The 53,473-nt window shown below is 66.8% G+C and carries 50 protein-coding genes and 7 pseudogenes; 20 read left to right on the forward strand and 37 right to left on the reverse strand.

The window, feature by feature from the left end:
• Positions 1-43: 43 nt before the first annotated feature.
• Positions 44-1,420 carry an HsdR family type I site-specific deoxyribonuclease gene (locus IPG97_15070; GenBank protein ID MBK6857823.1) on the forward strand — a complete coding sequence of 459 codons (1,377 nt, stop codon included), beginning with the start codon at positions 44-46 and terminating at the stop codon, positions 1,418-1,420.
• The gene (locus tag IPG97_15075) at positions 1,395-2,804 is read left to right on the forward strand and encodes a type I restriction endonuclease subunit R (GenBank protein ID MBK6857824.1); all 1,410 of its coding nucleotides are present in this window, start codon (positions 1,395-1,397) and stop codon (positions 2,802-2,804) included. Before IPG97_15070 ends, IPG97_15075 begins: the two co-directional genes overlap by 26 nt.
• 1,070 nt (positions 2,805-3,874) lie before the next feature.
• Here IPG97_15075 and IPG97_15080 read toward each other — a convergent pair.
• The 3 genes from IPG97_15080 to IPG97_15090 form a co-directional block, all read right to left on the reverse strand.
• The gene (locus tag IPG97_15080; GenBank protein MBK6857825.1) at positions 3,875-4,897 is read right to left on the reverse strand and encodes a tyrosine-type recombinase/integrase family protein; all 1,023 of its coding nucleotides are present in this window, start codon (positions 4,895-4,897) and stop codon (positions 3,875-3,877) included.
• A gap of 214 nt (positions 4,898-5,111) precedes the next feature.
• Positions 5,112-5,399 carry a hypothetical protein gene (locus IPG97_15085; protein MBK6857826.1) on the reverse strand — a complete coding sequence of 96 codons (288 nt, stop codon included), beginning with the start codon at positions 5,397-5,399 and terminating at the stop codon, positions 5,112-5,114.
• A gap of 98 nt (positions 5,400-5,497) precedes the next feature.
• Positions 5,498-5,719 carry a hypothetical protein gene (locus IPG97_15090; protein ID MBK6857827.1) on the reverse strand — a complete coding sequence of 74 codons (222 nt, stop codon included), beginning with the start codon at positions 5,717-5,719 and terminating at the stop codon, positions 5,498-5,500.
• A 536-nt stretch (positions 5,720-6,255) separates the two neighbouring features.
• Here IPG97_15090 and IPG97_15095 point away from each other — a divergent pair.
• On the forward strand, positions 6,256-7,266 hold the full coding sequence (locus tag IPG97_15095; GenBank protein ID MBK6857828.1) for a site-specific integrase: 1,011 nt from the start codon (positions 6,256-6,258) through the stop codon (positions 7,264-7,266).
• A 192-nt stretch (positions 7,267-7,458) separates the two neighbouring features.
• Positions 7,459-7,761, forward strand: a complete 303-nt coding sequence (locus tag IPG97_15100; GenBank protein ID MBK6857829.1) for a helix-turn-helix domain-containing protein — start codon at positions 7,459-7,461, stop codon at positions 7,759-7,761.
• A gap of 200 nt (positions 7,762-7,961) precedes the next feature.
• Here IPG97_15100 and IPG97_15105 read toward each other — a convergent pair whose 3' ends face one another.
• Entirely contained in the window at positions 7,962-8,246 is a 285-nt protein-coding gene (locus IPG97_15105; protein MBK6857830.1) for a DUF2283 domain-containing protein, read from the reverse strand.
• A 231-nt stretch (positions 8,247-8,477) separates the two neighbouring features.
• Between IPG97_15105 and IPG97_15110 the strand changes: the two genes are divergently transcribed.
• From IPG97_15110 to IPG97_15125, 4 genes are all read left to right on the forward strand, one after another.
• On the forward strand, positions 8,478-8,993 hold the full coding sequence (locus IPG97_15110; protein MBK6857831.1) for a helix-turn-helix transcriptional regulator: 516 nt from the start codon (positions 8,478-8,480) through the stop codon (positions 8,991-8,993).
• Positions 8,986-9,543 carry a nucleotidyl transferase AbiEii/AbiGii toxin family protein gene (locus IPG97_15115; GenBank protein ID MBK6857832.1) on the forward strand — a complete coding sequence of 186 codons (558 nt, stop codon included), beginning with the start codon at positions 8,986-8,988 and terminating at the stop codon, positions 9,541-9,543. Before IPG97_15110 ends, IPG97_15115 begins: the two co-directional genes overlap by 8 nt.
• Positions 9,544-9,675: 132 nt before the next feature.
• Positions 9,676-9,936 carry a hypothetical protein gene (locus IPG97_15120; protein MBK6857833.1) on the forward strand — a complete coding sequence of 87 codons (261 nt, stop codon included), beginning with the start codon at positions 9,676-9,678 and terminating at the stop codon, positions 9,934-9,936.
• A 399-nt stretch (positions 9,937-10,335) separates the two neighbouring features.
• Entirely contained in the window at positions 10,336-10,542 is a 207-nt protein-coding gene (locus tag IPG97_15125) for an excisionase family DNA-binding protein (protein MBK6857834.1), read from the forward strand.
• A 27-nt stretch (positions 10,543-10,569) separates the two neighbouring features.
• Here the strand turns inward: IPG97_15125 and IPG97_15130 are convergent, their stop codons facing one another.
• The gene (locus IPG97_15130; GenBank protein MBK6857835.1) at positions 10,570-10,779 is read right to left on the reverse strand and encodes a twitching motility protein PilT; all 210 of its coding nucleotides are present in this window, start codon (positions 10,777-10,779) and stop codon (positions 10,570-10,572) included.
• 350 nt (positions 10,780-11,129) lie between these two features.
• Between IPG97_15130 and IPG97_15135 the strand changes: the two genes are divergently transcribed.
• Entirely contained in the window at positions 11,130-11,447 is a 318-nt protein-coding gene (locus IPG97_15135) for a hypothetical protein (protein ID MBK6857836.1), read from the forward strand.
• Positions 11,448-11,784: 337 nt separating this feature from the next.
• Here IPG97_15135 and IPG97_15140 read toward each other — a convergent pair whose 3' ends face one another.
• The 6 genes and pseudogenes from IPG97_15140 to secA all read right to left on the reverse strand — a co-directional run bounded on the left by IPG97_15140 (position 11,785) and on the right by secA (position 17,628).
• On the reverse strand, positions 11,785-12,324 hold the full coding sequence (locus tag IPG97_15140; GenBank protein ID MBK6857837.1) for a hypothetical protein: 540 nt from the start codon (positions 12,322-12,324) through the stop codon (positions 11,785-11,787).
• 14 nt (positions 12,325-12,338) lie between these two features.
• Entirely contained in the window at positions 12,339-12,488 is a 150-nt protein-coding gene (locus tag IPG97_15145; protein MBK6857838.1) for a hypothetical protein, read from the reverse strand.
• Positions 12,485-13,234 (reverse strand): ABC transporter permease, encoded by a 750-nt coding sequence (locus IPG97_15150; GenBank protein ID MBK6857839.1) that lies wholly within the window; start codon positions 13,232-13,234, stop codon positions 12,485-12,487. Before IPG97_15150 ends, IPG97_15145 begins: the two co-directional genes overlap by 4 nt.
• Positions 13,235-13,246: 12 nt before the next feature.
• Positions 13,247-13,923: pseudogene (ftsE, locus tag IPG97_15155) on the reverse strand (cell division ATP-binding protein FtsE).
• A gap of 54 nt (positions 13,924-13,977) precedes the next feature.
• Positions 13,978-15,120, reverse strand: coding sequence for a peptide chain release factor 2 (gene prfB / locus IPG97_15160; GenBank protein ID MBK6857840.1), 1,143 nt, complete (start codon positions 15,118-15,120; stop codon positions 13,978-13,980).
• A gap of 3 nt (positions 15,121-15,123) precedes the next feature.
• Positions 15,124-17,628, reverse strand: a pseudogene (gene secA, locus IPG97_15165) (preprotein translocase subunit SecA).
• 149 nt (positions 17,629-17,777) lie between these two features.
• Here secA and IPG97_15170 point away from each other — a divergent pair.
• Positions 17,778-18,716: a Dyp-type peroxidase gene (locus IPG97_15170; GenBank protein ID MBK6857841.1), complete on the forward strand. Its 939-nt coding sequence runs from the start codon at positions 17,778-17,780 to the stop codon at positions 18,714-18,716.
• Between the two features lie 54 nt (positions 18,717-18,770).
• Here IPG97_15170 and raiA read toward each other — a convergent pair whose 3' ends face one another.
• The 3 genes from raiA to IPG97_15185 form a co-directional block, all read right to left on the reverse strand.
• Positions 18,771-19,496 (reverse strand): ribosome-associated translation inhibitor RaiA, encoded by a 726-nt coding sequence (gene raiA, locus IPG97_15175; protein ID MBK6857842.1) that lies wholly within the window; start codon positions 19,494-19,496, stop codon positions 18,771-18,773.
• Positions 19,497-19,515: 19 nt separating this feature from the next.
• The gene (locus IPG97_15180; protein ID MBK6857843.1) at positions 19,516-20,031 is read right to left on the reverse strand and encodes a ComF family protein; all 516 of its coding nucleotides are present in this window, start codon (positions 20,029-20,031) and stop codon (positions 19,516-19,518) included.
• Between the two features lie 147 nt (positions 20,032-20,178).
• Positions 20,179-21,030, reverse strand: coding sequence for an SDR family NAD(P)-dependent oxidoreductase (locus IPG97_15185; protein ID MBK6857844.1), 852 nt, complete (start codon positions 21,028-21,030; stop codon positions 20,179-20,181).
• Between the two features lie 73 nt (positions 21,031-21,103).
• Between IPG97_15185 and IPG97_15190 the strand changes: the two genes are divergently transcribed.
• Positions 21,104-21,442: a hypothetical protein gene (locus IPG97_15190; protein ID MBK6857845.1), complete on the forward strand. Its 339-nt coding sequence runs from the start codon at positions 21,104-21,106 to the stop codon at positions 21,440-21,442.
• Positions 21,443-21,586: 144 nt separating this feature from the next.
• Here the strand turns inward: IPG97_15190 and IPG97_15195 are convergent, their stop codons facing one another.
• Complete coding sequence (locus IPG97_15195) at positions 21,587-23,035, reverse strand: adenosylhomocysteinase (protein MBK6857846.1); 1,449 nt, start codon at positions 23,033-23,035, stop codon at positions 21,587-21,589.
• Positions 23,036-23,269: 234 nt separating this feature from the next.
• Between IPG97_15195 and IPG97_15200 the strand changes: the two genes are divergently transcribed.
• On the forward strand, positions 23,270-24,139 hold the full coding sequence (locus IPG97_15200) for a TIGR03619 family F420-dependent LLM class oxidoreductase (GenBank protein ID MBK6857847.1): 870 nt from the start codon (positions 23,270-23,272) through the stop codon (positions 24,137-24,139).
• Between the two features lie 98 nt (positions 24,140-24,237).
• Here IPG97_15200 and IPG97_15205 read toward each other — a convergent pair whose 3' ends face one another.
• The 8 genes from IPG97_15205 to IPG97_15240 form a co-directional block, all read right to left on the reverse strand.
• On the reverse strand, positions 24,238-25,167 hold the full coding sequence (locus tag IPG97_15205; GenBank protein MBK6857848.1) for a cyclase family protein: 930 nt from the start codon (positions 25,165-25,167) through the stop codon (positions 24,238-24,240).
• Between the two features lie 2 nt (positions 25,168-25,169).
• A complete protein-coding gene (locus tag IPG97_15210; GenBank protein ID MBK6857849.1) occupies positions 25,170-26,237 on the reverse strand; it encodes a hypothetical protein in 1,068 nt (355 codons plus the stop codon).
• Positions 26,238-26,240: 3 nt separating this feature from the next.
• Positions 26,241-26,480 carry a Trm112 family protein gene (locus IPG97_15215; protein MBK6857850.1) on the reverse strand — a complete coding sequence of 80 codons (240 nt, stop codon included), beginning with the start codon at positions 26,478-26,480 and terminating at the stop codon, positions 26,241-26,243.
• Between the two features lie 5 nt (positions 26,481-26,485).
• The gene (gene manB / locus IPG97_15220) at positions 26,486-27,850 is read right to left on the reverse strand and encodes a phosphomannomutase/phosphoglucomutase (GenBank protein MBK6857851.1); all 1,365 of its coding nucleotides are present in this window, start codon (positions 27,848-27,850) and stop codon (positions 26,486-26,488) included.
• Between the two features lie 13 nt (positions 27,851-27,863).
• A complete protein-coding gene (locus IPG97_15225) occupies positions 27,864-28,646 on the reverse strand; it encodes a glycosyltransferase (GenBank protein ID MBK6857852.1) in 783 nt (260 codons plus the stop codon).
• Positions 28,639-31,677 (reverse strand): hypothetical protein, encoded by a 3,039-nt coding sequence (locus IPG97_15230; GenBank protein ID MBK6857853.1) that lies wholly within the window; start codon positions 31,675-31,677, stop codon positions 28,639-28,641. The genes IPG97_15225 and IPG97_15230 overlap by 8 nt, the downstream gene beginning before the upstream one ends.
• The gene (locus IPG97_15235) at positions 31,665-32,420 is read right to left on the reverse strand and encodes a CPBP family intramembrane metalloprotease (GenBank protein ID MBK6857854.1); all 756 of its coding nucleotides are present in this window, start codon (positions 32,418-32,420) and stop codon (positions 31,665-31,667) included. Before IPG97_15235 ends, IPG97_15230 begins: the two co-directional genes overlap by 13 nt.
• 102 nt (positions 32,421-32,522) lie before the next feature.
• Positions 32,523-32,756, reverse strand: coding sequence for a DUF3499 family protein (locus tag IPG97_15240; GenBank protein ID MBK6857855.1), 234 nt, complete (start codon positions 32,754-32,756; stop codon positions 32,523-32,525).
• An 88-nt stretch (positions 32,757-32,844) separates the two neighbouring features.
• On the opposite strand from IPG97_15240, the gene ftsH reads away from it, so the two are divergent.
• Positions 32,845-34,884, forward strand: a complete 2,040-nt coding sequence (gene ftsH / locus IPG97_15245; protein MBK6857856.1) for an ATP-dependent zinc metalloprotease FtsH — start codon at positions 32,845-32,847, stop codon at positions 34,882-34,884.
• Here the strand turns inward: ftsH and IPG97_15250 are convergent.
• Positions 34,853-35,335, reverse strand: coding sequence for a helix-turn-helix transcriptional regulator (locus tag IPG97_15250; GenBank protein ID MBK6857857.1), 483 nt, complete (start codon positions 35,333-35,335; stop codon positions 34,853-34,855). The two genes, ftsH and IPG97_15250, sit on opposite strands and share 32 nt — an antisense overlap.
• A 169-nt stretch (positions 35,336-35,504) precedes the next feature.
• On the opposite strand from IPG97_15250, the gene gmd reads away from it, so the two are divergent.
• Genes gmd through cofE form a run of 3 tightly spaced genes read left to right on the forward strand, consistent with a single transcriptional unit; the run spans position 35,505 to position 38,194 of the window.
• Positions 35,505-36,488: a GDP-mannose 4,6-dehydratase gene (gene gmd, locus IPG97_15255; protein ID MBK6857858.1), complete on the forward strand. Its 984-nt coding sequence runs from the start codon at positions 35,505-35,507 to the stop codon at positions 36,486-36,488.
• 24 nt (positions 36,489-36,512) lie between these two features.
• The gene (locus tag IPG97_15260; GenBank protein MBK6857859.1) at positions 36,513-37,478 is read left to right on the forward strand and encodes a 2-phospho-L-lactate transferase; all 966 of its coding nucleotides are present in this window, start codon (positions 36,513-36,515) and stop codon (positions 37,476-37,478) included.
• Positions 37,475-38,194 carry a coenzyme F420-0:L-glutamate ligase gene (gene cofE, locus IPG97_15265; GenBank protein ID MBK6857860.1) on the forward strand — a complete coding sequence of 240 codons (720 nt, stop codon included), beginning with the start codon at positions 37,475-37,477 and terminating at the stop codon, positions 38,192-38,194. The genes IPG97_15260 and cofE overlap by 4 nt, the downstream gene beginning before the upstream one ends.
• Before the next feature lie 67 nt (positions 38,195-38,261).
• Here cofE and IPG97_15270 read toward each other — a convergent pair whose 3' ends face one another.
• From IPG97_15270 to IPG97_15295, 6 genes and pseudogenes are all read right to left on the reverse strand, one after another.
• On the reverse strand, positions 38,262-39,206 hold the full coding sequence (locus tag IPG97_15270) for a GDP-mannose 4,6-dehydratase (protein MBK6857861.1): 945 nt from the start codon (positions 39,204-39,206) through the stop codon (positions 38,262-38,264).
• Positions 39,207-39,209: 3 nt separating this feature from the next.
• Complete coding sequence (locus IPG97_15275) at positions 39,210-40,241, reverse strand: NDP-sugar synthase (GenBank protein MBK6857862.1); 1,032 nt, start codon at positions 40,239-40,241, stop codon at positions 39,210-39,212.
• On the reverse strand, positions 40,238-41,101 hold the full coding sequence (locus IPG97_15280; protein MBK6857863.1) for a hypothetical protein: 864 nt from the start codon (positions 41,099-41,101) through the stop codon (positions 40,238-40,240). The genes IPG97_15275 and IPG97_15280 overlap by 4 nt, the downstream gene beginning before the upstream one ends.
• 40 nt (positions 41,102-41,141) lie before the next feature.
• Positions 41,142-42,382 (reverse strand): annotated as a pseudogene (locus tag IPG97_15285) (glycosyltransferase family 4 protein).
• Entirely contained in the window at positions 42,379-43,575 is a 1,197-nt protein-coding gene (locus tag IPG97_15290) for a glycosyltransferase family 4 protein (GenBank protein ID MBK6857864.1), read from the reverse strand. The pseudogene IPG97_15285 and the gene IPG97_15290 overlap by 4 nt, the downstream one beginning before the upstream one ends.
• Positions 43,572-44,597, reverse strand: a complete 1,026-nt coding sequence (locus IPG97_15295) for a glycosyltransferase family 4 protein (protein ID MBK6857865.1) — start codon at positions 44,595-44,597, stop codon at positions 43,572-43,574. Before IPG97_15295 ends, IPG97_15290 begins: the two co-directional genes overlap by 4 nt.
• A 144-nt stretch (positions 44,598-44,741) precedes the next feature.
• Between IPG97_15295 and IPG97_15300 the strand changes: the two are divergent.
• Positions 44,742-45,661, forward strand: a pseudogene (locus IPG97_15300) (GDP-L-fucose synthase).
• 124 nt (positions 45,662-45,785) lie between these two features.
• Here IPG97_15300 and IPG97_15305 read toward each other — a convergent pair.
• The 6 genes and pseudogenes from IPG97_15305 to IPG97_15330 form a co-directional block, all read right to left on the reverse strand.
• A pseudogene (locus tag IPG97_15305) lies at positions 45,786-46,871 on the reverse strand (SDR family oxidoreductase).
• Positions 46,792-47,960 (reverse strand): annotated as a pseudogene (locus IPG97_15310) (UDP-glucose/GDP-mannose dehydrogenase family protein). Before IPG97_15310 ends, IPG97_15305 begins: the two co-directional pseudogenes overlap by 80 nt.
• A 304-nt stretch (positions 47,961-48,264) precedes the next feature.
• Entirely contained in the window at positions 48,265-48,576 is a 312-nt protein-coding gene (locus IPG97_15315) for a LytR C-terminal domain-containing protein (protein ID MBK6857866.1), read from the reverse strand.
• Between the two features lie 128 nt (positions 48,577-48,704).
• The gene (locus IPG97_15320) at positions 48,705-49,292 is read right to left on the reverse strand and encodes an LCP family protein (GenBank protein ID MBK6857867.1); all 588 of its coding nucleotides are present in this window, start codon (positions 49,290-49,292) and stop codon (positions 48,705-48,707) included.
• Positions 49,262-49,480, reverse strand: a complete 219-nt coding sequence (locus IPG97_15325) for a hypothetical protein (GenBank protein ID MBK6857868.1) — start codon at positions 49,478-49,480, stop codon at positions 49,262-49,264. Before IPG97_15325 ends, IPG97_15320 begins: the two co-directional genes overlap by 31 nt.
• Positions 49,481-49,733: 253 nt before the next feature.
• The gene (locus tag IPG97_15330) at positions 49,734-49,973 is read right to left on the reverse strand and encodes a hypothetical protein (GenBank protein ID MBK6857869.1); all 240 of its coding nucleotides are present in this window, start codon (positions 49,971-49,973) and stop codon (positions 49,734-49,736) included.
• A 569-nt stretch (positions 49,974-50,542) separates the two neighbouring features.
• Here IPG97_15330 and IPG97_15335 point away from each other — a divergent pair.
• Positions 50,543-51,926: pseudogene (locus IPG97_15335) on the forward strand (anthranilate synthase component I family protein).
• 103 nt (positions 51,927-52,029) lie between these two features.
• Here IPG97_15335 and IPG97_15340 read toward each other — a convergent pair.
• Positions 52,030-52,173 carry a hypothetical protein gene (locus IPG97_15340; GenBank protein MBK6857870.1) on the reverse strand — a complete coding sequence of 48 codons (144 nt, stop codon included), beginning with the start codon at positions 52,171-52,173 and terminating at the stop codon, positions 52,030-52,032.
• A 77-nt stretch (positions 52,174-52,250) separates the two neighbouring features.
• Between IPG97_15340 and IPG97_15345 the strand changes: the two genes are divergently transcribed.
• A complete protein-coding gene (locus tag IPG97_15345) occupies positions 52,251-52,520 on the forward strand; it encodes a hypothetical protein (GenBank protein MBK6857871.1) in 270 nt (89 codons plus the stop codon).
• A gap of 154 nt (positions 52,521-52,674) precedes the next feature.
• The gene (locus IPG97_15350) at positions 52,675-53,274 is read left to right on the forward strand and encodes a hypothetical protein (protein ID MBK6857872.1); all 600 of its coding nucleotides are present in this window, start codon (positions 52,675-52,677) and stop codon (positions 53,272-53,274) included.
• Positions 53,275-53,473: the final 199 nt, after the last annotated feature.

Raw genomic sequence — 53,473 nt, forward strand, 5'->3', positions numbered from 1 at the left:
GAGGTTGCGGACCGTCACCCTGGGGCCCGGAGCCGACGGGCTGGTGGAAGCGAACCGAACGTTCGCTGCGTGGCTGCGGGGCTTCGTTGACCACGAGTACATCGGCACGAACGGTTCGGTGCCGGTGCGGCTCATTGACTTCGACGATCTGGCGAACAACCGGTTCGTCGTGTCGGATGAGGTGACGTTCGGGGTCGCCGGCGATCAGGTGCGTTTCGATCTGGTGCTGTGGGTGAACGGGATCCCGTTGGCGGTTGGTGAACTGAAGACTCCGACGTCGGTAAAGAAGTCATGGCTGGGCGGTGCCAACGACATCGTCGAGAGCTACCAGCCCGAACACCCCGAGTTCTTCGTGCCGAACGTGGCGTGCTTCGCCTCTGAGGGCAAGGAGTTCATGTACGCCGCTGTCGGTGCTCCGGTCGAACGGTGGAGTCCGTGGGGGGAATCGAGCGATACCCCGAAGCTGGCTGATGTGCTGGCGGCTGCGGTCGACATGTTGAAGCCAGCGACCCTGCTCGATCTGCTCGCAGATTTCACCCTCTTCGAGGCAGCTAAGTCGAACGACACCGGCAGCCGCCTCACCAAGATCATCGCCCGCTACACCCAGTACGAGGCGGTGAACCTGATCGTGGAGCGGGCTTTGGACCCCGAGCGGAAGCGGGGGCTGATCTACCACACGCAGGGCTCGGGCAAAACGCTGGCCATGGTGTTCGCTGCGGGCAAGATGCTGCGTGACCCGGGGTTGTCGAACCCGACGATCGTGCTTGTCGCTGACCGGGTGCAGCTCGTCCGCCAGACCTGGGAGCAGTTCCGCACCACCTCCATGCCCCGCCTGGACATCCCCGGAACAGCGAAGGCACTCCACAAGCTCTTGTCGACAGACCGCCGGGGACTGATCTTTGCCACGGTGCACAAGTTCGCCGGTGCAGGTTTGCTGACTCAGCGGGACAACGTGATCGTGCTCGTCGACGAAGCACACCGGACCCAAGAAGGCGACTTGGGGATGACCATGCGATCAGCGTTGCCGAACGCCACCCTGATCGGCTTCACCGGCACCCCGATCGCCAAACTGGACCGCAACACGTTCGAGACCTTCGGCGACGAAACCGACGAGAAGCGGACGCTGCACACCTACGACTCAGACCAGTCGATCGCCGACGGTATGACGGTCCCAATCCACGTCGCCCCCAGGCTGGTGTCGTTCCACCTCGACTCCGACGGACTCGACGCTGCGGTCGAGGAACTCATCGCCGAGGAAAACCTCACCGACGACGAAGCCGAGATCCTCGCCAAGAAGGTCTCCAAGACCGCCACCTTCTTCTCGAACCCCGAACGGGTGGCAGCTAGCCGCCGACCTGATCGAGCACTTCTACACAACCGTCGACCCTCTCGGCATGAAGGCACAGATCGTTGTCTATGACCGCTACGCCTGCTCGGACTACTACAACGCACTGACCGCACAACTCGCCGCCCGTGGATCGAGCGACGAGGCGGCTGTCGTGATCTCCTCGGCCGGGTCCAAAGACGACGACGAATCGCTCACGAGGTTCAAACGCACAGAGGCCGACGATGAGAAGCTGCTCAAGCGATTTCGGACCTTTGGTGACCCGCTCAAGTTCCTGATCGTCACGGCCAAGCTCGGTACCGGGTTCGACGCCCCGATCGAAGGCGTCATGTACCTCGACAAGCCGCTGAAGGAACACACGCTGTTCCAGACGATCACCCGCACCAACCGAACGTGGCGCAACCCGGTCACCGGACAAGACAAGCGCTACGGGATCGTCGTCGACTACGTCGGTCTAGGAGCCGGGTTCGCTCGGGCGATGTCGCCCGCCAACCCCGATCAGAAGAAGAGCCAGATCGACCTCGACGGTCTCATCGACCAGTTCGAAGGCGAACTGGACGTAGCGATGCTGCGCTTTGCCGGCATCGACCACGCCAACGTCACCACCCAGACGCTGCTTGATGCTCAGAACCGGTTCAACGACGACAAGGACCAAGAGAAGTTCGCTACTCAGTTCCAGCTTCTCGAAGGCGTCTGGGAGGTCGCCTGGCCCCACGAACGGCTTCGTCCGCTACGCCCGCAGTACCGGTTCATCTCCCAGGTGTACGCCTCGATCACCCCCGTCGACACCCAGGCAAGCCTCCTGTGGCACCGCCTCGGAGCCAAGACCCTCGCTCTGGTTCACTCCCACATGAGCGACATCAACGTCACGCCCGCCCAGTCAGTGATCGTCGCCGACGCATCCACGATCCAACGTCTCATCGACGAAGGCTTGGAGATCGACATCACCGAGGTCGAAGACAAGACCGCCGACGAGATCATCGACTCGATCGCAGAACGGCTGGAGAAGCGACTCGAAGGTGACAACGGAGACCACCAGGTGTGGAAGTCCCTCGGCGAACGACTGGACAAGCTCAGGGAAGCCACGATCGCCTCGGCCGAAGAGTCGATCGACGTCATGCGAAGCCTCTTCGAACTCGCCCATGACGTCACCGTCGCCGAGAACGCCGAAGACACCGACGGTGCCGAAGGGCTCAACCTGCTCCCCGACCCCAACGTCGGAGCACTCACCCAGATCTTCCGGGAGTACGTACCCGACGACGCCCCCGCCATGATCGGCCAAGTCGTCAACGACGTCGACACCATCGTCAAACAAGTCGCCTACGACGGCTGGGCCCAAACCCACAAGGGCGACATGGCCGTTCGCCGAGAGCTGCGAAACGCCCTCCGCAAGTACCAGATGCACAACACCCCCGGCCTCTTCGACCGGGCCTACGAATACGTCAAAGCCAACTACTGAGCCACGGAGGCACACGATGAGCTCGAACGTCAACGATGATCGTCCTCGTCATCCGTGTCCGATGTGCGCCGAACTGATACTCGTCGAGGCGAAGAAATGTCGATTCTGCGGCGAGCTGTTGGTTCCTGATGGGGAGAAGCTGGTTCCTGACGGGAAGTCGACGCTGAGCCCGGACGGGCGTCCAAAACCTCGGGGATGGGACGGATGTATCTGGAGAACCTGCCTCACCTGTTCTGAGACCACCCCAACGTGGGAGCGCCACAAGACCTTCCGCTGTTGGCAGTGCCAGCAGGTGAACGAAGCTGGTGGCGGCCAGGTCCAGAAGGGAACCCCGCCCGGCCCGGCCCGGTCCGTTTCACCCCCAGCTCAACCCAGTGCCGCCATGCCGACCGCAGGCATTCCACGCTGTCCGGTTTGCTCCAGCTCGGACCTCCGCCGCATCTCAACCTCTGAGCGAGTCGTGAGCGGAGTTGCTGGCGGCCTGCTCTTCAGCAAGAAGGCTCGCTCGCAGTTCCAGTGCCTGACTTGTCAACACACCTTCTAAGGCTTCTCGGGCACCGTCCTACCTCTGTCAGCTCCTCCGGACACTCGCCCGCATCAAGAAACCGACAAGGAGGCCCGCCGGCCACCTGGTACATCACCTTGGGCATCCCTTGTCGTTCTCCCACTCGGCTGGTAGAGAGGGGGAACAGTTGGGTGAGATCCAACTCTGGCTGGAGAAATCCAGCGAACAGCCCGGCAGCCCGCCGGGCTTCTTGACGTGCTCAAGGGTCCTTGCGCTACCTCGGTAGTATCGCTATGGTTCGCACACACACGTAAGGCGTGTGGACAAGTAAGAGGGCCGGTCCCTTTCGGAACCGACCCTCTGTGGTACCAGATGACCGAGACGCCTGAGGGAACGAGCCTCAGCAACTCCTCACAGAGGCCGCTGCCAAATAGGCATCACTCCTTTCGACGGACGCACGGTCTCGCAACACCTGATCTGACCGCAACTTTACCACCAGACGGTGACACACCGAGGATGGCCCTCTAGCTCCCATCCGAGCCCGCCGGTTTTGACTAGGGCAGTCTCACTCTTGACCGCCGAAGAAATAGTCTTCGAGCAGGTTGGTGGCTTCGACGTGGAGGCGGTCGACCCGACGCTCGTAGATCCGCCTGGTCGTCTCGTCGCCGTCATGGCCGACGATCTCGGCGGTGGTCCGGGAGTCGATACCCGCATCTCTGGCGGCCGTGATGAAGCTGTGCCGGAGGTTGTGGAGCTTGATCCGGGGGAGACCGAGTTCGTCGTTGAGCCTCCGGAACTCTGAGGTGATCCTGTCGGGGCGGATCGGTCCGCCCTTCACGCCCGTAAAGACGTGGTCTCCGGCGTGCCACCGTGCGCCCAACGCAAGTCGTTCTTCTTCCCGCCGTTCGAGTTGAAGCCGGAGCGCTTCGGTTGTTTGCTCACCCAGCCGGAGGGTCCGCCTCGATGCCTGGTTCTTGACGGTGTCCTTGGTCTTCGGTCCGGATCGCAGGTGCACACGGCTGTGGAACAGGTTGGCGGTCCTGTTCTCCAGGTCGAGTTCCTGCATCAAGAGACCGGCACCTTCTCCTCGCCGGATGCCTTGCGTGGTGTAGAGCATCCACAAGGCGTAGAGGCGGTCCTCCCGGATTCCCTCCAGCCATGTGAGGAGGTCAGAACGGGGCCACCAGTCGTCCTCCCGATCCTCCTGCTCCTGCCGTGGCAGATCCTTCTTCGCACCGTCGGCGACGTTGGTTGCCATCAGTTGCCAGCGAACGGCATCGTTCAGGGCGACGCTGAGGATGCGGTGGGTCTTCTCGACGCTCACGGGGCTGCGAGGCTTGCCTCGGTTGGTGATCTCCTGCGAGTAGCGAGCGAGGTAGTCGGTGACGTGTGCTGTTCGCAGCTCGGAGAGCTGGTGATGCCCGATGTAGGGGATGATCCGCTTGCGGCACTCGTACTCGTAGTCGTCGACGGTCGTGTCCTCCAGCCGTCGACTGCGCTTCGTCGGGAGCCACCGGTCCAGGAGGTATTCCTCGACGGTGTGCCTGGGCCAGCCTGTGGCGGTGCCGGCCGCTCGGTCAGCGAGCACCTTGGCGGCAGCTCGCTCCGCCTCACGTTTTGATGCGAACGGCCCGAGGCGACGTTGCCGTCGCTTGCCGCTGATGGATCGGGGCCGATGTCGACCTCAACTCCCCACTGGTCGTTCTTCCGACGGTATGGCTTGGGTGCCATGTGGCTCTCAGGAGGCGGACCGAACGAGGCGGTCGATTCGGTCGATGGCTGGTACGTGCCCGCCTGCTTGTTCACCCAGGCCGAGGAGCTCGACGAGCAACTCCGTGGTCATGGTGATCCCCGACTGCTTCCAGCAACGGGATGGTCGGGATCAGGATTCGCCTCTTCCCGATGCGGAGAACCTCTGTAGGCCATGCGTCGATGTCGCCATCCCGCCTGGCCTGCGTGGCCCGGTAGACAGCGGTCTCATCCATGCCCACAACGTCTGCCGCCTGCTTGACGGTGAGGGTCGCCGGGAGCTCAGCGATCAAGCGCAGCAGGGGATGGGCGGGTTCGGTGCCGCTCGAAGAGAGGATCATGCCCTCTCTATGCGCCGTGACTTCTGACAGTGGCAGGTCCCACGGCCCGGTGGGCTCGTCGACGGCCCACCTCTGGTCCAGTGCGGCCACAGCGCCGGTCAGTCCGAGCCTGTCGAGCAACGCCGGAGCGGCACTGCGTAGTCGCCGTCGACGAAGGTGATGTCTGTCGGCCAGGTGGAGTAGGTGCCGGCGAGCGTCGGCTCGATAGCCCGGTAGGCCGTCGACCGGCCAACCCCGAGCAGAACTGCGGCTTCGGCAATCGTGACCGAGTCGGGTAGCAAGCCCGATGGGACGGAGCTACAGGTTCGTGAGGGTGCCATGCCCTCTCTATGCGGGCTGACCTGTCGCTGTGGGTGATGGCGGAAGCCGGAGCCTCTCGACGGCGGCAGTTGGGGTGCGGTGCGGAACGAGACGAGCCGTCCTGGGCGGCTCAGAACTGCCACGTTTCTGCCACACAGGTCGCAACAACAGGGTGCAAGCAGCGGGACCCGGATGAGGCGCGGATCGCACAGATCGGTGCCACACAAGGCTTTGACTGTCACCAGTCGCAACCCTTGGGACCGAGAATTGTTTTCTACGGATCAGAAGGTTGGGGGTTCGAGTCCCTCCAAGCGCGCCAAGCTTCCCAGGTCATCGGGTTCGTGACCTGAACGGCGGCAAAACGCGAACCCCTCTTGGCAATCCGTCGGCAATCCCGACGGGTCCCTGCACCGAGAGGGGATCCTCATGCGAGGCCACCTGCAACACCGAAGCGGCGATTCCTGGCGGATCAAGGTCTACCTGGGCCGTTCCACCGACGGCCGCAGGCGCTACCTGGAGCGGACGGTGCGGCACCCGCCGAGACGCCGAGCGGGCGATGTCCCGTCTGGTCGTCGAGGTCGACGAGGGCCGCCACGCAGCAGCAGCGCCGATGCTGTTCGACGAGCTGCTCGACCGCTGGCTGGAGGTGAAGCGGGCCAGCGTCGCTCCCCGCACGATAGAGAGCTACGAGTGGGTTGCCCGCAAGTACCTGCGGCCCCGGCTCGGCTCTCGCAAGCTTGCATCGTTGCGGACGATGGACATCGACGCGGTGTACGCAGAGCTGGGTGCGTCGGGCCTGTCAGCTCGCACGGTGCGGATCTGCCACACCGTGGTGCACCAGGCGCTCGACCAGGCTCGGCGTTGGGGGCTGGTCGCGCACAACGCGGCGGTCGAGGCGACGCCGCCCCGTCATGTCCGTCGGGAGGTGATCCCTCCGACGCTCGAGCAGGTGCTCTTGCTGCTCGACGCCGCGTACGACGAGGACCCGGACTTCGGGGCGTACCTGTGGGTGAAGTCGGCCACGGGTTGCCGGCGGGGCGAGGTGTGCGCCCTTCGATGGTCCGACGTCGATCTCGACCGACCCGAGCTGTTCGTTCGACGGGCGATCACCCAGGTGGGCCGGGTGCTGCACGAGGGTGATACCAAGACCCACCAGAGCCGCCGTGTGGCCCTCGACGAGGTGACCGTGTCGCTGCTGCGCCAACACCGGCTGCACCAGCGAGAGCGGGCCCTGGCGCTCGGTACGCCGCTGGCTGACGACGCCCTGCTGTTCGCCACACCCGAGGGCCGACCGTGGCGGCCGGACGTGTGCACCAACCGGTTCGGTCGGCTGCGAGCCACGCTCGGGCTCGACAGTGTGCAGCTGCATGATCTTCGCCACTTCGTGGCGTCGGTGCTCATCGACGGCGGCATCCCGATCTCGACGGTGAGCACCCGGATCGGCCACGGCCAGATGTCCACGACGCTGAACCTGTACACGCACGCGATCCCCGCCACCGACCAGGAGGCTGCGGCGTACATGGGGACCCTCCTCGCCGGGTCAGGCGTCGCCCGGAAGCTCGGCTGACCCCGCTACGCCCAGTCGTCGCCGAACCAGCAGGTCTGGCGCGCACACTCTTGCAGGTTCCCCTACGGGGAACCTGCTGGCTATCCCGCTGGCCGTTGCCGCTCACCCACCGTGGTGGTCTCCACGGACTGGCGATCCCGGACGGCACCGATTTCTGCGCGGGATCAGGGGCGCTTCGCGGCCTACTCAGGCATGAGCAACGACCATCCCCTCACCCTCACCGTCGAGCAAGCCGGCCAGGTCCTCGGCGTCGGCCGCTCCACCGCCTACGAGCTCGTGCGGTCGGGCGACCTCAAGTGCATCCGCCTCCGCCGGCGCATCGTGGTCCCCGTCGCCCACCTCGCCGAGTCCCTCGGCGTCGACCGCGACTCCGTCTGGGCGACGCTCACCGATGCCGCTGTCGAACCGGCCGGTCCGCCTGCTGTTGAGCAGTCCGGCAACAGAAGGTCCCGACGAGGCTCGGCGACGATGACCGAGACACCGACCCTGTTCTGATCGTCGGTACCCAGCAGGTGGTCCAACCGGACACCCAGCAGGTTGCCCGAAGGGAAACCTGTCAATGTGTGCGCGCCAGATCTGCCCGGTGCGCCGTGGCGAGCGACCGGGTGGACAGGCCGGTTCCGGCAGGGCCCAGCGGCCCGAGCGAGCCCTCGTCGCGGCGGGATGGGGTCACCCGAGCTGGACGGCGATGTCATTCACTCCAGCTGCTCGGCGCTCGCGATGAAGGCGTCGTGCAGGAATCCGCGAGCGTCGAGGACCTCGAGACCCACGATCCGCCCGTCCTTCCAGTCCATGACCAGAAACGCCTTGATGCCTGTCGGCGGGTCGAGCGGGATGCTCTTCCGGCCGGGATCGAGTGCCCGTCCTGTGAAGTAGACGTAGACCGCGTCGGCCGTGCTGTCGTAGGTGGCTCGTAGAGGTGCTCCGTTGGATCGCTCGCTGTCGAGAACGGCACGTACCGCCCCGACCCAGTCGTGCAATTGCGCTGGATCCGAGGTATCCCCGTCTGCCTCGACTTCGGTCCATCGAAGGAGCTGTTCGATGGTTTCCGTATGGGGTGCGGCTCTCGCTCGTTGAACTGCTCAAGGAAGCGACGCATCGCTTCGAACGCCTGCCGAGAGCTGAGCACGGGTTCCATCAGGTGAGTCTCTCAGAGGAACCTGAGCCGAATGCCTCGGCGAAACACGTATCGGATCTGATACTCTCCATGCGTGGCATCCACCCTCCTGTCAGCAGCCCGGGAATCGGCTGGCCTGTCGAAGACCGACCTGGCCGAGCGTGCGCGAACGTCGCGGCCCACCCTGTCGGCCTACGAGCACGGCCGGGTGTCGCCGACGCTTGACACTGCGGAGCGGATCCTCGCTGCTGCCGGTCACCGTCTGACGGCAATGCCGGTGCTCGATTGGCAGGAGGTCGAGATCGGCGGCGGACGCACGGCGGCTGTGCCCGACCAGCTTCCGGACCTTCCCGTCCGCGAGGCGCTCCGGAGACTCGAGATGCCGCTCCACCTCGACTGGTCGAGGCCCGGCCGGGTCGCCGACCTCGCCGATCGCCGCCAGCGTGCCCGCGCCTACGAGGCGGTGCTCCGGGAGGGCCGCCCGGTCGACATCGAGTCGATCGTCGACGGGGCCCTGCTCGTCGACCTCTGGACCGATCTGGTCCTACCGCGGCGAATTCGAACGGCGTGGCAGCCCGTCATCGATGGGGCGGTTGGCCGAGATGACTGATTCGGCCCTCACCGAACTTCAGCGACTCGTACTCGAGCTGTTCTTCGCGCTCCCCGAGTCACATGGTTTCGTCCTCGCCGACGGTGCGGCCCTGGTGGCGAGCGGCCTCACCGAGCGGCCGACCCAGGACGTCGACTTGTTCGGCAGTGACCTGGCGACAGGTATCGCCTCGGCTGCGGACGCGCTCGAAGCTGCTTGCGCCGATCGTGGTTGGACGACCGAGCGGATCCGCGACACCGCCACCTTCCGTCGGCTTGTCGTCCGGAGCCCCGACGATGAGCTCCTTGTCGACCTCGCGATCGACTCGCCGCCGCTCGGCGCGCCGACGATCACCGCAGTCGGCCCGACCTACCCACCGGAGGAGCTGGCGTCCCGCAAACTCCTCGCGCTGTTCGACCGAGCGGAAGCTCGCGACTTCGTCGATCTCCACACGTTGTCCGAGCGCTTCGACCTCGACGAGCTGCTCGGCCTCGCCAGCGACCTCGACGGAGGGTTCACGCCTGCGCTCCTCGCCGAGATGCTGGCATCGCACCTCCGCTTCAGCGACTAGGACTTTGCAGACCTCGGCGGCGATCCCCCGGCCGTGCGCGCTTTCGTCGAGGGGTGGCGGCGCCAACTCACTGTCCGTCAGTCAGGCGAGTCACGTGGCGCCGCCGGAGCGGAGACCGGGCAGCCTGGACTGATGGCCGGTGCGCTCGACGAGGATCTCGCCTACTTCCAGGAACGTGGCTACGAGGTGAGGTTCGAGGAGCGCGATCTTCACGCAACCCACATGGCTCGGGGCGAGCCGGGTCAAGCGTCGTTCTTTGTAGAAGGACGCAAGTACCACGTCCTCGATCTCCTACGTGATGGGCGAGTCGTCGCGCCTGCCTATGGCGTTGGCGAATCGCTTCGGTCCGCATTGGCTCGGGCTCGCCGACGCTACGGGTCTGAGCAAGCCTGACGGCGTCACGACTCAACGACAGCCAACTGGGCGTCTGACTTGGCAATCCCCTTGGCAATCCACCAGGTATCACGGGGCCGGATTCGGCACCACCCGCCGGACGGGGCACCGCACCTGACCTGGTAGAACGGGACTCGACAACACGAGACGGACCCTCGGGATCCGCCTACGGATCAGAAGGTTGGGGGTTCGAGTCCCTCCAAGCGTGCTGCGCAGATGCGCTGATCAGAGGCGGTCCCCGGTTCCGGAGGCCGCCTCTTGCGCTTCCCAGGAGGGCCCGACCTCTAACGGGTCTTCTAACGGACCGGTTGGAATGGGCTGAACGGGCTGTGATTGCTCGCACCTGGATGGCACGAAACTGGCCGAGCCGCGGGTCGCGAGCGGGGTAGACCGGAGCCCATGCCAGCCGACGAGGAGATCACCGTCGCCGAGGCCGCCGACCTCATGAACGTCTCGATGCCCTACGTCCGTGAGCTCCTCGAGCGCGGCGATCTGCGCTCACTCGAGCGGACCGACGTCGCCGACCATCGGGAGGTCGACCGCACCCATCGACTCGCTGCTGTCCACGCACTTGCCTCCGAAGCCCAGGAACTCGGGCTGTACTGATCTCCGAGCCGTCGACGACCACACGGGTCAGGCCGGCGGGGCGACAAGCTCGAACGCCTCGACGTGGCTCGGGCGCACGACGGTGAAGTGAGGCCGGTCGACGGTGGCGAGCCGCCGCGCCTTCAGTCGCTCTGCGATGGCGACAATGCTCGCGTCGGTTCCTCCCAGCGGCAGGTCCCGGTACCTGTCGACAAGTTCACGGATCCGGACCCCGTCGTCGGTGGTGAGCGGCTCCACGCGGAGCGACCCGTCGAGGAAGGCCCCTGGCGTTCGGCGTGTGCCTGGCAGACGATGCGCTGCTTTCGCCAACGCCGAGGGCAAGCCGTGGCGGCCCTACGTGTGCACCAACCGGTTCGGTCGCCTGCGACCCAAGCTGGACCTTGAGCACGTCCGTTTGCACGACCTCCGCCCCTTCGTGGCGTCGGTGCTCATCGACGGCGGCCGACCCCGAGGAGCTCCTTCACCACTCCCGACGTCCCTGCCAGTCGGACGGCGTCACGAGCCGAACGCACCGCTGACCTGCTCAGCCTCTTTTAGCGGAGGGCCGAGCAATCGCGACCCTCAACCGATTTCACCATGGTGCTCTCGTGTCGCTCGAGGTCGACGGCGAGACGGCAAGCTCAGTCATCTTCTGGGGATCTGGCACCGGTGCAGACCTGGGCGAAGGCCCCGGAATCGTGTCGACTCGGTTCGCCTTTGATGGCGGAGACCTGGTGGTCGCGAACCCAGTCGCCGAGGAGGCTGGGCGCGGCTTTCGTCTACTCGTCGCCGATGACTTCTCGATCACGGGCTGTGGACCGCAAGACGATCGGACCGACCTCTTGGCGGCGTCCTTTGGCGTCTCCTTCGAGCTCGACCCCGTCACGGGCGAAGTAGATGCGGCCTCTTGCAATGGCTGCGCGTGAGCGCCCTCGCTGAGCCCGGAGCCGACTGCAAGGCTTCCTCCCAAGTTTGGGGGCCGCCTTCGTTCCGTGGCATCCGCAACGCGCATCGGAGCCATGGAGCGAAACGCGTGCCATGCCGCCCGAGTCGGTCCGTAGGGGCAACCCCGTCCTCCGATCGATCTTCGACCGCGTGCTCGCGCCTCAGCTTCAGGCCGAGACCGCCAAGTCGCTGATCGTGGATCGCCAACCTCGCTCACCGGTACTTCGACACCGACCACGCCATCGTCGAGGACGTCGTCGACACGACAACACGAGACGGACCCACGGGATCCGCCTACGGATAAGAAGGTCGGGGGGTTCACCCGTCGCCGACGAATCTGGCTCGCTTTGTCCAGGTGAACAACGCCAAGCCTGTGCCGACGAGGATCGCGACAGTGATCAACATGAACTTCACCGAAGCAAAGGCGGCAGCAACAGCAGGCCATGGCTGTTCGGTGAAGCCGTTGGCAACACGTAGAAGAGCCACGTTTTCCACGGCGTCGCACGCCGCTGCGATCAACGCGCCCATCGCTGCCAACCGACCCAGCCGCTCCAATCCCCTGTATCCGCGCTCCCCTGCTCTAGCACCCTGTACGACACAAACGCCAGCGACGAACGCGCCGTAGGCAAAGAGGAACGAGAAGTCGATCAACAAGGTGGTCCGTGCTGAATTCATGCCGTCGGGACCTAGCTTGGAGTTGTGCTCGGCTGCCCGATCCGGCGTCCGCGATAGCTCGTAGGCGACGATGTCGACTCCTCGGTCTGCCATCGCTCTGGCTGACGGCACAGCGGCCGCTCCGGTCAGGACCACCAACGCGAACAGGCCCCACAGGATCAACCCGCGCTTGGGATGGCGCAACAAGGCTATGGGCGTCAGACGTCGAGGAAGCGGCGGGTGGCCAGCACCGAGCTGGACACGCTCAGCAGCACCGCGGTGAACAGCACCGCGAAGCAGGCCAACACCACATCCCCCGACTCGATCGAGAAGGTCTGAAGCAGGGTCAGACCCCGGCTCCTGTTCATGAGGGTATGGATCCAGTTACGGGCCAGGAAGACAAAGCCCACCGCCAACACGCCACCGAAGAGGCCCTGCACCAACCCTCCAGCATGAACGGCACCCGGATGAACCAGTTGGTGGCCCCCACCAGCTTCATCACCTCGATCTCGCGGCGACGGGCGAACATGGCGGTACGGATCGTGTTGAGGATGAGCAGACTCGATGCCACCAACAAGAACACCGCGAACACGGTCAGACCGTTGTTGACGAAGGTGGTGAGACCCTTGATCTCCCTGATCACGTCGGTGGCCGCCTTCACGTCGTACACGTTGGGACGCTTGCGGTAGTACGAGACCAGGCTGGTGACGGTCTCCACGCTCTTGTCTGTGGGCTCCACCCGGAAGCTCGTGGGTAGGTCGGTCTTGCGGACGTTCTCCAACATGGCCTCGTCGTTGCGGAAAAGGCGCCGGAAGTCGGCCCACGTCTCCTCGACGTCGATGTAGTCGATGCGCTTCACGTTGGGGTTGCGTTCCAGATCGGCCCTGACCTGAGCCAACTGCGCTTCGGTGATCTCAGGTTCGACGAAGACGATGAACTCGACGCCTCCTTCGAACCGGCGGGTCATGTTCTGGGCCCCCTGTCGGACCAGCACCGCTGTCCCCACGATGGCCAGCGACACGAACACGGTAAGGATCGACGCCACCGACAAGGTGGGGTTACGGGTCAGGTTGGCGGTGGTCTCCCGCAGTACGTAGTTGCCGTTGATGGCCATGTCAGTCCCTGATCACTCGTAGACGCCGCGGGCCTGGTCGCGGATGATCGTGCCTCGGTCCAGCTCGATCACCCGGCGGCGCATGGTGTCGACGATGCTGCGGTCGTGGGTGGCCATCACCACGGTGGTGCCGGTGCGGTTGATGCGGTCGAGCAGGCGCATGATGCCCACCGAGGTGGCCGGGTCGAGGTTGCCGGTGGGTTCGTCTGCCAACAGGATCAGCGGCCGGTTGACGAAGGCCCGGGCGATGGAAACCCGCTGTTGCTCGCCGCCCGACAACTCGTCGGGGTAGTTCCCGGCCTTCTTGGACAACCCGACCAGGTCGAGGATGGCCGGGACCTGGGTCTTGACCACGTGGCGGGGCCGCCCGATCACCTCGAGGGCGAAGGCCACGTTCTCGTAGACGGTCTTGTTGGTCAGCAGCTTGTAGTCCTGGAAGATGCAGCCGATGTTGCGGCGCAGGTATGGGATCTTCCATGCGTTTAGCTCACCGATGTCTTTGCCGGCCACGAAGATCCGGCCCCGGTGGGGGTCTCCTCCTTGTTCAGGAGGCGGATGAAGGTGGACTTGCCCGAGCCCGACGGGCCCACCAGGAAGACGAATTCGCCCTTGGCGATGTCGGCGTTGGCTTCCTTTAGGGCGACGACGTCGTTCTTGTAGACCTTGGTGACGTTCTCGAGCTTGATCATCCGGGGTTGCCCCAGGGGGGAAGGTGCGGCAGGAGTTCCCGCCGGAAGGCAACGTTACCAGTGGCTACGACAGCCCGCGGCACCCGCGGGCCCCCCCCTGGCCCGCTGCCAGCGCAGGAAGGCCTCCATGAACTGATCGAGGCTGCCATCGAGCACCGAGTCGACGTTGCCGGTCTCGTGTTCGCTGCGCAGGTCCTTGACCATCTGGTAGGGCTGCATGACATAGCTGCGGATCTGGGAACCGAACCCGACCGAGCGCTGCTCGCCACGGATCGCGGCCAGCTCGTCCTCTCGCTTCTGGCGTTCCAGCTCGGCCAGCTTGGCCTTGAGGATCTGCATGGCCCGATCCTTGTTCTGGTGCTGGCTGCGCTCGTTCTGGCACGAGGTGACCATGCCGGTGGGCAGGTGGGTGATGCGCACCGCCGAGTCGGTCACGTTGACGTGCTGACCGCCGGCCCCCGACGATCGGTAGGTGTCGATCCGCAGGTCCTTGTCGTCGATGACGATGTCGGGGACGTCCTCCAGGAACGGCGTGACCTTCAGGGCCGCAAACGCCGTCTGGCGCTTGCCCTGGGCGTTGAACGGGCTCATCCGCACCAGACGGTGGACGCCGTGCTCTGATCGCAACAGTCCGTAGGCGTGACGGCCCTTGACCATGAAGGTGGCCGAGGAGATCCCGGCCTCGGACCCGGCCGAAACCTCGTCTAGCTCCACGTCGAGCCCTTTTCGTTCCGCCCAACGCAGGTACATGCGAAGCAACATCTTGGCCCAGTCTTGAGCGTCGGCGCCGCCCTCGCCGGATTGAACCTCACAGATGGCGTCGCGCTCGTCGTGTTCGCCGGTGAACAGGGCCCGCAGCTCGAGAGAGGCGAAGTCAGCGGCCAGATCGACTAGCGCCTTGTCTATCTCGGCAGCCACTGAGTCGTCGTGTTCCTCACGGGCCAGTTCGGCCAGGGTCTCGGTGTCGTCGATCCTTCCACCCAGGTCGTCATAGAGGTCGAGGTCGTCTGACACCGATGCCAGCTCGCCGGTTACCTTGCGGGCCCGGTCGGGGTCGTCCCACAGGTCTGGGCGCGACGCTTCGGTCTCGAGTTGAGGCCGACGAGCCCGCAACTCGTCGACTTTCAGGTAGGGGGGGGTGGACGCCTCATCGAGGCGTCGGCGCAGGGCCCCGATGTCGTCGCTGACGTCACGCACGGTTCAGGCCGCGCCGTGGCAGTTCTTGAACTTCTTGCCACTGCCGCACGGGCACGGTGAGTTGCGCGGGGTCTTGTCCCAGTCCGACTTCACTACCGGCTGCATGGTCTCGGCTTCGGCCGAAGCCGCCGATGGCGCCGCCGCCGGCATCACTGCCCTCGGCCAATGCCTGAGCCCGAGCCGCGGCGGCCAGGTTGCCGCCCGCGCTCGACGGATCCTCGGGGCCACTGGTGGCCAGGTCCTTGACCGCAGCGGGCTTCTCGGCCTCTTCCTTGACGACCTGCACCCGCATCACGTACTTCACGAAGTCCTGGGCGATCGAGGTCATCATCACCCCGAACATCTCGTAGCCCTCGCGCTGCCACTCCACCAGCGGGTCGCGCTGACCCATGGCCCGCAGGCCGATGCCGTGCTCGAGGTAGTCCATCTCCAACAGGTGCTCACGCCACTGCTGGTCGATGATGTTGAGCATCACCTGGCGCTCGATCTGGCGCATCGTGTCCGCGCCGAGCTCCTGCTCGCGGGCCTCGTAGTAGGCGGTGGCCTCGGCCAGGAGCATGTCGTTTAGGTCGTCGGTGCCGCCGGCCTCGCCGAGCTGCTCCACGGTGAGCTCGCTGGGCCAGAAGGTGCCGATCTCGCTGCGCAGCCCGTCGAGGTCCCACTCCTCTCGGCGAAGTCGGTGACGCAGAAGGTGCCTGACGGCGGCCTCCACCGCATCCTCGAGGTAGTCGAGCGTTTCGGCCCGAAGGTCGGCGTCCTCGAGGATCTGGTCGCGGCGCTTGTAGATCACCTTGCGCTGCTCGTTCATCACCTCGTCGTACTTGAGCACGTTCTTGCGGATCTCGGCGTTGCGCTGCTCGACGGTGTTCTGCGCCCGCTCGATGGCCTTGGTGACCATCTTGGCCTCGATCGGCACGTCGTCGGGGAGGGCCTTGCCCATCACCCAGTTCTTCGTCGGTCTCGGGGTCTAGGCCCTCGGCTCGTACGTCACGGGTGGCGAGGCCCTCGGGGTTGCCGCCGAGGAGGATGTCGACGCCTCGACCGGCCATGTTGGTGGCCACGGTGATGGCACCGAGCCGCCCGGCCTGGGTGACGATCTCGGCCTCACGGGTGTGCTGCTTGGCGTTCAGCACCTCGTGGCGGATGCCCCGCTTGTCGAGCAGGCGCGAGAGCTTCTCGGACTTCTCGACCGAGATGGTGCCCACCAACACCGGCTGGCCCTTTTCGTAGCGTTCGGCGATGTCGTCGACCACGGCGGCGAACTTCGACACCTCGCTCTTGTAGATGAGGTCGGGCTGGTCGATGCGCTGGATGTCGCGGTGGGTGGGGATCGGCACCACCTGCAGCTCGTAGGTGCTGCCGAACTCGGCGGCCTCGGTGAGCGCCGTGCCGGTCATGCCGGCGAGCTTGTCGTACATGCGGAAGTAGTTCTGGAGGGTGATCGTGGCGAGGGTCTGGTTCTCCTCCTTGATCTTCACCCCTTCCTTGGCCTCGACCGCCTGGTGCAGGCCCTCGGACCACCGTCGCCCCTCAAGGATGCGGCCGGTGAACTCGTCGACGATCTTCACCTCGCCGCCCTGGATGATGTAGTCCTTGTCTCGCTTGTAGAGCTCCTTGGCCCTGAGCGCGGCCTGGAACTGGTGGACCAGGTTCTGTTGGACGGCGTCGTACAGGTTCTCGAGAGCCCAGGGCCGCCTCGACCCGGGTGATGCCCTCGTCGGTGGGAGCGACGTTGCGCTTCTCTTCGTCGACGTCGTAGTCGACGTCTCGCTTGAGGCCGCGAACGATGCTGGCGAACTTGTAGTAGAGCTGGGCGGCGTCGGCGACCTTGCCCGAGATGATCAGCGGCGTGCGGGCCTCGTCGATCAGGATCGAGTCGACCTCGTCGACGATGGCGAAGGCGTGACCCCGCTGGGTCTTGGCCTCCTTGGTGGTGGCCATGTTGTCGCGCAGGTAGTCGAAGCCGAACTCGTTGTTCGTGCCGTAGGTGATGTCGCAGGCGTACTGGGCGCGCTTGAAGGCGGGGTCGTTGTTATCGGGCAGGATCAAGCCGATGGTGAGCCCCAGCCATCCGTGGACCCGCCCCATCCACTCGGCGTCTCGCCGGGCCAGGTAGTCGTTGACGGTGATGACGTGCACGCCTTTGCCCGACACTCCGTTGAGGTACGCGGGAAGGGTGGACACCAGGGTCTTGCCCTCGCCGGTCTTCATCTCGGCCACCCAGCCGAAGTGCAGCGCGGCGCCACCCATCATCTGGACGTCGTAGTGGCGCTGGCCGATGGTGCGACTTGCGGCCTCTCGCACGACGGCGAATGCGTCGAGCAGCAGGTCGTCGAGGTCGGCGCCGTTGTCGAGCTGTTGGCGCATGTCTCCGGTGCGGGCCCGAAGGTCCGCATCGGAGAGCTTCTGAAGCTCGGCTTCGCGCGAATTGATGTCGGGGACGAGGCCCTGCAAAGCCTTGAGCTTGCGGCCCTCACCCACCCGGAGGAGCTTGTCGAGTACACCCATGAGGTAGGCGAGTCTAGGGGCCGGTGGCCGCTGGTGATACTCCGCCACACCTCTGGCCGACCCCTGGCCGATGCCCCGGTCGTGGTCCGGCTCCCTAGGATCGGGCGTCATCGCTCAGACCCGATGGTCTGGCCCTGTGAGGAGAAGCTGTGGCCCGCCACCAATACGCCGTGTTCGCCGACGGAACCCGCGCCCACCACCACGTCGAGCTCAAGGTCCGCCCCGGTGCCAAGCCCGACGCCATCGCCCGAGCCCTGATCGAGGTCAGATCCGTCGGGGCCGACCACCTGGCCAACGGATCGGTGAACCTGGCCCTCGGTTTCGGTCCCCACTTGTGGGGTGAGCTAGCTCCCGACCGGGTTCCCGACGGTCTGCGGGACTTCCCCGGCTATCGCAACGAAACCGCGGGTCAAGATGTCCCCGCCACCCAGACCGACCTGTGGCTGTGGGCCCACGGTTCCGGGCCCGACACCGTGTTCGACGTGATCCGGGCCGCCGTCGCCGCCCTCGATCCGGTAGCCGAGATCGTGTTGGACCAGCCCTGCTTCGTCTACCACGACTCCCGTGACCTCACCGGCTTCATCGACGGCAGCGCCAACCCCGACCCCGACGATGCCCCCACCGAAGCCGAGATTCCCGCGGGCCAGGTGGGCGAGGCCGGAACCTTCGCCATGACCGTTCGCTACGAGCACGACCTCGAAGCGTTCTGGGCGCTCGACGTGGCCGCACAGGAGGACGTGATCGGCCGGTCGAAGTCCGACAGCGTGGCCCTGCCGGCCGAGCGTCGACCGAGCGACTCTCACATCACCAGAGCCGAGGCCGCCGACGCCTCGGGCGACGAGCTGGTTGTCTACCGCCGCAGCGTGCCGTTCGCCGATGCCACCATTCAGGGCCTGCACTTCGTGTCCTTCGGCCGAGATCTGGACCGATTCGACCTTCAGCTTCGACAGATGTACGGGCTGACCGACGATGGCGTGGTCGACCGACTCCTGGCCTTCACCCGAGCCCGTACCGGGTCGTTCTGGTTCTGCCCCAGTGTGGAGGACCTGGACGCGGTGGCACCGCTGCCCCCCGACCCCGAGGACTGACCAGACCGACCCAGTCGGGCCGGATCTGGTCAGGTCGGGTTGGATCTGGTCAGGTCAGTCGGCCTCGTCGATCAGGCCGACGTGGCCGTCGTCTCGGCGGTAGACCACCGCAGCCCGGCTGGTCTCCGCGTTGGTGAAGAAGAAGAACCCGTGGCCGAGCAGTTCCATGCGCTCTACCGCCTCCTCGGCGGCCATCGGGAACATGGCGAATCGCTTGGACTTGACGATCTTGAGCTCGGTCACAGCCTCATCGGCCACGTCGAGCTCGGGTTCGGCCACGGCCGCAGCCACCTCGGCGGCTGACACAGCCGCCCCGAGCGCGCCGACGCCCTTGTGCGCCTTGGGGGCCCCGTGGTTGCGGTTGTTGAGCTTGGTCTTGAGCTTCAGTAGCTGCTGTTCGAGTTTGGCGTAGGCCTTGTCCACCGCCTGATAGCCGTCTGCGGCCTGCACCTTGCACCGGACGTGATGTCCCCGACCCTCGATGGTGACCTCACAGACCTCTTTGTCTGCGATGCGGGGGTTCTTGTGTTCCCAGAAGTGGACCTCGGCGTGGTCGAGACCGTCGAGAAATCGGCTGAGACGCCCGATCTTCTCCTCGGCCATCGTCCTGAGCTTCTCGGGAACATCGGTGTTTCGGCGGCTGACGGTTACCTGCACGAGGGGACCTCCGGCTCGGGTGCTGTTGTGTCTCGGAGCGTAGACCGCCACGACGTCGATCGCTCCCGGCGCGAAGGTGGCATCGACACCACCAGCACAGGACTGAAGACCCTGCCCAGACACCGCCTCGAGTGGTTGACTTTCAGCGGGTGTGAGCCGCGGCCAGACCCACCACTGCCGCCGCTCCACCCCGGCGCAGGGCCGATGCCGCCGCCGCCATCGTGGCCCCGGTTGTGATCACGTCGTCCACCACGATCACCGTCAACCCACTCACGGGGACCCGGGGCGAGAACGAAGGCGCAGCCCACCGCTGTGAGCGTGTCCCCCCGGTTTGAGCCGGGCCTTCGACACGATCCAGAAGCCTCACGGCCGGAAGGCCGAGCCCACGCCCCACCCTTCGAGCCAGGAGCTCGGCATGGTCGAAACCGCGGGCCCGACGCCGAGCCGGGGTAGTGGGTGCCCAGGTGACGACGTCGGCAGCCCCCGGTTCGACCAAGCGGGTCATGGCCCGGGCCAGCCAGACCAGGATCTGTCGCTGGTTGCGGTACTTGACCCGGGCCACCAGATCCCTGGCAATCCCCTCGTAGTCGAGAACGGCCCGACAAGCTGTGACCCCAGGTAGAGGGGCGATGGGCGCCGATGGACGGAGAAGCTTCACGCACTCCCGACACGGCGCCGGCCCGGGCCGATCACACCCCGGACACCTCGACTCCAAGAACACGGCACGGACCTACCCACGATCCCAGACCACCAACCCGCGACATGCTGTAGGCCTAGATCCGCTGGAAGGCAGAGCCTTCCGGCGTCACCCCTCGCCAGCTGGCTCGGGGAGACCCGCCACGGCCGGGTCTCGACCCTCGACGATGCGGTCCACTCGACCAGTGATCATCGGCATCCAGTCCGGGTGGGTCAGGATGTAGAAGCGGCGGGTGAGGATGGCATCAATGACCTGATCAGCAACGTCATCGGGGTCCAGACCATCGGCTATCAACGCCCCCACGAAGTCACCGAAGCCAGCGGTCGGGCCATCGACGTCGGGATCCGGTGACCCCGGGCGGTTGCGAGCCGCCTCGTGGATGCGCGTCCGCACCCAACCGGGGCACAGCACCGAGACCCCCACCCCAGAGGCGCCGGCCAAGGCCAGATCGGCGAACAGGGTCTCCGACAGGGTGACCACAGCGTGCTTGGAGACGTTGTAAGTGCTCATGAACGGGGGCGAGGTGAGCCCGGCCATCGAGGCCGTGTTCACGATGTGGCCCTCTCCCTGTTCGATCAGCAACGGAGCGAAGGTACGTATCCCGTTGACGACGCCGTACAGGTTGACGCCCAGCACCCACTGCCAGTCCTCGAGCGACTGCGTCCAGACCGGTCCGGCCGAGGAGACGCCGGCGTTGTTGACCACGACGTGGACGGTGCCGAACCGGGCGACAGCGGCGTCGCGCAGAGCCTCGACCTGGACGGGGTCGCTCACGTCGCAAACCATGGTTAGGACCTCGGCGTCTGACCCCAGGCCCACGCTGGCCGCTTCAAGGGCATCGACCTCGATGTCGGCCATCACCACCTTGGCTCCCTGAGCCAACAAGGCGCGGGTGAGCGCCAGCCCGATGCCAGATGCCGCACCGGTGACCACCGCAACCTTGCCCAATAGGTCTTCCACTTCGTTCCCCTTGCTCGCTGGTTGCCCTGACCGGGTGCTGTCGCACTCGACCAGGGCACCCTACGCTTCGGGCGTGAGCGCTCATGTCCGAAACATGGCTGTGACGTTGACCGTCTTGGTGGCAGCAAGTGGTTGTGGGGCAAACGGCGACCGCACCGCCCTGGCCTTCACCCACCCGCGCTGGAACGATGCCGGTGATCTCGTGGTTTCCACCGAGTGCGCCACCGACCTAAGCGTCGAGGTCGGCACCGACCACGGAGGCTCGGACCTGTGGGAGGTGACCGTGTGGGGGCGTCCAGCGATGGGTCGGTGCCGACCTGCCATCGAGGTGAAGTTGCCGGTCGAGGCCAGGACAGCCCGCCCCACCAAGGTGGTCGACGGGACCACCTCCATGGTCGTGGATCTGCCCTGACCTCAACCGGCTACAACCGCTAGGACCCTTAGGAGGCGAGCCGATATGCGAGCCGACCCCTAAATACGGCATGGCTAAACCGAGGCGAAGCCTCGGTCTGATCAACCTCACAGCGACGACGACTGAACCTATCCGCTCGGGTCCTTAGTAGCGGTAGTGCTCGGGCTTGTAGGGACCCTGCACCGACACGCCGATGTAGTCGGCCTGGTCCGGGGTGAGCTCGGTGAGGCGCACCCCGAGCGAGTCGAGATGGAGCCGGGCCACCTTCTCATCGAGCACCTTGGGCAGGGTGTACACGCCGATCGGGTACTGATCGGTCTTGGTGAACAGCTCGATCTGAGCGATGGCCTGGTTGGTGAACGAGTTGCTCATGACGAAGCTGGGGTGGCCGGTGGCGCAGCCCAGGTTCATGAGCCTGCCTTCGGCCAGGATGATCACCGAGTGACCGTCGGGGAACTGGAACTCGTGCACCTGCGGCTTGATCTCGATCTTGCGGACGTCGCTCATGCGGGCCAGTCCGGCCATATCGATCTCGTTGTCGAAGTGACCGATGTTGGCCACGATGGCCTGGTGCTTCATGCGAGCCATGTGCTCGGCCGAGATGATGGCCTTGTTGCCGGTGGTGGTGATGAAGATGTCAGCGGTATCGAGCACGTCTTCGAGGCGAGCCACCTGGAACCCCTCCATGGCGGCCTGAAGGGCGCAGATCGGATCCACCTCGGCCACGATCACTCGGGCGCCCTGGCCTCGCAGGCTCTCGGCACAACCCTTGCCGACGTCGCCGTACCCGGCGACGAAGGCCACCTTGCCGCCGATCATCACGTCGGTGGCGCGGTTCAGGCCGTCGATGAGGCTGTGACGGCATCCGTAGAGGTTGTCGAACTTGGACTTGGTGACCGAGTCGTTGACGTTGATGGCCGGGAACAGGAGCTGCCCTGCCTCGAACATCTGGTAGAGCCGGTGAACCCCGGTGGTGGTCTCCTCGGTGACCCCCAAGATGGCGGCGGCCACATCGGTCCAGCGGGTGGGTTCCTTGGCCACGCTCTCCTTGAGGAGGTTGAGCACGACCGTCCATTCCTCGGAGTCATCCTCGGTGGGCTCGGGCACAACCCCGGCCAGCTCGTACTCCCGACCCTTGTGGACCAGCATGGTGGCGTCGCCGCCGTCATCGAGGATCATGTTGGGACCAGCCCCGTCGGGCCAGCGCAGCGCCTGCTCGGTGCACCACCAGTACTCCTCGAGGGTCTCGCCCTTCCAGGCGTACACCGGCACCCCTTGGGGGTTGTCGATGGTGCCCTCGGGTCCGACGACGACGGCCGCAGCGGCGTGGTCTTGGGTGGAGAAGATGTTGCAGCTCACCCATCGGACGTCTGCACCCAGCGCCACCAGCGTCTCGATGAGCACGGCGGTCTGGATCGTCATGTGGAGGGAGCCCATGATGCGGGCCCCCGCCAGGGGTTGGGCGTCGGCGAACTCGGCTCTGGTGGCCATGAGGCCGGGCATCTCGTGCTCGGCGAGCTGGATCTCCTTGCGACCGAAGCCGTGAAGGGCGAGGTCTGCGACCTTGTAGTCGTCAGGCGAGAGGGTGGGCACGGGGAGACCTCCAGGGTCGAAGTTGGGACTGAATCGGTTCGAGCTGGCCCCAAGGGCGCGCCCGAAGAGAGGGAGGGGCTGGAGCCTGCTGGCTCACCCAGATCAGCCCATCGGCCGCAATGGCCGCCGGGAAGGTTAACCCACCACAGTTCGGCCCGTCACAGGGTGAACGTGTTCTAGTTTCAGGGGAGCGGTGACCGACCGCCCAGTGAAGATCTCGAAGGGGACCATCTCATGAAGTTCTCGATCGCCACCGCCTGGATCGACCCAACTGAACTGCCGGCCATCTCCCGCGAAGCGGACCGCCTCGGGTACTACGGCCTCAGCGTTTCTGATCACGTCGTCAACATCGAGACGCTGCGCACCCCCTACCCCTACAGCGCCGATGGAGAGCGGCGCTGGAAGTCCTTCGATCCCTGGGTAGATCCGATGGTCACCATCGGCGCCCTCGGCGCGGTGACCGAGCGGCTCCGGTTCTTCACCAACGTCTACGTCCTCCCGATGCGAGACCCCTTCACCACCGCCAAGACCGTTGCCACCGCATCGATCTTCACCGGCGGCCGGGTGGCCCTGGGGATCGGCATGGGGTGGTGCGAAGACGAGTTCGACCTGATCGGTCAGCCGTTCCGTCGACGAGGAGCCCGCTCCGACGAGATGCTCGAAGTCTTGGCCACGCTCTGGCAGGGCGGTTGGGTGGAGCACCACGGCGAGTTCTACGACATTCCCCGCCTCGAGATGTCCCCTCCCCCACCGGCGCCGATTCCGATCCTGGTGGGCGGTATGTCCGATGCGGCCCTGCGCCGAGCTGCCCGCCATGACGGCTGGATCTCAGATCTGATCAGCACCGATGAAGCAGCCAGCTGTGTAGCCACCTTGGAGGAGATGCGTTCGGAGTTGGGTCGCACATCGGATTTCGATGTGGTCGTATCGCTCAACGACGCCGTGACCCTCGATCAGTTCCGTCGGGCCGAGGAGGTGGGCGTGACCAACGTTTTGACCATGCCCTGGGTGTACCACGGAGGTTTCGACCTCTCCCTCGACCAAAAGCTGGAGGGCATGCGCCGATTCGCCGACGAGATCGTGACCCCCCTGGCCGAAGGCTGAGAGCCCGCCCCTGGCACCGGCCCGAACCGGTCTGCTGAGACCACGTGCCAGCCGACTGGGGTCTGGCTAGCTCGTGGGTTGGCCCAGGGATTCCGGGACTACTTGACGGCGGTGGGGACGACGATCCCGCCGGTGCTGCCGGTCAGGGGTACCGGCGACGCCGTCAGCAGGAAGTCGTACTGGCCATCAGCCGCGCAGTCGCCAGCCAGATCGTCGAGGAACCAGATCTGCCCTTGGGCCATGCCCATGTCTCGGAGTTGGATCATGTGGACAGGCAGCATCACCGCGGGGTCCTCTGACGGGAAGCACTCCAGCACGAACGTGTCGGTGGCCACCGCCCCCACGTCGTGGCGGTGCAGCCATTCGATCGTGTCGGTGGACAGGCCCGGGCAGATCATGCGGTAGCGATCTCGCTCGCCGATGCGAAGGAAGTGCATGTGCCCGGTGCGGACCAACACGATGTCTCCGGGTTCGATGGTCAGCCCGGTCTCGTCCACGGCCGCATCGAGGTCATCGGCGGTGATCGGGTAGCCGTCTTCGAAGTGATCGACGCCCTTGAGTCGAGCGATGTCGAGAAGCACCCCGCGGCTGACCACCGGCCCGAAGTGCTCGATGCCGAGCCGGCTGGCACCATCGACGGTCACCACCGATGCGGGCGTGGCGTTGTAGAGCTCACCGCCGTAACCGACGTGGCTCAACGCATCCCAATGGGTGGCGGCCTGAACGCCCATGCTCATCTTGTCGTCGCTGGTGGTGAACCCGGCAGGGTCGCCGGTGATGGGCAACGCCACCATGTTCATGGTCAGCGCCGGGTTGTCCCGACCGGGGATGGCGCCGGTCTGGGGTCCCTGGGAATCGAAGGGAATTGCCAACGAGAAGGCGCGGCCTTGGCGGGCGGCGGCCACGCCTCGCTGGACCGCGGCGGTGTCGATGAGGTTGAGAGTGCCCCGCTGGTCTTCCGCGCCCCAACGACCACGGTTGGACACCCGGGCAGCCAGCTCGGTTAGCTCGGTTGGGAGTCCAGCCATGATCAGGCCTCCGCTCCCGCGGCGGAACCGTCGTCAGACCCCTCGGCCACCGTTGGGGACGGGGTGATCACGGGGGTGGGCCCGGGGTCGATGCCGTAGCGGTCGGCCAGGGCCAACGACACCATGTCTCCCACGTAGGCCAGGTCGAGGAGCTGGGCCAAGCTGCCCTCTCCCCCGGCCTGAACGGTGTGGATCCCCACCATCACCTCTTCCATCCACTCCTCGATCAGCGCGAACTGCTCGGCCACCTCCGGCGGTTCCTCGTCGTGACGCAGCAACACCAGCGACATGACTTGGCGGGTGATGTCGCCGTGTTGTCCCCAACCGGCGAGCTCTCCGTGAACCACGTCGGGCAGCACACCCCACCAAGCCGGGGACTTGGCGTTCTGGTTGATCTGGTCCTTCCATCGCATGGCCGCGGCCCGTCCAACACCCGACCCGCCGTAGACCAGCGGCATGGTCCCAGCCAGTTCCCCAGCCAGGTGAGCCATCAGGTTGTCGGGGCTGTCCAGCTCGGACCGGCGGTCGCGAAGTTGGGCGATGGCGGCCGCGATCCATTCCCGGCCCCCCGGATAGAACCCGAGACGATCGAAGGCGGTCAGCACCGGGATGGTCAGTGCTCCGATGCGGGCTCGGGGTGGGACATGGGTCGGGCCGTCTGCGATCGGAAGGAAGACGGTTGGCGACTCGGTGCTGTCGGCCAACGCACCGAGTTGGCCACCGCTGGTCACCGCGAAGAGTTGAGCCCCGGCCTCGACACAAGCGGACGCCACCGAAACGGTCTCAGGCGCGTTCCCCGATGCCGAGATGGCGACGACCAGGGTGGACGAATCCACGAAGGACGGAGGCGAGAAGCCCTTTTGGACCAGCAGTGGAACCGGCATGAAAGGCCCGGCCACCGCGGCCAGCAGGTCACCGACCCAGCCCGCCGCGCCGGTTCCGGTTACCAAGACGTTGGCGATGGAGTCGTGATCGGGATGCGGGCCGGTGACGGTGAGTCGCCGGAAGGCGGCCTCCACCTGGTCTGGTAGCCCAATCAGGGCATCGGCGAAGCCCAGTGAATCGGGCACGATCTAACCCTCCGACAGGGTGGAACGGACGTTGTCGGCCTTGGCCTTGGCCATCAGTCGTTCGTGCTCGGCGTCGTCTACGGTGACGGCCTCGTCGATGAGCATCACCGGGATGTGGTCGCGGATCTCGTAGCGGCGCTTGAGCCGAGGGTTGTACAGGGCTTCCTCCGACTCGAAGTACAGAAGCGGGCCCTTGTCGTCGGGGCAGGCGAGGATCTCGAGAAGCTTGGGGTCGAGGGCCATGACGGTCATCCCTTGGTGATCAAGTGGAGAAGCTCAGAGGTGTGGGCATCGCACTCGTCTCGAGTACGAGCCTCCAGGTTGAGCCTCAACAGTGGTTCGGTGTTGGACGGACGCAGGTTGAACCACCAGTCACCGAGATCGACGGTCAACCCGTCGAGGCGATCCTGGGTGGCGTCGGGGTGACTGGCAGCGAAGGTGGCCGCCACCGAATCGATCACCTTGCTGGGGTTCGAGACCTGGGTGTTGATCTCGCCCGAATCGGCGTAGCGGTCATAGGGGGACCGCAGCACCGACATCGGCTCGTCTGCGGCGCACAGCAACTCCAGCACGTGCATGGCCGCGATCAGGCCCGAGTCGGCCCGGTAGTTGTCACGGAAGTAGTAGTGCGCCGAGTGCTCGCCACCGAAGGCTGCTCCGGTGGTCGCCATCTCCGCTTTGATGAAGGAGTGGCCCACCTTGGTGCGCACCGGCGTGCCGCCGTTCTCACGCACCACCTCGGGCACCACCTTGGAGCAGATCAGGTTGTGAAGAACAGTGGCTCCGGGCTCCTTGGCCAGCACCCCGGCCGCGACCATGGCGGTGGTCACAGAACCCGACAGCCCCCGACCCTTCTCGTCAACGACGAAGACACGGTCGGCGTCACCGTCGAAGGCGAAGCCGATGTCTGCTCCGACCTCACGTACCCGCGCGCACAGGTCACGCTGGTTCTCGGGTTGGATGGGATCGGCGGGGTGGTTGGGGAAGGTGCCGTCCAGCTCCGGAAAGAGGATCTCCAGGTCAAAGGGCAGCGACTCGAACACGGCGGGTACGACCAGGCCACCCATGCCGTTGGCGGTGTCGGCCACGACCTTGAGGGGGCGGAACTTGGAGACGTCCACGAAGGAGCGGACGTGGTCGGCGAAGTCACCGAGAAGGTCAAGCTGGCGTAGGGCACCGGCCTGAGAGGTCGCCTGCGGCGGTGAATCCACCAGCCTTCGCACGACGTCGAGACCGGAGTCGACGCCGACAGGGCGGGCGCCGGCCAAGCAGAACTTGATGCCGTTGTACTGGGCCGGGTTGTGCGATGCGGTGAACATCGCACCGGGAGCACCTCGCCGCCCCGACGCGAAGTAGACGAGGTCGGTGGAGGCCAGCCCCAGGTCGACCACGTCCACGCCCTGAGAACGAGCTCCCTCGCTGAAGGCGACCACGAGCTCGACGCCAGAGGGTCTCATGTCCCGGGCCACCAAGATCTCTGGCACCGGCCCTCCCTCGTCGAGCGCGAACCGGGCGAAGGCGGCACCGATGGACCGACAGGTGTCGGCATCGATCTGGTCGGGGAACGTGCCCCTGATGTCGTACGCCTTGAAGATGGCGTCTAGGTCTGCCATGGCGCCGAGGACCCTAGTGGATGGTCGAGTCGGTGCCTGTCGCCAACCCGGCCACCAACTCGGGCTGGGCTCGGTATCGGCCTCTTTTCAGATCGGCCCGCATCCGCATCAGGTCGACCATGAGGAGCGATGCGTCACGCACAACCCGCACGGTGGATCGGCCCGAGTTCTCCAGCTCTACGGGGATCTCCACAACCGATAGCCCGTAGCGCTCAGCCAACATGAACAGCTCGACGTCGAAGGCGAACCCGTCGACCCTGGTGAGCGAGAACAGCAACTCGGCAACCTGGGCTCGGAAGCCCTTCAGGCCGCATTGGGTGTCGGCCCGGTGCTGGTGGAGGACCAGCCTTGTCGCCCCGTTGACCAAGCGACCGCCAACTTCTCGCAGGGTGCTGGTGGGCACAGTGGTGTGGGTATCGGGGTGGTACCGGTTGCCGACCACCATGTCGGCACCAGCCTCGACCGCCGCCAGCAGTCCGACGATCTGGGCGGGGGCATAGGAGAGGTCGGCATCGGTGAACACTCGGGTCCGGCCTCGGGCCGCCAGCATCCCGGTGCGAACCGCAGCCCCCTTCCCCCGGTTGACCCCATGGGTGAGCACCAGGTCGGCGCTGCTGGCGGCCTCGGCGGTGCCGTCCCCGGAACCGTCGTCGACCACCACCACCTCCAGCTCTCGCCGGTCCAGGTGATCGCTCAGGTCGGCCCGGATTCGCTCGACAGCGTCCGCGATGCGAACTCCTTCGCGGTAGGCCGGGATGATGACCGAGAGCCTCGGCGGGGCGGCCATTTCACCCATGCTCTGCCTCCGTCCCTCCTGCTTCGGTGACCAGAGCGGGACCGGCCCCTGATGTAGGGCCTCCGTCGGCAGCGATCTCGGTGCCTGCGACGTCCACCAGATCACCTGCGGGGCGGTCACCGCCATCGTGATCCGGCCCGTGAACGTCGTCCGCGGTGCCGGGGTCGGGGTCATCGATGTCGGGACCGTCGAGGTCCGAGTCGGTATGGGTGTCGGTGTCGGTCGGGTCGGGCAAGGACAACAGGTCGTCGAGCCACACCGACACCGGCCCTGGAGACCAGGGCGCCACCTCGACCTGGGGTCGGCGGGCCAGGAGCAAGAGTCCTACGAGGCCCAGCAGCGACATGAAGGTGGCGGCCAGGTCGATCGGGGTCCTCGAGTACTCCAGCTTCACCTCGGTCGATGTCGGCACGACCACCATCAGGTTGGGGGTCACCCGGTAGGGGCCGTCGGCACCTTCGGCCACCCAGTTGGGGAAGTAGGAGGTCTTGACCAACACCGGAACTCCCGGGCGAGAGACCCGGAACGATATGGAGCTGCGGTCCGAGACGATGTCGCTCACCTCTACGGAGGGGAGCTTCTGGCGGGGCAGGTCGGGAACCCGGTCCATGGTCCCGGTCAATCCCAGTTGTTGGCGCACCCAGCCCACCGGGCCGCGCAGATCCTCGGGAATCGGTTTGGCCGCGACGCGGGCCCAGTCCTCAGGGCCTCGTTCAGCGATGGGAACGGCCAGTGCTTCGGGATCGAGCATCCACGCCGCCGCGGTGGGCAGCCATCCGTGCTGGCTCTCGTCGATTCCAGTGGCCACCACCGGTTCGTAGTCCAAGGCCGACACCGTCTCGGACCCGGCTACCAGGTAGATGTGCCACGGGCCACTGACCGCGACCTCGGTCAGGTCCGGGTGGGCGCCGGCCGCGGCCACCGCACCCTCAGATGTGGCCATGTAGTACCTGACGCCCAGAAGTTGCAGGTGTCGAACGCCGGCGTCGATGTCGAAGGGCGGGTAGCTCATTCCCCGCTGGGGGTTGGACGGACCCGTCGACAACTCGGACTGCATCAAGAAGTGGTGCGGCACCGACGGGGTCGACTCGAAGTACAAACCCTCCTGGCTACCGATGCAGCCGTCGGTCCAGTACGGCAGCAGCATGACGGCCATGGGGGTGCCGTACCCCTCGAGGCGATCGCGGGAGTACTCCCAGAACGCTCTTCCACAACCAAGGTCAGGGTCGGCCCCGATGTCGCTCATGGTGGCCATGAGGTCCCGGTACTCCGCCCAACCCCCGGAGTTGCAAGTTGTCTCGCTGTTGGCGGCGTCGCAGCCTTCGGGACGGGCCTGCTTGCGCTCCAGTCCCGAATAGTTCCAGGCCGCCCATCCCCCCACCGGGTTCGATGAGGTCGTGGAGAACAACCAGAAGCGTGACTCGACCTTGCCATCTTGGGTCGGTGTCCGCCTCACCACCTTGACCCCGAAGACCTCGGTACCTTCCAGCACTCCCGACAACGGGAGGGCCGTGTACAGGAGTACCCCGAATACGGCCAGAGAAGCCATGGGGGCAGTGATCGTTCGCAGCGGCCGTTCCGGGCGACCGCTGCCGGCGATGCCCAACAGCCGGATCACCTCGGCGGTGCCGATCGCGGCAAGAAGCGCCACCGACAGGTACATGAACGGCAACAGCCTCGCGTTCCACAGCCGGGCCTGGGGCATGAACGAGAAGGCCACCCACACCGCGCCCCAGGCCAAGCCCAAGACCATTCCCACCGAATAGCGACGGACGATCGACAGGATCACACCGAGGAAGGCCACCACCATCAACCACTTGAGGCCCGGCGGGATCAGGTAGTACCAGACCGATCCCTGGTCGCCCGAGAGGGCCAGGCCCTTGTCGGTGGTCTCGGCGAAGGGCAGCGGCAGGCGCTCCCAGCCCATGTCGTTCACGTAGTGGCTGCGCCAGGCGAACGGAACCACCCAGAACGCGGTCAGTAGACCGGCCACCGGCACCATGGTGGCAAGCCATCGCACCCGCCCCCGATCGGGATGGACAGCCAGCAGAGCGGCGGTGCACGCCAGCACGAAGAAGGCCGGGATCAGGTGGCACAGCCCGGCCAGCGCGAACAGCGCGGCTGCCAGCGCCCGGTGGCGGCCGGTCTTGAGACCCCGGGCCGCTACCCCCAGGTAAAGGACCGACAACGTCAGGCTTATCGAGAAGGCGAACTCGCCGGCCATGGTCGAGTGGAAGTTGCCACCGATGATGTTGCCGGTGTCGTTGTAGAGAGGTTCACGGTTGTAGGCGAACAACAGTGCGGCCGCGGCAGCCAACGGCGGCGCTGGAAAGGGCAGATCGGCGAGCTTGGCGAAAGCCCAGCACGCGACAGGGAGACCGACGAGCCCGATCACGGTGACCAGTTTGAACGCCCGGTTGTAGGGCATCGATGTGGCCAGGACGGTGGCCAGCACCGCGCCGACCAAGATCAGGTGGCGGTAGGGGCGAAGCCGAGGGCGCAGGTACCCCTGGACCGTGGCGAAGGTACCGGCCAGGACCACCGCGACCGTGCCGTACCAGGCCAACCCCACGTGAAGCGCCACGATCATCAACGACGGGACGACCATGTAGAACTGGTATGCGGGGAAGCCGTTGTACCAGTCGGGGGTCCAGCCCGAGAGCCGGCCCTGGGGTAGCAGGTTGTCGAGCAGGTAGCGAGGACCCCAAACGTGGGCGCCCATGTCACCGCCGGTGGGAGTGGTGTCGGCCCACAGAAGCTCGACGTTGAGCGTTCGAAGGACCAAGGCCGTGGCCAGGGTCACCGACAACAACGACACCGCGGCCTCGACCACCCGACCGGGGTCGGCTCTGACGAACTCGACCAGTCGTCGCCATAGGACGGCCACCACCTCGGCGGCGGGGCGAAGCGGCTCGGATCCATCGCTGCCAGATGCAGCCGTAACGGTCACGCCACCGTCGCCTTCGGATGTCTCACCTGCGCCGTTGGGCGCGTCGTGTTCTGCCATCTCGGTCCCGCTCAGTTCAGCCATACCAGACTCACCACCGTCACCAGGTTGAACGCCATGTGCCCCACCACGGCGGCCCAGAGGTTGTCCGAGCGCACCACCCACCACGCAAACACCAGTCCCGCAGCCGTGAGTGCAGGGAACTGTAGGAACTGGAAGTGGGTAGCGCCGAACGCTACCGACGAACCCACAACCGCCCACCTGATGCCGAAACGCTTCTCCAACGCCCGCAACACCAGACCACGGAAGAACAGCTCCTCGGCAATCGGGGCGCCGATGGCGACCACCAGTACGAACAAGAAGACCGCGCCCGGGCTGGTGGCCTTCTCACCCAGCTCGCGGGCCGGTCGACCCAGTTCTTCGATGTCGGTGCCGGTGAGCCACAGCATCGGGGCCGAGATCAGCGGTACCACCACGAGCTGGGTGAGGACCCCGACGAGAGCGGCGATCGGCACGCCCTTCAGCCTCAACCGAGCCCGGAAGTCTGTGACCCAGCCGCTGCCCTTGGCGGCGGCCGCCCACACCGGGATGCCCACGAAACCGATCCACAGGGGCGGGTAACTCAGGGCCACCATGGTCAACGGGATGTCGTTGGCCTCTATCTGTTCGCTGGTGTAGCCGAACGCGCTCAGGATCAACAGGCCCAGGAACGAAGCCGACGAGTAGGCGATGAGCCACCCACCCAGCGCGTCACCCAGACCCCACCTGGGCTCCCCCCGATCGGGCGCTAACGGCGCGGACATGGAATCAGGATCGACCGCGGCCATGGGGGCACGATGCTACCGACGGGCCACACCCACGTTGACGTCGGGATCGATCGCCGGCGACCGGACTCCGCCGGAGTGCTTTGCCTTTCGGCGGATCCAGGCTCAGGAAGCGAGCGGGGCCTCGAACAGCAAGGGCCCCCCGAGGGCGCGACGGTCGACCAGGTTCCAGCCTCGGGGCGGATTGGTCCGCGCCGCGTGGCGCTCGCACAGGTCGTGGGTCATGGGGTGACCCTCGGGAGCCAGCGACTCGAGCCACACCGTGGCCCCTCCGTAGTCGTAGGACAACGTGACTGTGGCTGGTTCCCCACATCCCGGTCGAGCACAGCTACGGCGCATGGACCGAGGGTACCGGCGGCGTGCCCCGGAACCGCGGATGGCGACCCCGCCTGCCTGGTTGTCAGCTCCGCCTCCTAGCATGGTCGCCATGTCTTCCGACGGCCCTCCACCGCCGCCTCCGCCCCCACCTCCCCCGCGTCGCCCCGAAGGGCGTCCTTCTGGACCTGGTGGGGTCGGCGGAACGAGCGGACCCGGTGGGGCGCTGCGCCCGGCCGGCCCCACCCGGTGGATGTTGTGGGCGGGCCTGACCGTGTGCGCGTTGGTCGTGCTCCTGCTCCTCAACCAGGGTCCCGAGAAGGGCAAAGAGCTCAGCTACTCGGAGTTCTTGAACCAGGTCTCCAAGGAGAAGGTGGCCGAGGTCACCTACGACAACGTCAACGCCAAGATCACCGGCAAGTTCACCTCGGGTTCGGAGTTCCACACCACCGGCCTGCAGCCCTTCCCCGATGCAGACCTGGCCCTTCTGCGCGAACACGACGTCGTGCTCAAGCCCAAGACACCCCAGGCCGGGTTCCTCGAGCAATGGCTGCCGGTGCTGTTCTTCCCGCTGCTGGTCGTGGGCTTCTTCGTGTTCATGCAGCGCCGAGCTCAGGGCCAGATGGGCAACATCATGTCCATCGGCCGTTCTCGGGCCAAGACCTACTCAACGGAACGGCCGGGTACCACCTTCGCTGACGTGGCCGGCTACGAGGGGGTCAAGACCGAGATCCGCGAGGTGGTCGATTTCCTCAAGTACCCCGAGAAGTTCAGCCAGATCGGGGCTCGCATCCCCAAGGGTGTCCTACTGGTCGGACCTCCCGGCACCGGCAAGACCCTCATCGCCCGGGCTGTGGCCGGAGAAGCCGGTGTGCCGTTCCTCTCGGTCAGCGGGTCGGACTTCATGGAGATGTTCGTAGGCGTCGGCGCCAGCCGGGTTCGAGACCTCTTCCAGACGGCCCGCAAGATGGGTCGAGCCATCATCTTCATCGACGAGATCGACTCCATCGGGCGCAAACGCGGGGCCGGGCTCGGCGGTGGCCACGACGAGCGGGAACAGACGCTCAACCAGATGCTCAACGAGATGGACGGTTTCGAGGCCACCGAAGGCATCGTCATGATCGCCGCCACCAACCGGCCCGACGTGTTGGACCCCGCTCTGCTGAGACCAGGCCGGTTCGACCGTCAGGTGGTCGTCCCGCTCCCTGAGCACGATGAACGCCTCGCCATCTTGCGGGTCCACGCCAAGAGCAAGCGCATCAGCCCCGATGTCGACCTGGTGGTCCTGGCTCGCGGCACCCCCGGCATGAGCGGTGCCGAACTGGCCAACCTGGTCAACGAGGCCGCGCTCCACGCCGTGCGCCGTGGTGGGGAGATGATCGGCCGAGACGACTTCGAGTACGCGCGAGACCGGGTCCTCATGGGTCAGCGACGCGAATCCATGGCCCTCTCCGAGAAGGAGAAGGAGCTGACCGCCTACCACGAGGCCGGCCACGCCGTGTGCGCCACCGTTCTCGAGTCCGCCGACCCGGTGCACAAAGTGACCATCCTTCCCATGGGCATGGCGCTCGGCGTCACCCAGCAACTCCCCCAAGAGGACAAGCACTCCTACAACCAGGACTACCTCGAAGAGTCGATCGTGGTGGCCATGGGTGGCCGGATTGCCGAGCGCCTCGTGTTCGGCGTGGTGTCCACCGGAGCCAACAACGACCTCGTCGTCTCCACCGAACGAGCCCGCAAGATGGTTCGAGAGTGGGGTATGAGCGATCGCATCGGGCCCATGGCCTGGGGCTCGCAGGGCCAGGTATTCCTCGGCGAGGACCTGATGCACAACGCGCGGGACTACTCCGACGACACCGCCCGGGTGATCGACCAGGAGACCGAGCGGATCCTGCGGGCCTGTGAGCAACGTTGCGTCGAGGTTCTGACCGAACACCGCAAGGGTCTAGATCTGGTGGCCCGAAGCTTGCTCGAGCACGAGACCCTTCATGGTGCCGAGGTGCAGCGCCTCATAGACCTGGCGGCCGGCGCCCCCGATGCGTCCCCGGCCGAAGAAAGCGCTGTCCCCGCATTTGAAGCCAGCGAGGCGCCTGACACCCCCACCCACACACCGGTGCAGGTCATCGAGGCTGGCGGCGAAGATCGAGCCTGAGGTCGGCCAGATCCCGGCGGGCCATCTCCAACTCATCGGCCTCCGACCCGTCAACGGCACCGGCAGCCATCTGGGCCAACCTCTGGTCCCACTGGTCGAGCACCTGCTCGGCTGAGGACCAGAGGTGCCGCGAGGTGTCGCCTTCGGCCTCGCCGGCCTGTGATCCGGCTGACAACTGGTCGATCCACCACAAGTCTCGGCGAAATAGGGCCAGTTGATGCTCCGCGTCGGTCCAGCGGGGCACAACGAGGGGTAGCCGATCCTGTTTGGCTACGGGGTAGCTGGTTCCGGCCACCAGTTCGTGAGGTTCCATGCGGAACAGCCCGGCCAGCATGGCAACCGTCCTCTCGCCCGGGGTGTTCAGATCGGTCTCCAGGTGCGACACCGCCACCCGTGAGATCCCCAGCCGCTCGGCCAACTGTTGTTGGGTCCAACCCCGGGCGCCGCGCATCTCCGCGATCCGCCGACCCAACGACCCGGGCCCGGTCGGTCGGCCCGGCCAACTCGGTTCCCAGGTGTCCACCCCGTCAGCCTCCCAAACCTGGCGTCCGTCGAGAAATGCGCTGGCGTGTCAACCCAGTTGGCAGACAGCGGAGGAGGTTGTAGGTAGACAACTCGCCATGACCAAGCGCGCGCTCATCACCGGCATCACCGGCCAGGACGGTTCCTACCTCGCCGAGCTTCTGCTGGCGAAGGGCTACGAGGTGATCGGCATGGTTCGCCGGTCTTCCACCGTCAACTTCGAGCGAATCGCCCACCTCCAGGACCGGATCACCTTCGTACCCGGTGACCTCCTCGACGAGGTCTCGATGATCCACATCCTCCAGGAGCACCGCCCCGCCGAGGTTTACAACCTCGCGGCACAGTCCTTCGTGCAGACCAGCTTCACCCAGCCGGTCCTCACCGGCGAGGTCACTGGATTGGGCGTGACCCGCATCCTCGACGCCATCCGACTCGTGGATCCCGAGATCCGCTTCTACCAGGCGTCCTCCAGCGAGATGTTCGGCAAGGTTCAGGAAGTGCCCCAAACCGAGCGCACCCCGCTCTACCCCCGCTCCCCCTACGGCGTGGCCAAGGTATACGGCCACTGGATGACCATCAACTACCGGGAGAGCTATGACCTCCACGCCAGCTCGGGCATCTTGTTCAACCACGAATCACCCCGGCGTGGGCTGGAGTTCGTGACCCGCAAGATCTCCAACACCGTGGCCAAGATCAAGCTGGGTCAGGCCGATGAGCTGAGGCTCGGCAACCTCGATGCCCAGCGGGACTGGGGATTCGCCGGTGACTACGTGGACGCCATGTGGCGGATGCTCCAACAGGACTCTCCCGACGACTACGTCGTGGCCACCGGCGAGACCCATTCGGTTCGGGAGTTCTGCGAGCTGGCCTTCGGCCGAGTCGACCTCGACTGGGAACGCTACGTCAAGGTCGACGAGCGCTTCTTCCGTCCCGCCGAGGTCGATCTGCTGGTCGGAAGCCCGGCCAAGGCCACCCGACAGCTCGATTGGGAACCATCCACCTCGTTCCCCGAGCTGGTGAACATGATGGTCGATGCCGATGTGGCCCTGCTGTCTGGCGCACTGGACGGGCTGGCCCACTGAGTCGGGGCGGTAGGGTCCGCGACCGTGCCTGCCGGAGATAGCCACACCCCAGCGAGCGAGCCGGTCACTGTGATCGCCGGTGGCGTCGGCGCGGCGCGGATGCTTGCCGCGCTGTTGGAGGTCGTGCCCGCCGAGCGGGTGACAGCGGTGGCCAACGTCGGCGACGACCTGGTACTCCACGGGCTGCACATCAGTCCGGACCTCGACACCATCACCTACACGCTCGCCGGCCAGATCAACCCCGACACCGGATGGGGGCTGGCCGGCGAGTCTTGGCAGGCGATGGAGACCCTCGGGCGCTATGGCGGCGTCGACTGGTTCAACCTGGGCGACAGGGACCTCGGTACCCACCTCTATCGAACCCATCGGATGGGTCAGGGGGCGACGCTGACCGAGGTCACCGCTGAGATCGTGTCGTCATGGGGTCTGGGCCTGCGGGTACTGCCGGTGACCGATGACCCGCTGCGCACCATGGTCACGTTGGCCGAAGGCGACCACCGAGGACGTGAGATCACCTTCCAGGAGTACTTCGTGCAGCTACGGCACTCCGTGGCGGTCAGCGCAGTGCGATTCGACGGAGCAGCCCGGGCCAGACCCGGTCCCGAGGTGCTAGCTGCCATCGACGGTTCGGCCCGGGTGGTGATCGCCCCGTCCAACCCGGTGGTCAGCATCGACCCGGTGTTGGCCGTGCCCGGGGTCAGAGACCGCCTGGTCGCGGCCCGTGATCGCACGGTGGCGGTATCACCCATTGTCGCCGGTGCCGCGTTGAAGGGGCCCGCCGACCGGCTGTTGCGGGAGCTGGGAACGGAGGCATCTGTCGTAGGGATCGCCCGCTGGTACGCACCCCTGGCGGCCCGGCTGGTGATCGACGAAGCCGACGCCGACCTGGCCGACGCGGTTGCAGCCGAAGGCATCGAGCCAGTGGTCACCCCGACCATCATGAAGCAACCGGGCGTTGCCGCCTCACTGGCCCGTGTGGTCCTGTCATGAGCGCACCGTCTCTGTCCATCCGCGCCGTTGCCGGCATCCCCGAGATCACACCGGGCACCGACCTTGCCGCCATCATCGTCGAAGCCGCCGAGAGTGAACCCGAGGGTCTCCTCGACGGTGACGTGGTGGTGGTCACCCAGAAGGTGGTCTCCAAGGCCGAGAACCGGTTGGTGGCCATCGACCCCGATGACCCCCTCGACCACAAGCGACTGGTAGAGGCCGAGACGGTCCGGGCCCTGCGTCGCCGGGGGGACCTGGTCATTTCCGAGACGTCTCATGGCTTCGTGTGCGCCAACGCCGGTGTCGACCTGTCCAACATCGAACGCGGCTACGCCGCGCTATTGCCGGTGGACAGTGATCGCTCAGCCCGTCGCATCAGGGACGGGATCCGCGCCCGCTCCGGCGTGGATGTGGCGGTGATCGTGAGCGACACCTTTGGGCGGCCGTGGCGGCGGGGCCTGACCGACGTAGCCATCGGCAGCGCCGGTATTGGCCCGATCCTCGACCACCGCGGCCAGCACGACACCCAGGGCCGGGAGCTCCAAGTCACCGAGGTGGCGGTGGTTGATGAACTGGCGGCGGCCGCAGACCTGGTGCTGGGCAAGGCCACCGGCCTTCCGGTGGCGGTGATCCGGGGCGTGGACCGGACCTGGTTCCGCCCCGGTGAAGTCCGCCGCGAGCTGGTCCGTCCCCCCGCCGAAGACCTGTTCCGCTGACCCGCGGGACGGCGACCTAACTCCGCCGGAAGGCTCTGCCTTTCGGCGGATCCATCCGAAGCCGGGACTAGCGGTTTCGGAAGTACTCGAGCACCGCGGCGGACCCGGTGGCCAGGTCGGTCCACGGCTTCCAGCCCAACTGCATCTCGGCGCGGGCCGCGTCTAGGGCAGAGCGCGGCACCTCGCCGTCTCGGGCCGGGGCCAGCACCGCGGCCTGATCCACGCCAGCTACACGGGCCATGGTGGTGTAGAGCTCGTTGACCGAGGTCTCTACCCCGGTCCCGATGTTGATGACCAGGCCGCCACCCTTGTCCGACGCCCGGACGAAGGCATCCACCACATCGTCGACGTACACGTAGTCGCGGGTCTGCTCACCATCTCCGTAGATGGTGCAGGGCTCGCCGGCCAACAACCGTCCAGCGAAGATTGCGACCACGCCCGCCTCACCGTGGGGATCCTGGCGCGGTCCGTACACGTTGGCCAGGGCCAGCGCGCTGTACTCGATTTGGTGTAGCTCCCGGTAGGCGGACAGGTAGTCGCCGACCGCCTTCTTGGCCACCCCGTAAGGCGATATCGGCGTCTGCGGTTGAGACTCGCGTATGGGCAGATCGGCTCCGCCCGGAGCGCCGTAGATGGTGCCACCGCTGGAGGCGAACACGACCTTGCCGGAACCGGCCCGCCGGGCCCCTTCCATCACGTTGAGGCTGCCAATCACGTTGATCATGGCGTCGAGCACTGGATCGGCCACCGAGACGCGGACATCGATCTGGGCTGCCAGGTGGAAGACGACGTCGGGCTGACGTCGTTCGATCAGGTCGGCGACGGCCGCATCCCGAATGTCGAGCCGGTGGAACTGAAAGACGTGATCAGGGTTGGATCTGGCGTCAGCCAGGTTGGCCAATGATCCGCTGGACAAGTCGTCGACCACGTCCACCTCGTGTCCCTCGGCCAACAGCCGGTCGACCAGGGTGGAACCGATGAAGCCGGCGCCGCCGGTCACGAGTGCTTTCACCGGTCAGTTCCCTCCGGACTCGACGGTCAGATGTTCGTCCACGCCCACCGAACCACCCGAGACCCGCAGGCCCGGGGCGACGACGGCGCGATCTCCGAGGACAGCCAGTTCTTCGACCCGCGCACCAGCGCCCACCCGGGCACCAGGTCCGATGATGGCCCGCTCGACCACGGCGCCTGGTCCGATCTCACACCCGGGGAGCAGGATTGATCCCCGAACCTCGGCCCCGGCGGCCACGTGAGCCCCGGCACCGACGACCGTGCGCGCCACGATCGCTCCTTCGTCCACCTGGGCCGACGGAGCGATGCCCTGGACCTTCTCGCCTCGCTCGCCACGCAGCAGGTCCATCTGGGACTGGAGGTACTTGGCCGGCGTACCGGTGTCTATCCAGTAGGTGTGTCCGTCCATGGCGTACAGGGTGCCGTCGGCGACCATGGCCGGGAACACCTCACGCTCGATGGACACCTTGCGGCCGGGCGCGATCCGGTCGAGCACCGAGGGCTCCAAGACGTAGGTGCCGGCGTTGATCAGGTCGGTGGGAGCTTCGTCTCGCGGGGGCTTCTCCACGAAGGCCTCTACTCGACCCTGAGAATCGGTGGGGACCACGCCGAAGGCCGATGGGTCTTCGACCCGATGAAGGGCGATGGTTCCCTCGGCACCGTGGGACTCGTGGAACTCGATGAGGGAGTTCACGTCTAGGTCGGTGAGGACATCACCGTTGACCACCACGAACCTCTCGTCGATCCCGGCGTCTAGGGCGGCGAAGCGAATGGCCCCCGCGGTATCGAGTGGCTCGGGTTCGACGGCGTAATGCACCTGGACCCCAGCGCACTCACCATCGGGGTAGGCGTCGGCAAAAGCGTCGGGTCGGTATCCCATCGACAGCACGGCGTCGGTGATGCCATGGGCAGCGAGGTGCTCCAACACGTGCTCGATCATCGGCTTGTGGATGATCGGGAGCATCTGCTTGGGGGTGCTGAAAGTGAGCGGCCGGAGGCGGGTCCCGAAACCACCGACCAGGACGACCGCCCTCACTGACCGGCCGCCGCGGTGGTCGACGGCGCCGCGGACGTAGCCGGCGTGGACTCGGCCGGCGTGGACTCGGCCGGCGTGGACTCGGCCGGCGTGGACTCGGCCGGCGTGGACTCGGCCGGCGTGGACTCGCCGGTGCTCACATCTGGGATCGATACCGAAGGCTGACCGCTGGAGTCGCTGCCAGCGTCACTCGGGTTCTGAAGTGACGCCACCCCGGCGGGTATGGCCGGCACCTCACCCTTGGGCAGCAGCGCCAACGACCACGCCTCGAGGTCGGCCTCGAAGCGGATGTCGGAGAAGCCTGATCGCAGGATCTGGTCGGGCTTGCCGGTCTGGCTGGTGAGTGGTTCCTTCCATCGAGCCATCACCAACTCGGTGGGCTTGCCGCCACAGGTGGTCTCACCGGCCTTGTAGACCTTGCCGTCGGGGGTTTGGAAGCCGGTGTCGGTCACAACAAGACCGACCTGATCGAAAAACTTGCCCATGCGGGCGCCCTCACCAGCGGCAGAGACCGAGAACGGGTGGATGTGGATCAACGCCTCACCGGCATGGGCATGGATCCCGAGTACGTCGGCCCCGATGTCGGAGAAGGGACCCAACTCCTTCCCACACACGTTCACGGCGAAGGCGGCGTGCCAATGGTCGTACGCCGACCCATCAGCCAGCTGGGCTCGGGGCGGTGTGGTGTTGTCGCCGGTGCCGATGTTCTGAGACCGGGCATAGGCGACCACACCGATCCCAGCCGCGACCAGGGCGACGATCAGTACCGGGAAGTACCAGTTGGCGCCCTTTTTCTTGGAGGTGTTACTGCTCCGGGCCGCGACGCGGGCCACCTTCTTGGCCGAGGAGGACGAGGTCATAGACCGGCCACGCTAGACGGCCGAACCCCCACCTCCCGAGTCAGCGCCGCAGTTCGTCGAACAGTGCCTCATAGGCCTGAGCCACCGCAGCCGGGGATGCCCAACCCTCCACGAACACCCGGCCTCGTTCGCCCATGGCCCGGGCTTCGGCCGGGTTCTGGACCAGTTGGCCGATGGCCTTGGTGAAGGCTTCGGGGTCCCCCGGTGCAACCGTGATCCCGGCCCCGGCCGCATCGACCGTGTTGGCCACCTCGGTGCCAGGGTCTACCGAGGCCACCACCGGCCTCCCGGCCGCCAGGATCGTGTACAGCTTGGACGGCACGCTGGAGCGGGCCAAGCCAGCCTTGAGCGGAACCAGATGGACGTCGGCGGCTGCCGCCACCTCAGGCAAGCGATCCTTGGGGGCCATGTCCACGAACCTGACGTTGTCGAGTCCGGCCGCCGCCTCCTCCAGCCCGGCTCGGGCCGAACCGCCACCGTTGATCACGAACACCACGTCGGGGTCGTGAGCATGGTGGGCGGCCGCGGCCAGCACCAGGTCGAGAGACTGGGAGAAACCCGACGTTGCCCGCGTACATCACCACCGTCTTCGCGGTGAGACCGTGTTCGGCGCGGTAGGCGTTCTCACGTTCCGCGGGCCTGATCCAGTCGGTATCTATGAAGTTGGGGATCACCTTCACCTTGGCACCGTCGCCGGCCCGGCCTCGCCTTCCGGCGATCTTGGCTCGCACGTTCGCAGCCAGGTCGTCGGACAACACGGTGACGGCGTCGGAGCGCAGGTAGGTCTCTCGTTCCAGCCAGGAGGCCACCGCAATCACCCGAGGATCGGTGATAGCCCCCAACTCGACGGCAACGTCGGGGAACACGTCCTGGATGTTGAACACGAACGGCACTCGGTGGACTCGGGCCGCGAGCCACCCCGCCAAACCCAAGGTCAGCGGCGGGGACATGGCCAAGACCGCGTCCGGGCGGGACCTGCTCACGATGGCGGCCAGACCGCCCAGCCCGGTGAAACCGGCGAAGCCGAGGGCCCGGGCCGGGATGTTGCGCTTGTCGGTGGGGAACGGGTGGACCCGGGTGATCCCCCCACGGGGTGTCCTCGTGACGGACCAGCTGACCTTCCCAGCCGGGCTCAATGGCGTGGTGGACGTACCAGGGCAAGGAGGTCACCACATGAATCCGGTGTCCTCGTTGCGCCAACTGCTCGACGATCTGGGTCATCACCTCGCCGGTCGGAGCGAGATCGGGAGCGAAGTGGGGGCACAGGACCAGAAGGTTCACCGCCCACCATCCTCGCCCATGGCACCGGCCCGAAGGTATCCGGCGGCCAGGGCATCGGCGGTCCGATCCCAGGTGAAGGTGGCGGCCCGGGCCTTGGCCGCCGTGGACAGGCGGTGCTGCAATGCCGGATCGTCGAGCACATCGGCCACGGTCCTGGCCCAGGCGTCGACGTCACCGGGGTCGACCAACAGGCCTCCCGAGCCCACCACCCATGGCAGAGCCGTGGCATCGGCGGCCACCAGCGGGCGACCGGCAGCCATGGCTTCGAGGGCCGGGGCGCCGAAACCCTCGAATCGGCTCGGCACCGCCACCACGGTGGCCAGGTCGTAGAGGACCTCGAGGTCAGCCCACGGAACTCGACCGGTGCGCCGGACCTGGGCCCCAACTCCAGAGGCCCGGATGTGGGCGGCCAGCTCGGCCTCGACCGGTCCCGGTCCGCCGGCGAGGACGAGGGTCACCTCGGGTCTGGTTGCCGCTAGGCGGGCGAACGCCTCCACCAGGGTGGCGTGATCCTTGTGCCGGTAAGGGATGGCCGGGTAGAGCACCGTCGGGCCGGATAGCCCGTAGCGGGCCCGGACCTCGGCTCGGCGTTCGCTTGTGATCACGGCGGGGGGCTCTACCCCGTGAGGCACGGTCACGACCCGCTCAGGGGGCATGCCCAACAGGTCGACCACCGAGGCCGAGGCCGGATCGCTGGGGGTGAACACCAACCGGGTGCGACCCACCGAGCGGGGCAGCATCGTGGCCAGCCACCGCCGTTTGACCGGCGAGAAGTTCTCGGGCATGACCAATGGCTGGAGGTCGTGGATGGTCAGCACCGATGGGGTCCGGGCCGACAATGGACCGGGTGGGACCACTCCCCCGGCGTGGTGGACCAGGTCGACACCGTGACGTTCCAGTGCTCGGGGAAGCCACGTCGCCTCCCGCGCCACCCGTTCAGCCCGGGAGTGACCGTCGGTATCGGCCGCCACCACCGGATACCTCGCCGCCAGATCGGGGTGCGCTTCGGCGAACTGACGCAGGGCGAACAGGGTGACCCGAATCGGAGGTCCGACCTCAGAGGATCGATCTCCCCGTCGGTGGAGAGCGTTGAGCGAGCGCACCGTGTACTCCTCGCTTCCGCCCACCACGCCCGGAACCAACCACAGCAGGTTCACACCGACGTGCAACGGAGCAGACGACATGTCGGTCACGGTGCCACCTCGGCGTAAGCCGCCGCGGTCAGGGCCGCGGTGCGAGACCAGGTGAACTGCTCGGCTCGTTCCCGTCCCGCGGCTCGCATCCGATCGGCTCGCGCCGGATCGTCGAGCACCGCCTCCAATGCGACCCCAATGGCCGACGGATCCAGCGGGTCGACCAGGATCCCAGCGTCGCCGGCAACCTCCTCGGTGGCGGTGCCTCGGGATGTGACCACGGGAGCACCATGGGCCATGGCGTCGAGGACAGGCATACCGAATCCTTCTCGGATGCTGGGGAAGCAGAACACCGCGGCACCGGCGTACAGCGGCAGGAGGTCGCTGGGAGGCAGGAAGCCGAGGCGGTGCACACCGATCCCGGACCCGTCGAGAACGGCAAGACGAGCATCGAGGTCCTCGTTCCAGCCTTCGGGCCCGGCGATCACCAGGTCGATGTCACGGCCGGCCAGGCCGGCCACCGCGGCGATCACACCACTCAGGTTCTTGCGGGGTTCGATGGTGCCCACGAACAGCACGTATGGCCGGTTAAGACCCAACCGGTCCCGCATGGCCCCGATCTCGACTTCAGACACCGGGTGTGCCTCGACACCCCAGGGGATCACCCGGATCCGTTCAGGGTCGAAGCCAGCCAACCGACATTCGGCCGCAGTGGCTTCGGAGGGAACCAGGACCAGGCGGGCATGGCGACGGGCCAGTTCGGTCCCCCTTCGGAAGAACCGGTTGCCGTGGCGGGTGACCAGCGATGGATCGGCGAGGAAGGCGAGGTCGTGGATGGTCATGACCAACGGGGCCTTGCCCGGCGGGACCGCCACGGCGGTGGCATGGATGACGTCGACCGGTCCGGTGGCCCGTTCCACCGGTGGCCATCGGAGCGCGTGCCAGGCCTCGTAGAGCGCCAGGCGGGGCAACGGTAGGTGACGCATCTCGACTTTTGGCTCGAAGGCGTCAACTGGAGGACTGTCGTGACGGGCGGCCACCCCCACCACGTCCACGTCGTCTCGGAGGCTCAAGGCGGACACGGTGCCCAGGATGGACGTGGCGGTGCCCCCCGGGAACCCGGTGCCAGCACTGCTCGAGGGTGACGGCCACGCGCCTAGCTCGTTCCACGATCCGATTCTGACCGGAACCGGGCACTGGAGGTGACACCGGTACGATGCGCACCCATGACCAGCCACTGGACCGACCGCCGTGTGCTCGTGACCGGCGGCGCCGGGTTCCTGGGCCGAGCCGTCGTGGCCCGCCTGGAGGCATCAGGAGCCGAGGTGACCGTGCCTCGCAGCGCCGAGGTCGATCTGCGGGACCGACGGGCCACAGCCGAGCTCTTCTCCCGGATCCGACCCGAGGTGGTCATCCACCTGGCCGCCCGAGTTGGCGGCATCGGCTACAACCAGGTCCACCCGGCCGAGCTGTACCTGGACAACCTACTGATGGGCACCTACGTGGTGGAAGAGGCCCGGGCGCACGACGTGGACAAGACGGTCCTGGTCGGCACCGTGTGCTCCTACCCCAAAGAGCCGCCCGTACCGTTCCACGAGGAATCGTTGTGGAACGGCTTCCCCGAGGAGACCAACGCCCCCTACGGGATCGCCAAGCTCGCCCAGCTCGTGCACGCCCAGACCGCCCGCGAGCAGTACGGCCAGCAGGTCATCTACCTGATCCCCACCAACCTCTACGGACCGGGGGACAAATTCAACCCCGCCGTCAGCCACGTGATCCCCGCCCTGATCAAGAAGTGCGTGGAAGCGGTTGAGACCGGCGCCGACCACATCGAGCTATGGGGAACGGGGTCGGCCAGTCGGGAGTTCCTCTACGTCGACGACGCCGCCCGCGGCATCGTGTTGGCGTCCGAACACTACGACGACCCCGACCCGGTCAACCTCGGCACCGACCACGAGATGCCCATCCGTGAGCTGGTGACCCACGTGGCCAAGGCCACCGGCTTCGACGGCGAGATCCGCTGGGATTCCTCCAAACCCGACGGTCAGCCACGCCGGCGCGTCGACAACCACCGGGCCGTGAACGCTTCGGGTTCCAGGCCGAGACCTCCTTCGCCGACGGCATCACCGAGACCGTGGCCTGGTACCTCACCATCGGGCCGAAGCCGAGGCCCGGGTCGACTGACCTACGCCGCCACCTGGCGCGGCTTGACCGATGGCGAGGCCGACCGTCAGATGCCCAACACGGTCCGGAAGTAGGCGGTGGTGCGTTCAATGCCCTGTGCGAAGCTGGATGGTGGGCTCCCAGCCCAGTTCAGCGCGGGCCAAGGAGATGTCGGGCTGGCGCTGGGTCGGGTCGTCCACCGGAAGCGGTTCGAACACCAGGGGGGAAGCCGAACCGGTCACATCCAGCACCGTCTCGGCCAACTGGAGTATCGAGTACTCAACCGGGTTGCCGATGTTGACCGGACCTGTGATCGACCCGTCGAGCAGGGCCAGGAACCCCGCACCTCATCGTCGACGTAGGTGAAGCTGCGGCTCTGGCTCCCGTCACCGAACACGGTGATGGGCTCACCCCGCAGGGCCTGAACGATGAAGTTGGACACGGCCCGCCCGTCATCTGGGCGCATCTGAGGGCCGAACGTGTTGAAGATGCGCACGATCCGCACGTCGAGGTCGTGATAGCGGTGGTAGGCCATGGTCATGGCCTCGGCGAAGCGCTTGGCTTCGTCGTACACGCCGCGCGGGCCGATGGGATTCACGTTGCCCCAGTAGTCCTCGGTCTGGGGATGCACCAGGGGATCGCCGTAGACTTCGCTGGTGCTGGCCAGGAGCAGACGAGCCCCCTTGGCCTTGGCCAATCCCAGGGCGTTGTGGGTGCCCAGGCTGCCCACCTTGAGGATCTGGATCGGGGATGCGGTCGAAGTCGGCCGGCGACGCCGGGCTGGCGAAGTGGAGCACGGCGTCGACCGCGCCCGGCACCCAGATGAACGTGCTGACATCGTGATCGACGAAGGTGAACCCCGGCCGGGCGAACAGGGCCTCGATGTTGGCGATCGACCCGGTGATCAGGTTGTCGAGGCACACCACCTCGTCCCCTCGCTCCAGCAGGCGAGTACAGAGGTGCGACCCGAGGAACCCGGCGCCGCCGGTGACGACGACCCGAGCCACGTCAGCTCCGGCCGAGGCCCTCGTAGTCGAAACCGAGCCGTTGCAGGCGCCGCGGTCCAACAGGTTGCGGGCATCCACCACCCTGGGACTGGACCATGGCACCCACCACCTTGTCGAGGTCGACCCACCGGAAGTCGTCCCATTCTGTGAGCACGACCAGCGTGGCGGCGCCCTCGGCCGCGCCATAGGCATCGGCCACCACCTCGATGCCGGCCAACCGCTGATCGGTGGCCCCCTGGGCCACCTCCACCGCGGGTCGAACGCCCGGACCACCGCCCCGGTCCAGGCAGGCGACGCACCACCTGGAGCGACGGGGAGTCCCGCAGGTCGTCGGTGCGGGCCTTGAAGGTGAGCCCCCACACGCCGACGGTGACGCCCTCGAGGGACCCTCCGACGATGCGCTCCACCTTGTCGGCGACCCGCTCGAACTGCTCCTCGTTGACGGTGATGACGCCCTTGAGCAGGTCGAAGTCGTAGCCGGCGTCCTCGGCGATGCGGACCAGCGCCCGGGAGTCCTTGGGGAAGCACGAACCACCCCAGCCTGGGCCCGGCCGCAGGAAGGCGTCGCCGATCCGCTTGTCGTAGCCCATGCCCAACACCACGTCGTTGACGTCGGCCCCCACGGCCTCGCACACGGCGGCCACGGCGTTGACGAAGCTGATCTTGGTGGCCAGGAAGGCGTTGGAGGCGTACTTGATGGTCTCGGCCGACGGCGGGTCGGTGACCTGGAGCGGGGCCGGAAGGCCCAGGTACAGGCCAGCCCGCGGATGGCAGCGCTCTGGTCGTCGGCGCCGATCACCACCCGGTCGGGGTGCAGGAAGTCGTGCACCGCCGACCCCTCCCGCAGGAACTCGGGGTTGGACACCACGGCCACGTCGGATCGCCCCAGGGCCTGCTCCACCACCCGGGTGGAGCCCGACCGGCACCGTGGACTTGTTGATCACCACCGACTCGGGCTGCAGGTGGGGTCCGATCTCGGCGGCAGCCGCCTGGATGTAGGACAGATCGGCCGACCCGTCCTCGCCCTGGGGGTGTGGGCACGCACAGGTAGATGAACTCGGCCTCGGCCACCGCCGGCGCGGCACCGAGCACGAACGACAGCAAGCCCGAATGCAGCCCCTCGTGGACCAACTCGTCGAGGCCGGCCTCGAGGATCGGTACCTCGCCCCGACTCAGCGCCTCGACCTTCTCGGGGATGACGTCGGCGCAGACCACCCGGTGACCGAGGTGAGCCAGGCACGCACCGGTGGTGAGCCCCACGTAACCGGTGCCGATGATGGCGACGTTGCTACCCACGGGCGAACCTCAGATTCGACGACACGAGACGGCGAACCTACTTCCCCCACCTGCTGCCCCCCGATGGGGCCCGGCTCTGGCGGCGGTTCACGAGGCGGGCGGTTTGGACGTCGAGGTCAGCCGCAGGACTCACCCGGAGGCGGCTCGCACCGGGAAGGTAGGCACGGCCCTCGCCGGCCGGGCCGATGCCTTCGCCAACGGGATCGACACCTGGGGTTCCTCATCCTCGTCGTCGGCTCTCGTCACGCTGCCCGGTCAACGGTGGTGGAGGTGGTGGACGTGGTCAGGTGGTCGTCGAGGTCGTCGACGTTGTGGTGGAGACCGACTCGGCCGGTCGAGGTGAATCGAGCACCCCCACCAGTTCGGGTCCGGTGACCACCGTTATCTCAGAGATCTCCGGATCTGGTATCAGGCGAGGTTCGGCGTCGAGGTATCGGGCCACCAGGTGGGCTTCGGCGTCGGAGCCCGGCGGGTAGCGGACCTCGGTGACCCACACCGGATCGGCCGAGTTGGGGCTGGCCACCTGGAAGCCCAGCTCCTCGAACCGGTCGGTGAGCTCGGACGCCTGGTCCTGCACACCGGTGCCGTTCAGCACCCGCACCGTGACGGTGGACGGCAGGATCTCCCCCTCTCCGGTGGCCCCCGGTTCCCCGGAACTGGGCCAACACCGGCTCCGAAGCAACCTCGTCGAGCTCAAGCACGTCGGCCCCACCCCGGAACACCTCACGGACGATGAGGGAGGATTGACCCAGCTTGTCGGGATCGAACCTCTGGAAGGCCCGGCCCAGGGTGATCAGATCGGCGGCAGTGGTGTAGGGATCCAGCGTGATGTGCTCCACCCCGGTGTCGACCATCTGGACAGCACCACCGGGTTGCGGGCGCCCTTGGTGATGGCACGGTGCATGACCCGACGCAGCAGGTCCTGCTGGCGGCGCATCCGGCCGTAGTCCGATGCTCCGTCGCTACGCCACCGGCCCTGGCGTCTTTGTATTGGAAGTATCGGCTGCGGGCGTAGCTGAGCGACCCGTTGTGGTCGAGGATGGTGCACCCGGCGTTCCTCCACCAAGAGCCCCGGTGCTTGTCCTTCACCGGCGTCGGGAACCAGATCGGCACACCACCGATGATGTCGACCAGGCTCTTGAACCCGGCGAAGTTCACCTGGACGTAGTGGTTGACGTCGATGTCGAAGTTGTCTTTGATGGTCTTGACCAGCAGGCCCGGATTGCCGTCTCCGTAGGTGAGGGCGGCGTTGATCCGCGTCGTTCCCTTGCCGGGGATCTTCACCAAGCAGGTCCGGGGGAACGAGAGCACCTGACGTCGAGGTTGGCCGGATCGACCCGCACCACCATGATCGTGTCCGAGCGCACGGAGCCCTGGGTCACCCGGTCCCGGCCGTTCTTGACCGGGTCGTCATCGGCCAGGCCCTCGTCGTCGTCCACACCCACGATCAGGAAGTTCTGGGGCTCACCAGGCGGCAACTGATCGGCCGGGGTCAGCACCTGCGACCTATGTCGTTGCTTCGTTGGACGTTGGCCACCGTCCGCTTAGCCATGGCGTGGCACCGGCCGATGACGGCCATTACGCTGATCACGACTTGGCACCAGGTGGCCGAGGCTGCGCCCGGGCGAGGCGCGGGGCGCCACGCTGCGCCGGGCCCTCCGACGCTCTCCGGCACCCCGGTGGCGACACGGGCTGCCACGCTACCAGGGGACCCGACCCCATGCGTCCTCAGGCCCATCCCAGGCCCTGAGCTCAGCTGATCAGGTGACAGGCAGGCCCCCGAGCGATCACCAGACGCTGGATCTCGGAGGTTCCCTCACCGATCTCGAGGATCTTGGCGTCGCGGTATTGGCGGGCGACCAAGGTCTCGTCCATGAAGCCGTAGCCACCGAAGATCTGGGTGGCCATGCGGGTGGCGGTGACCGCCGACTCGGTGGCGTACAGCTTGGCGATGGCCGCCTCCTGCTTGAAGGGGCGGCCCTGGTCCTTCAGCCACGCCGCCCGGTAGGTGAGCGTGCGGGCCGGTCTCGACCATCACGGCCAGGTCGGCGCACAGGCAAACGCCACCGCCTGGTTTGGAGCCGATGGCCCGCCCGAAGGCGTTCCGCTCGTTGGCGTAGCGGACGCTCTCCTCCAGGCAGCACTGGATCACCCCCACCGCCAGGGCGGCGATGGCCACCCGACCGTCGTCGAGGATGTTGAGGAAGTTGGCGAACCCCGGCCCCTCTCGCCCAGAACGTTGGCCTCGGGCACCCGGCAGTCGGCAAAGGCCAGCCCGTGGGTGTCCGACGCGTGCCAACCCATCTTGCGGTACGGCGGGCTGGACCTCGAAGCCGGGTGTCCCGGCGGGGACGACGATGGCGCTGATCTCGGGCCGACCGCCGGCGGCGGGATCGTCGGTGCGGGCGGTGATGGTGACGATCGAGGTCATCTCGGTGCCCGATCCCGAACCCCCGTATTCCTCAGGGAAGGGCAGGCCGAACAGGCCCAGCTCCCCCATCTGGGTCACCACCTCGACTGGGAAGCGGTGGTCGCGGTCCCATTCCTCGGCCTTGGGGGCGATGACCCGGTCGGCGAAGTCACGCACCACGGATCGGAACTGTTCGGTCTCGGCGGGCAGGTCGAAGTCCATCCGGTGGGCGGAGGATGCCGGACATCGCCACCTACGCTCCGAGCGTCCATGTCCCGGTCCCCGGTCCACCGAGTCCGCCAGTCGGCCACGCCGCTGGCCGTGGTGGCCAGTCCGCCGGTCCGCCTGCTCACCACCGCGCCCCGTCGACGTCACCGACCGACCCCGGAGGCCCTCGCAGCGACCGCCACCGCTGGCGTGCTGGGCGACCGACTGGTCCTGCCCGTGCTCGCCGCGCGACGGGCCCGTCTGGGCCCTGCCGTTCGACCACATCCGCCCGGCCCGCCCCACGTGCGGCCGCCCGCTGGCGGGCCGGTGTGGGGTGGATCCCAACTCCTGGACCTCCTCGCTCGACCGGGCGGCGTTCGAGTCCCGGGGTCAGCGCGATCCGCGCGGCCATCGGGCGTGGCGACGTCTACCAGGTCAACCTCACCCGGGTCCTCAGCGCACCGCTACCGGCCGGCGCCGACGTGGCGGCCCTGGGCGGCGTTCGCCGAGGCAACCCGGCACCGTTCTCGGCGGTGGTGCGGCTTCCCCGTCAGGGCGTGCACGTCGCCTCGGCGTCGCCCGAGCGCTTCCTGGAGCGCGACGGCGACCGCATCTGGTCGTCTCCGATCAAGGGCACCGCCGCCAGCGCCGACACGTTCCTGCCCAAGGACCGGGCCGAGAACGTGATGATCGTGGACCTGGTGCGCAACGACCTCGGCCGGGTGTGCGAGTGGGGCAGCGTCCAGGTGCCGACGTTGTGCACCGTCGAACCCCATCCCGGTCTCGTGCACCTGGTCTCCACCGTCGAGGGACGACTCCGACCCGGACTCGGCTGGGCCGAGACCATCGACGCCACCTTCCCTCCGGGCTCGGTCACCGGCGCCCCCAAGCTCGCCGCCCTCGACCACATCTCCGCGCTGGAACCGCAGTCTCGCCAGCTCTACTGCGGCGGCGTGGGCTGGGTGGACGCCGATGCCCGTCAGGGTGCGCTCAACGTGGCCATCCGCACGTTCTGGTTCGACGGCGACCACCTCCGCTTCGGCACCGGCGGCGGCATCACCTGGGACTCCGACCCCCATGGCGAATGGTTGGAGACCGAACTCAAGGCCCGACGCCTCCTGCGGGTGGCTGCTGGCAGCGCGGAGGCCAGGGTAAAACCATGGCATCGATGTCTGGGCCCGAGTCACCCGCAGAGTCGCTGCCTCGCTGGCTGCGCCCGACCGTCACCCTGCCGTGCATCGTGGGGGGTGGCTTCTTCCTGCTCGGAGTCGTCCAACTCCTCGGGACCTGGCTCCCCAACGGTGACTGGGCGGTGGCCGAACTGGTGATCCGCCACACATCGAGGATGGTGCCGCTGTCGGGCCCCTACTCGGCCCAGCGCGGCTACAACCATCCCTTGCCGTTGGTGTACGCCATCCAATGGCTCCCGTATCACCTGCTCGGACAACGTTCGTCGGCGGGCCTGGCTACCACTCTTTGGTGGAACGGGGCGTGGCTGGCCTTCTTGGTGTGGTTCATGGCCCGGCTCCGGGTGCCGTGGCTGGGCCTGGCTGCCGCCGCATCGGTGGTGATCATGGCAACCCGCACTCCCTCGGCCAGCCTGTTGATGCCGTGGAACCCGACCCTGGCCGTGGTGCCTGCTGTAAGTCCTGGTGTTCGTGGCCTGGCGGGTGGCCCTGGGCAGCGGTCGCCTCCTCCCTTTGGCAGCCGCGCTGGCAGTGTGGTGCATCGGTGCCCACCTGGGGTTCGCTCCCTTCGTTCTACCGGTGGTGGGGCTGGCCGGGCTGGGCTTGGCCTTCACCACCGTCCGCACCCGAGGCCGCCCTGGCCTGGTGGCGTTGTGGCGACCGCTGGCGGCTGCGATGGCGGTGGGCCTGGTGCTCTTGTCGCCGATGCTGGTTGACGGGTCGCAACGGACGTGATTCCAACCCGGTCCCATCGTCGAACGGGGCCGGCTCGACGAGTCCGCAGCACGCGCACGCGCTCGGAGTTGGCCAAGGTGCTCCGGGCTGAGTTGTCGATACCTCAGCATGGGCGATCACCGAGCCGCCCTATGACTTCATGCTGATCGAGCGGATGCCGCGGCTTGCATGGGGGCTGGTGTTCGGAGCGTTCGCCACCGCCGCCGCGGCCCGACGTCGAGCCTGGCCGGAGGTCGTTGGCATGGGCCTGGCCCTGGCCGGGTTGGCCGGGGCGATCCTCGGGCTGGCCAACATCGAGGCGGGCGCGATCCAACCCTGGTACCTCCTCCCCGCCCACGCTGCCAGCATCGCCTTCTTCTCATTCGCCACGTGGTCCCGGCGGGCCGGACGCTGGCCGTCGGAGTCGAGCGGGCCGGCGCTACCGGGCGCAGGTGAGGCCGGTGCTAGCCGACCAGCGCCGACCGACCTTGGCCCCCCCGTCATGGCGATCTCGGCCGTTGTGGTTCTCGCCCCGGCCGCCCGGACACTCCGGACCGACCTCCTCACCATCGACACCGACGGTCCGGTGGCGGCGTTGGCGGCGCGGTATCTGCTGACCCAGGCCGCGGTCGACGCCTTGCCCCAAGCCCCGGTCCCTTCTGGCGGGACCCATCGACTTCGACGGCTTCTACCGCGGCATGGCCCTTTCCTTAGACCGGGCCGGGTTCGAGGTCCGGGTTCCAGATGCCCAGCTCTACCTGTTCACCCACCATGAGCCCCATCAGACTTCGATCGATACGGCTGGTCACGTGGTCCTCAGCAAGGCCCGACGCCGCCGCCAGAACCGGGGGCGACGCTCGTGGCCGGAAGTCCCCGATCGACGTGCTCTACGCCAATGCCGACCGGATCTCGCTCTGGCAGGCCGCCCCACCGTCAGCCCGTAGGCTGCCCCCAGGTCTTGGTGGAAAGCCGAC

This window comes from Microthrixaceae bacterium, assembly GCA_016702505.1.
Classification (GTDB): domain Bacteria; phylum Actinomycetota; class Acidimicrobiia; order Acidimicrobiales; family Iamiaceae; genus Aquihabitans.

Bases quoted from the DNA above. Each gene is read 5' to 3' on its own strand.
- IPG97_15075 (MBK6857824.1), top strand. From the start codon at position 1,395: ATGAAGGCACAGATCGTTGTCTATGACCGCTACGCCTGCTCGGACTAC.
- IPG97_15085 (MBK6857826.1), bottom strand. From the start codon at position 5,399: ATGATCCTCTCTTCGAGCGGCACCGAACCCGCCCATCCCCTGCTGCGC.
- IPG97_15090 (MBK6857827.1), bottom strand. From the start codon at position 5,719: ATGGCACCCTCACGAACCTGTAGCTCCGTCCCATCGGGCTTGCTACCC.
- IPG97_15095 (MBK6857828.1), top strand. From the start codon at position 6,256: ATGTCCCGTCTGGTCGTCGAGGTCGACGAGGGCCGCCACGCAGCAGCA.
- IPG97_15100 (MBK6857829.1), top strand. From the start codon at position 7,459: ATGAGCAACGACCATCCCCTCACCCTCACCGTCGAGCAAGCCGGCCAG.
- IPG97_15115 (MBK6857832.1), top strand. From the start codon at position 8,986: ATGACTGATTCGGCCCTCACCGAACTTCAGCGACTCGTACTCGAGCTG.
- IPG97_15120 (MBK6857833.1), top strand. From the start codon at position 9,676: ATGGCCGGTGCGCTCGACGAGGATCTCGCCTACTTCCAGGAACGTGGC.
- IPG97_15125 (MBK6857834.1), top strand. From the start codon at position 10,336: ATGCCAGCCGACGAGGAGATCACCGTCGCCGAGGCCGCCGACCTCATG.
- IPG97_15145 (MBK6857838.1), bottom strand. From the start codon at position 12,488: ATGAACAGGAGCCGGGGTCTGACCCTGCTTCAGACCTTCTCGATCGAG.
- IPG97_15150 (MBK6857839.1), bottom strand. From the start codon at position 13,234: ATGGCCATCAACGGCAACTACGTACTGCGGGAGACCACCGCCAACCTG.
- IPG97_15200 (MBK6857847.1), top strand. From the start codon at position 23,270: ATGAAGTTCTCGATCGCCACCGCCTGGATCGACCCAACTGAACTGCCG.
- IPG97_15205 (MBK6857848.1), bottom strand. From the start codon at position 25,167: ATGGCTGGACTCCCAACCGAGCTAACCGAGCTGGCTGCCCGGGTGTCC.
- IPG97_15215 (MBK6857850.1), bottom strand. From the start codon at position 26,480: ATGGCCCTCGACCCCAAGCTTCTCGAGATCCTCGCCTGCCCCGACGAC.
- manB (MBK6857851.1), bottom strand. From the start codon at position 27,850: ATGGCAGACCTAGACGCCATCTTCAAGGCGTACGACATCAGGGGCACG.
- IPG97_15225 (MBK6857852.1), bottom strand. From the start codon at position 28,646: ATGGGTGAAATGGCCGCCCCGCCGAGGCTCTCGGTCATCATCCCGGCC.
- IPG97_15230 (MBK6857853.1), bottom strand. From the start codon at position 31,677: ATGGCTGAACTGAGCGGGACCGAGATGGCAGAACACGACGCGCCCAAC.
- IPG97_15235 (MBK6857854.1), bottom strand. From the start codon at position 32,420: ATGGCCGCGGTCGATCCTGATTCCATGTCCGCGCCGTTAGCGCCCGAT.
- IPG97_15240 (MBK6857855.1), bottom strand. From the start codon at position 32,756: ATGCGCCGTAGCTGTGCTCGACCGGGATGTGGGGAACCAGCCACAGTC.
- ftsH (MBK6857856.1), top strand. From the start codon at position 32,845: ATGTCTTCCGACGGCCCTCCACCGCCGCCTCCGCCCCCACCTCCCCCG.
- IPG97_15250 (MBK6857857.1), bottom strand. From the start codon at position 35,335: ATGCGCGGCGCCCGGGGTTGGACCCAACAACAGTTGGCCGAGCGGCTG.
- gmd (MBK6857858.1), top strand. From the start codon at position 35,505: ATGACCAAGCGCGCGCTCATCACCGGCATCACCGGCCAGGACGGTTCC.
- cofE (MBK6857860.1), top strand. From the start codon at position 37,475: ATGAGCGCACCGTCTCTGTCCATCCGCGCCGTTGCCGGCATCCCCGAG.
- IPG97_15280 (MBK6857863.1), bottom strand. From the start codon at position 41,101: ATGACCTCGTCCTCCTCGGCCAAGAAGGTGGCCCGCGTCGCGGCCCGG.
- IPG97_15340 (MBK6857870.1), bottom strand. From the start codon at position 52,173: ATGATCACCACCGATGCGGCGGCAGCCAGGCCCAGCCACGGCACCCGG.
- IPG97_15350 (MBK6857872.1), top strand. From the start codon at position 52,675: ATGCCGCGGCTTGCATGGGGGCTGGTGTTCGGAGCGTTCGCCACCGCC.